This window comes from Pseudomonas delhiensis, from assembly GCF_900187975.1.
Taxonomy (GTDB): domain Bacteria; phylum Pseudomonadota; class Gammaproteobacteria; order Pseudomonadales; family Pseudomonadaceae; genus Pseudomonas; species Pseudomonas delhiensis.
The window spans coordinates 109,837-161,555 of record NZ_FZPC01000019.1; the positions used below are offsets into that span (position 1 = coordinate 109,837).

At 66.2% G+C, this 51,719-nt stretch carries 45 protein-coding genes (1 of these 45 running past the window's edge); 21 read left to right on the forward strand and 24 right to left on the reverse strand.

Going from position 1 to position 51,719, the window contains the following annotated elements; genetic code table 11:
- The 3 genes from CHC02_RS18055 to CHC02_RS18065 all read right to left on the reverse strand — a co-directional run.
- Nucleotides 1-566: the 5' end (the start) of an acyltransferase family protein gene (locus CHC02_RS18055; RefSeq protein ID WP_089392827.1), read on the reverse strand. It extends 628 nt beyond the left edge of the window; the window shows 566 of its 1,194 coding nt (coding positions 1-566); it begins with the start codon at nucleotides 564-566; the stop codon falls past the left edge of the window.
- Between the two features lie 70 nt (nucleotides 567-636).
- The gene (locus CHC02_RS18060; protein ID WP_089392828.1) at nucleotides 637-1,944 is read right to left on the reverse strand and encodes a glycosyltransferase family protein; all 1,308 of its coding nucleotides are present in this window, start codon (nucleotides 1,942-1,944) and stop codon (nucleotides 637-639) included.
- A complete protein-coding gene (locus CHC02_RS18065; protein WP_089392829.1) occupies nucleotides 1,938-3,491 on the reverse strand; it encodes a glycosyltransferase in 1,554 nt (517 codons plus the stop codon). Before CHC02_RS18065 ends, CHC02_RS18060 begins: the two co-directional genes overlap by 7 nt.
- 394 nt (nucleotides 3,492-3,885) lie before the next feature.
- Between CHC02_RS18065 and CHC02_RS18070 the strand changes: the two genes are divergently transcribed.
- The 8 genes from CHC02_RS18070 to CHC02_RS18105 are packed head-to-tail and all read left to right on the forward strand — an operon-like array spanning nucleotide 3,886 to nucleotide 12,923.
- Nucleotides 3,886-4,791, forward strand: coding sequence for a GDP-mannose 4,6-dehydratase (locus CHC02_RS18070; protein WP_089392830.1), 906 nt, complete (start codon nucleotides 3,886-3,888; stop codon nucleotides 4,789-4,791).
- 5 nt (nucleotides 4,792-4,796) lie between these two features.
- Complete coding sequence (gene gmd / locus CHC02_RS18075) at nucleotides 4,797-5,768, forward strand: GDP-mannose 4,6-dehydratase (RefSeq protein ID WP_089392831.1); 972 nt, start codon at nucleotides 4,797-4,799, stop codon at nucleotides 5,766-5,768.
- Between the two features lie 4 nt (nucleotides 5,769-5,772).
- Nucleotides 5,773-7,209 carry a mannose-1-phosphate guanylyltransferase/mannose-6-phosphate isomerase gene (locus tag CHC02_RS18080; RefSeq protein WP_089392832.1) on the forward strand — a complete coding sequence of 479 codons (1,437 nt, stop codon included), beginning with the start codon at nucleotides 5,773-5,775 and terminating at the stop codon, nucleotides 7,207-7,209.
- Nucleotides 7,210-8,007, forward strand: coding sequence for an ABC transporter permease (locus CHC02_RS18085; RefSeq protein WP_089392833.1), 798 nt, complete (start codon nucleotides 7,210-7,212; stop codon nucleotides 8,005-8,007). It begins immediately after the preceding gene.
- A complete protein-coding gene (locus CHC02_RS18090) occupies nucleotides 8,007-9,269 on the forward strand; it encodes an ABC transporter ATP-binding protein (protein WP_089392834.1) in 1,263 nt (420 codons plus the stop codon). Before CHC02_RS18085 ends, CHC02_RS18090 begins: the two co-directional genes overlap by 1 nt.
- Nucleotides 9,266-10,654, forward strand: coding sequence for a glycosyltransferase family 4 protein (locus CHC02_RS18095; RefSeq protein WP_089392835.1), 1,389 nt, complete (start codon nucleotides 9,266-9,268; stop codon nucleotides 10,652-10,654). Before CHC02_RS18090 ends, CHC02_RS18095 begins: the two co-directional genes overlap by 4 nt.
- Nucleotides 10,638-11,771, forward strand: coding sequence for a glycosyltransferase family 4 protein (locus CHC02_RS18100; protein ID WP_089392836.1), 1,134 nt, complete (start codon nucleotides 10,638-10,640; stop codon nucleotides 11,769-11,771). The genes CHC02_RS18095 and CHC02_RS18100 overlap by 17 nt, the downstream gene beginning before the upstream one ends.
- Nucleotides 11,772-12,923, forward strand: coding sequence for a glycosyltransferase family 4 protein (locus tag CHC02_RS18105; RefSeq protein ID WP_089392837.1), 1,152 nt, complete (start codon nucleotides 11,772-11,774; stop codon nucleotides 12,921-12,923). It abuts the gene before it with no gap.
- Nucleotides 12,924-12,985: 62 nt separating this feature from the next.
- On the opposite strand, the gene CHC02_RS18110 is transcribed toward CHC02_RS18105, so the two are convergent.
- The 10 genes from CHC02_RS18110 to CHC02_RS18155 all read right to left on the reverse strand — a co-directional run bounded on the left by CHC02_RS18110 (nucleotide 12,986) and on the right by CHC02_RS18155 (nucleotide 23,009).
- A complete protein-coding gene (locus CHC02_RS18110) occupies nucleotides 12,986-13,192 on the reverse strand; it encodes a DUF1127 domain-containing protein (protein WP_089392838.1) in 207 nt (68 codons plus the stop codon).
- A gap of 357 nt (nucleotides 13,193-13,549) precedes the next feature.
- On the reverse strand, nucleotides 13,550-15,046 hold the full coding sequence (locus CHC02_RS18115; protein WP_089392839.1) for a succinyl-CoA:acetate CoA-transferase ScpC: 1,497 nt from the start codon (nucleotides 15,044-15,046) through the stop codon (nucleotides 13,550-13,552).
- 190 nt (nucleotides 15,047-15,236) lie between these two features.
- Nucleotides 15,237-16,688 (reverse strand): NAD(P)(+) transhydrogenase (Re/Si-specific) subunit beta, encoded by a 1,452-nt coding sequence (locus CHC02_RS18120; protein ID WP_089392840.1) that lies wholly within the window; start codon nucleotides 16,686-16,688, stop codon nucleotides 15,237-15,239.
- A 2-nt stretch (nucleotides 16,689-16,690) separates the two neighbouring features.
- Nucleotides 16,691-17,011, reverse strand: a complete 321-nt coding sequence (locus CHC02_RS18125; RefSeq protein ID WP_009614711.1) for an NAD(P) transhydrogenase subunit alpha part 2 — start codon at nucleotides 17,009-17,011, stop codon at nucleotides 16,691-16,693.
- A gap of 62 nt (nucleotides 17,012-17,073) precedes the next feature.
- Nucleotides 17,074-18,192 carry a Re/Si-specific NAD(P)(+) transhydrogenase subunit alpha gene (locus CHC02_RS18130; RefSeq protein WP_089392841.1) on the reverse strand — a complete coding sequence of 373 codons (1,119 nt, stop codon included), beginning with the start codon at nucleotides 18,190-18,192 and terminating at the stop codon, nucleotides 17,074-17,076.
- A gap of 637 nt (nucleotides 18,193-18,829) precedes the next feature.
- Nucleotides 18,830-19,465: an SCO family protein gene (locus CHC02_RS18135; protein ID WP_089392842.1), complete on the reverse strand. Its 636-nt coding sequence runs from the start codon at nucleotides 19,463-19,465 to the stop codon at nucleotides 18,830-18,832.
- Nucleotides 19,466-19,643: 178 nt separating this feature from the next.
- Nucleotides 19,644-20,549, reverse strand: a complete 906-nt coding sequence (cyoE, locus tag CHC02_RS18140; RefSeq protein ID WP_089392843.1) for a heme o synthase — start codon at nucleotides 20,547-20,549, stop codon at nucleotides 19,644-19,646.
- Nucleotides 20,550-20,577: 28 nt separating this feature from the next.
- Nucleotides 20,578-21,651, reverse strand: coding sequence for a COX15/CtaA family protein (locus tag CHC02_RS18145; RefSeq protein ID WP_089392844.1), 1,074 nt, complete (start codon nucleotides 21,649-21,651; stop codon nucleotides 20,578-20,580).
- A 37-nt stretch (nucleotides 21,652-21,688) separates the two neighbouring features.
- Nucleotides 21,689-22,255 carry a hypothetical protein gene (locus CHC02_RS18150; RefSeq protein ID WP_089392845.1) on the reverse strand — a complete coding sequence of 189 codons (567 nt, stop codon included), beginning with the start codon at nucleotides 22,253-22,255 and terminating at the stop codon, nucleotides 21,689-21,691.
- Nucleotides 22,233-23,009, reverse strand: a complete 777-nt coding sequence (locus tag CHC02_RS18155; protein WP_089392846.1) for an SURF1 family protein — start codon at nucleotides 23,007-23,009, stop codon at nucleotides 22,233-22,235. The genes CHC02_RS18150 and CHC02_RS18155 overlap by 23 nt, the downstream gene beginning before the upstream one ends.
- A gap of 29 nt (nucleotides 23,010-23,038) precedes the next feature.
- Between CHC02_RS18155 and CHC02_RS18160 the strand changes: the two genes are divergently transcribed.
- Nucleotides 23,039-23,242, forward strand: coding sequence for a twin transmembrane helix small protein (locus tag CHC02_RS18160; protein WP_009614697.1), 204 nt, complete (start codon nucleotides 23,039-23,041; stop codon nucleotides 23,240-23,242).
- Nucleotides 23,243-23,329: 87 nt separating this feature from the next.
- Here CHC02_RS18160 and CHC02_RS18165 read toward each other — a convergent pair whose 3' ends face one another.
- From CHC02_RS18165 to coxB, 4 genes are all read right to left on the reverse strand, one after another.
- Complete coding sequence (locus CHC02_RS18165) at nucleotides 23,330-24,217, reverse strand: cytochrome c oxidase subunit 3 (RefSeq protein WP_089392847.1); 888 nt, start codon at nucleotides 24,215-24,217, stop codon at nucleotides 23,330-23,332.
- 19 nt (nucleotides 24,218-24,236) lie between these two features.
- Nucleotides 24,237-24,794 carry a cytochrome c oxidase assembly protein gene (locus CHC02_RS18170; protein ID WP_089392848.1) on the reverse strand — a complete coding sequence of 186 codons (558 nt, stop codon included), beginning with the start codon at nucleotides 24,792-24,794 and terminating at the stop codon, nucleotides 24,237-24,239.
- Nucleotides 24,795-24,897: 103 nt separating this feature from the next.
- Nucleotides 24,898-26,493, reverse strand: coding sequence for a cytochrome c oxidase subunit I (gene ctaD, locus CHC02_RS18175; RefSeq protein WP_009614691.1), 1,596 nt, complete (start codon nucleotides 26,491-26,493; stop codon nucleotides 24,898-24,900).
- A 13-nt stretch (nucleotides 26,494-26,506) separates the two neighbouring features.
- The gene (coxB, locus tag CHC02_RS18180) at nucleotides 26,507-27,631 is read right to left on the reverse strand and encodes a cytochrome c oxidase subunit II (RefSeq protein ID WP_089392849.1); all 1,125 of its coding nucleotides are present in this window, start codon (nucleotides 27,629-27,631) and stop codon (nucleotides 26,507-26,509) included.
- 372 nt (nucleotides 27,632-28,003) lie between these two features.
- Between coxB and CHC02_RS18190 the strand changes: the two genes are divergently transcribed.
- Nucleotides 28,004-28,642, forward strand: a complete 639-nt coding sequence (locus CHC02_RS18190; RefSeq protein ID WP_089392850.1) for a hypothetical protein — start codon at nucleotides 28,004-28,006, stop codon at nucleotides 28,640-28,642.
- Between the two features lie 245 nt (nucleotides 28,643-28,887).
- On the opposite strand, the gene CHC02_RS18195 is transcribed toward CHC02_RS18190, so the two are convergent.
- The 3 genes from CHC02_RS18195 to CHC02_RS18205 all read right to left on the reverse strand — a co-directional run bounded on the left by CHC02_RS18195 (nucleotide 28,888) and on the right by CHC02_RS18205 (nucleotide 32,921).
- The gene (locus CHC02_RS18195; protein ID WP_089392851.1) at nucleotides 28,888-29,601 is read right to left on the reverse strand and encodes a carbonic anhydrase; all 714 of its coding nucleotides are present in this window, start codon (nucleotides 29,599-29,601) and stop codon (nucleotides 28,888-28,890) included.
- A 242-nt stretch (nucleotides 29,602-29,843) separates the two neighbouring features.
- Nucleotides 29,844-30,905 (reverse strand): PA0069 family radical SAM protein, encoded by a 1,062-nt coding sequence (locus CHC02_RS18200; RefSeq protein WP_089392852.1) that lies wholly within the window; start codon nucleotides 30,903-30,905, stop codon nucleotides 29,844-29,846.
- 444 nt (nucleotides 30,906-31,349) lie between these two features.
- Complete coding sequence (locus CHC02_RS18205) at nucleotides 31,350-32,921, reverse strand: inorganic phosphate transporter (protein WP_425262408.1); 1,572 nt, start codon at nucleotides 32,919-32,921, stop codon at nucleotides 31,350-31,352.
- A 331-nt stretch (nucleotides 32,922-33,252) separates the two neighbouring features.
- Between CHC02_RS18205 and CHC02_RS18210 the strand changes: the two genes are divergently transcribed.
- The gene (locus CHC02_RS18210; RefSeq protein ID WP_089392854.1) at nucleotides 33,253-35,763 is read left to right on the forward strand and encodes an EAL domain-containing protein; all 2,511 of its coding nucleotides are present in this window, start codon (nucleotides 33,253-33,255) and stop codon (nucleotides 35,761-35,763) included.
- 285 nt (nucleotides 35,764-36,048) lie between these two features.
- Here the strand turns inward: CHC02_RS18210 and CHC02_RS18215 are convergent, their stop codons facing one another.
- Both CHC02_RS18215 and prlC read right to left on the reverse strand, forming a co-directional pair.
- Nucleotides 36,049-36,315 carry a YheV family putative zinc ribbon protein gene (locus CHC02_RS18215; protein WP_089392855.1) on the reverse strand — a complete coding sequence of 89 codons (267 nt, stop codon included), beginning with the start codon at nucleotides 36,313-36,315 and terminating at the stop codon, nucleotides 36,049-36,051.
- Entirely contained in the window at nucleotides 36,315-38,360 is a 2,046-nt protein-coding gene (prlC, locus tag CHC02_RS18220; protein ID WP_089392856.1) for an oligopeptidase A, read from the reverse strand. Before prlC ends, CHC02_RS18215 begins: the two co-directional genes overlap by 1 nt.
- Nucleotides 38,361-38,438: 78 nt before the next feature.
- On the opposite strand from prlC, the gene CHC02_RS18225 reads away from it, so the two are divergent.
- From CHC02_RS18225 to siaD, 6 genes are all read left to right on the forward strand, one after another.
- Nucleotides 38,439-38,981: a gamma carbonic anhydrase family protein gene (locus CHC02_RS18225; protein WP_089392857.1), complete on the forward strand. Its 543-nt coding sequence runs from the start codon at nucleotides 38,439-38,441 to the stop codon at nucleotides 38,979-38,981.
- A 437-nt stretch (nucleotides 38,982-39,418) separates the two neighbouring features.
- The gene (locus CHC02_RS18230; protein ID WP_089392858.1) at nucleotides 39,419-40,069 is read left to right on the forward strand and encodes an HAD family hydrolase; all 651 of its coding nucleotides are present in this window, start codon (nucleotides 39,419-39,421) and stop codon (nucleotides 40,067-40,069) included.
- 186 nt (nucleotides 40,070-40,255) lie between these two features.
- On the forward strand, nucleotides 40,256-42,250 hold the full coding sequence (siaA, locus tag CHC02_RS18235; RefSeq protein ID WP_089392859.1) for a biofilm regulation protein phosphatase SiaA: 1,995 nt from the start codon (nucleotides 40,256-40,258) through the stop codon (nucleotides 42,248-42,250).
- A gap of 9 nt (nucleotides 42,251-42,259) precedes the next feature.
- Complete coding sequence (gene siaB / locus CHC02_RS18240; RefSeq protein WP_089392860.1) at nucleotides 42,260-42,802, forward strand: biofilm regulation protein kinase SiaB; 543 nt, start codon at nucleotides 42,260-42,262, stop codon at nucleotides 42,800-42,802.
- Between the two features lie 25 nt (nucleotides 42,803-42,827).
- On the forward strand, nucleotides 42,828-43,208 hold the full coding sequence (siaC, locus tag CHC02_RS18245; protein WP_089392861.1) for a biofilm regulation phosphoprotein SiaC: 381 nt from the start codon (nucleotides 42,828-42,830) through the stop codon (nucleotides 43,206-43,208).
- 4 nt (nucleotides 43,209-43,212) lie between these two features.
- Nucleotides 43,213-44,010: a biofilm regulation diguanylate cyclase SiaD gene (gene siaD, locus CHC02_RS18250; RefSeq protein ID WP_208604352.1), complete on the forward strand. Its 798-nt coding sequence runs from the start codon at nucleotides 43,213-43,215 to the stop codon at nucleotides 44,008-44,010.
- 194 nt (nucleotides 44,011-44,204) lie between these two features.
- On the opposite strand, the gene gbdR is transcribed toward siaD, so the two are convergent.
- Together gbdR and CHC02_RS18260 are read right to left on the reverse strand one after the other, a co-directional pair.
- Nucleotides 44,205-45,308 carry a choline metabolism transcriptional regulator GbdR gene (gbdR, locus tag CHC02_RS18255; protein ID WP_089392862.1) on the reverse strand — a complete coding sequence of 368 codons (1,104 nt, stop codon included), beginning with the start codon at nucleotides 45,306-45,308 and terminating at the stop codon, nucleotides 44,205-44,207.
- A 365-nt stretch (nucleotides 45,309-45,673) separates the two neighbouring features.
- Nucleotides 45,674-47,050, reverse strand: a complete 1,377-nt coding sequence (locus CHC02_RS18260) for an L-serine ammonia-lyase (RefSeq protein WP_089392863.1) — start codon at nucleotides 47,048-47,050, stop codon at nucleotides 45,674-45,676.
- 381 nt (nucleotides 47,051-47,431) lie between these two features.
- On the opposite strand from CHC02_RS18260, the gene CHC02_RS18265 reads away from it, so the two are divergent.
- The 4 genes from CHC02_RS18265 (at nucleotide 47,432) to choV (ending at nucleotide 51,532) form a co-directional block, all read left to right on the forward strand.
- Nucleotides 47,432-48,307, forward strand: a complete 876-nt coding sequence (locus tag CHC02_RS18265; protein ID WP_425262407.1) for a choline ABC transporter substrate-binding protein — start codon at nucleotides 47,432-47,434, stop codon at nucleotides 48,305-48,307.
- A 220-nt stretch (nucleotides 48,308-48,527) separates the two neighbouring features.
- Nucleotides 48,528-49,466 (forward strand): choline ABC transporter substrate-binding protein, encoded by a 939-nt coding sequence (locus CHC02_RS18270; protein WP_089392865.1) that lies wholly within the window; start codon nucleotides 48,528-48,530, stop codon nucleotides 49,464-49,466.
- Between the two features lie 41 nt (nucleotides 49,467-49,507).
- Nucleotides 49,508-50,347, forward strand: coding sequence for a choline ABC transporter permease subunit (choW, locus tag CHC02_RS18275; RefSeq protein WP_089392866.1), 840 nt, complete (start codon nucleotides 49,508-49,510; stop codon nucleotides 50,345-50,347).
- 6 nt (nucleotides 50,348-50,353) lie between these two features.
- On the forward strand, nucleotides 50,354-51,532 hold the full coding sequence (gene choV / locus CHC02_RS18280) for a choline ABC transporter ATP-binding protein (protein ID WP_089392867.1): 1,179 nt from the start codon (nucleotides 50,354-50,356) through the stop codon (nucleotides 51,530-51,532).
- Nucleotides 51,533-51,719 lie beyond the last annotated feature (187 nt).

Here is a 51,719-nt window from a genome sequence, read left to right on the forward strand (position 1 = left end):
AAGCGGCGCGAGACGAATATCAGCAGCGGCAGCAGGAGGTAGAACTGCTCCTCCAGCGACAGGCTCCAGTAGACGAAGCTGACGCCGTACTCGTAGCGGAAGAAGCTGTCGGCGAAGCGGAAGTTCGCGTATTGCAGTATCCCCGCGAGTGTTGCGGCGAGGTTGGCGGACAAGGTGCCGAAGGCGCCCGATTCGTTCAGGAAGCGGCAGGCCAGCAGCATCAGCAGCAGCCAGAGCCAGGCCGAGGGGAGCAGGCGGAAGGCGCGCCTGACCCAGAACTGCACGCTGTTGCGCCAGAACTCGGCGATACCGTTGCAGCCCAGCAGTCGGGGAATCAGGTCCCGGGCGATGACGAAGCCGGAAATGGCGAAGAACAGATCGACGCCCCACCACAGCTCGAAGCGCCGGAAGAAGGCATCGAACAGCGGCGTGGGCCAGTGGAACAGATTGCCATGGGCATGGTGCACGACCACGCTGACCACGGCGAGCGCCCGCAGCAACTCGATGTCCTGGATACGCCGGCCGGGTGTGTGGCCCTGGCGGTCTGTCATCGGTAACCGATGCATGACGCCCCCTCCTCCGCTGCCGGTTGGCCATGTCCGGGGCAAGCCGATGATCGGCATGGAAATGCAATGGTCACAGACTTGCGCATGGCTCATCGCCCGTTACCGCCCTGCGGGCCCGCAGGGCGGCAAGGAAGGCCGACAGCCGGGCCTGTGCCTGTTCCATGCTGCAGAACGCCTGCAGGGCGTTCACTGCGGCCTCGCTCATGTGCGCATAGCGCTGGGGATCTTCCTTCGCCACCCGGTAGCTTTCCTGGTAGGCCGCAAGCAGCGAGTCCCAGTTAGTGATGTAGCGCAGGGTCCGGTAGGCCGCCCGCGGGTCATGGGGCCAGGCAGTGAGTTCCTCGGTGCAATCCACCACGAAGGCATTGTCGGCGTCGATGTAATCGAGCATCGCCGTATTGCGCGGGGCTATGGCCGGCTTGCCGCAGGACATGAACTCCATCAGCGGCAGGCACTGCCCCTCGCCGTAGGAGGTATTGACCACGTAGCCGGTGGCCTCCACCAGGCGTTCGTAGTCGGCGTCCTCGAGGTAGCCGTGGATCAGCACGAAGCGGCAACGGTAGGGCCTGAGCTTGTAGAGGTGGTGGAGCATGTCCGCCAGCGCATCGTCGATGCAGTGGTGGGTGAGCTTGAGCACCAGGGTGGCGTCTTCGCAATCGCGGAAGGCCCAGCAGAAGGCGCCGAGCATGTCGATCCAGTTCTTGCGGCCGTCGTAGGGGTTGAACACCGAGGTATAGATCACCCCGTCCAGGCGCAGTTTCTGCCTTCCGCGCGAGGCCTCGAAGTCAATGCGTGGCGCATCGCGATGGGGTTCGGGGGCATAGCCGCCCACGTCGTCCACGCGGCTGTCGATCACCAGGCCGTCGACCTGCAATTCCAGTTGCTCGGCCACCAGCCTGCGTTGCAGACGGGCCGCCAGGGCGGCGAAGCGGTTCCAGACCGGGGCTGGGATGCTCACCACAGGGAAGTCCGGGCCCATGGACTGGCGTACCGAGTCGACGGTGAAGCTGGAATGGGTGATGGCCGCGCCCAGCCGGTCGAACACCAGGCGCCAGTCGTGGCGCGGTTCGCCGTACCAGCTTTCGTAAGGGATGACGCTGAACTCCCAGGCGAACACCGGGATGGTCGGGCAACGGTAATGAATGGGCGTGCGATGCGGTGGCGAGAAGGACAGGAAGATGCACTCCTCGCCGCGGCGCAGGCAGTCGGCGTAGATCCGATCGACGAGGTCGTCCGGATCGCTGATTTCCATCACCTGGCCCAGGCGTTCGAGTAGCGGGCGGAACTCCTTCAGCACGAAGTAATAGCTGTATTCGGGCTTGCCGAGGTTCTCGCGGACGTTGTTGCGGTTGGTTTCCGAATGGATGAGGATCAGCATGCCGCGTCCCCTGCGACGGCTTTGTCGGGCCTGCCGGTGCCCAGGAAGGTGCCGAGGAACTCACCCAGCTCGTTCGCGAAACGCTCCTCGCCGGCGAATTCGCGCATCCGCTGGCGTGCGGCCATGGACATCGCCTGATAGCGCTCCGGGGCCTGCCGGGCAATCTCGTGGCTGTCCAGGTATGCCTGCTTCAGTGCGCCCCAGTCCGGACGGTAGCGTACGGTCCGGTAGCTCAGGCGAGTGTCCTGGGGCCATACGGCATGTTCGCGGCAAGCGGGGATGACGAAGGCCAGGTCGCCGTCGACGTAGTCCTCCATCGCGGTGTGCGCCGGGGCTATGGCCGGCTTGCCGCAGGCCAGGAACTCCATCAGCGGAAGGCACAGGCCTTCGCAGCGCGAGGCATTGACGTAGTAGCTGGTGGCCTCGCGCAGGCGCTGGAATTGTTCGTCGTCGAGGAAGCCGTGCATGACTACGACACGGCAAGCGAAGGGGGCCAACTGCGACAACAGGGTCAGCATGTGAACGTAGTAGCTGGCCAGGTCCTTCTGGGTGATCTTGAGCACCAGGGTCGCGTCGGCAGTGTCGCGGAACGCCCAGCAGAAGGCCGTGACCAGGTTCTCCCAGTTCTTGCGCCCATCCGCAGGGTTGAATACCGAGACGTAGACCACGCCCTCTACCTGGACCTCGACCAGTTGCGAGGTATCCGGCAACTGCGCCTGGGGATGCTCCTCGATCACGGTTGCCGAGGATGCCGCGGGCGGCTCGGCCGGCGCTAGCGGGCTGGGGCGCCGCAGCAGTCGGCTCAGGCCCCGGCGCAGCGCGGCGGGCACGAGGTCGCGCACGGCCTCGCGATACCACATCAGGAGGTAATGCCGGGTGATCAGCGCGCGCCGTCGCCAGGTGAGTGCCGGCACGGCTTCGATAATGGGCTCGATGGGCTCGATGGGCTCGTCGGCGACGGCGGGAATGTCATGTATCGGTGCGATGAGTCCGTCGGCCGACAGGCCCAGCAGCCGGGTATCGAGGATGCAGCCACGAATCTGCAGTTTCGTCGGCTCGATGATGGCGTTGGCTGGCGATTGTCCGCCGAGGCTGGCATAGGTTTCCCAGAGCGGTGTCGGCAGGGGAATCACCGGGAAGCCCTCCCCCATCGAGGCACGGATCGCCCGGGCAGTGTGCGACGACAGGCTGATCGCCCCGCCATGCCGGCTGAGCACGTAGCGCCAGTCCGAGCATGGATCATCGTTCCAGGTTTCGTTGGGGATGCTGTCGTATTCCCAGGCGATGACGCAGAGGATGGGACAGGCGAGGGAAAGCGGAGCCTTGTGCGGTGGGCCGAAGAATAGTGTCAGGCAATCACGCCCGGCCGCGCGCAGCCGGCGGGCGGTGGCTTCCAGCTCCTGCAGGCTCTGCGGGCGATGTACTTCGCCAAGCGCCTGCAGAACCGGCAGATAGGCCTTGAGAACGAAGAAATAGCTGTACTCGGGAGTGCCGAGACTGCTGTCGATGGTGCTCTCGCCAATATCCGAAAACAGGATGAAGTCCATACGGTCCTACAACACTGCGCAGGCTCTGCCGGCAGCGCCTTACAGGCCGTGCCTGTGTATTGTTCTTGTTACCACCCTGGCGGCCGGGGTGGGGCTTTTGTCCAGTCGACGACCGGGTTGTCGGACTGGACAGGTTGCAAGCGCTGGCGGCCGCATTCTAAACACAGCGCAGCCGGCTTCGAAAAGTGCTTAAGTACCATGTATGAAAAATTGAAGCAGAACCGACCGGTCACTCAGCTTTAGGTTGAATTTGTCATTCATTTACTACAGGTTAACGAGATAAGTACAACAGCAGAAGAATCCTAATCGCATCATTTTCGCGACTTCTGCAGGCACCTTTCCAGCTCGTAGCACCTGCCGGATGTTCCCTGGGTGCTCATGACAAGGGGTTCTCTTGAGAAAGCGCCTATTGGTCACCGGCCTCACGGGATTCGTCGGACACCATATCCGAACCTGGCTTGATCAGCACGAGAGCGTGTGGGAGCTGCTAGAGGTGCCCGAGCGCCCCGACCTCACCGATCCGAAAGCGGTGCGTGCCGGTTACAGTCAGCGCCCGGATGCCGTCATCCATCTCGCCGGGCAGACCTTCGTCCCGGAAGCGTTTCGCGATCCCGCGGGTACGCTGCAGGTCAATCTCCTGGGTACCCTCAACCTGCTGCAGGCGCTCAAGGCCCTCGATTTCTCCGGGGACTTCCTCTACGTCAGTTCCGGGGACATCTATGGCCAGGTGGACGAAGCACGTCTTCCCATCCGCGAAGACCTTCTGCCTGCGCCTCGCAACCCCTATGCCGTCAGCAAGCTGGCGGCCGAACACCTCTGCCTGCAGTGGGGCATGACCGAAAGCTGGCGAGTGATGGTCGCGCGGCCCTTCAACCACGTGGGCGCCGGGCAGAAGGAGAACTTTGTCATCGCCAGTGCTGCACGACAGATCGCTCTGATCCGCGCAGGCCTGCAGGAGCCTCGGCTGCTGGTTGGCGACATCGACGTCAGCCGCGACTTCCTGGATGTCCGCGATGTGGTCTCGGCCTACTTCGCCTTGCTTGAACGCGGCCGCCCCGGACAGGTCTACAACGTCTGCTCCGGTGAAGAACGGCGGATTCGCGACCTGATCCAGCAACTGGCCGATCTCGCCCAGGTGGAGATCGAACTGGTGCAAGACCCCGCACGCATGCGCCGTGCGGAACAACGCCGAGTATGCGGCAGTCATTCCAAGCTGCACGAGGCGACCGGCTGGAAGCCGGACATAACGATAAATCAGACCCTGACGGCGATCCTGTCGGACTGGGCATCACGGGTGTAGCGACAATGACAAGAAACGCACTCATCACGGGAGTGACGGGCCAGGACGGTGCCTACCTGGCAAAACTGCTGCTCGAAAAGGGATACCGCGTGCACGGCCTGGTGGCCCGGCGCAGCTCCGATACTCGCTGGCGTTTGCGCGAGCTGGGCATCGAATCGGAGCTGGTCTATCTGGATGGCGATATGGCCGATGCCTCGTCCATCCAGCGCGCGGTCATCAAGGCCAAGCCGGATGAAATCTACAACCTGGCGGCGCAAAGCTTCGTCGGCAGTTCATGGGACCAGCCGATCACCACCGCCGTGGTCGACGGCCTGGGGGTTACCCACCTGCTCGAGGCGATCCGCCAGTTCAGCCCGCAGACGCGATTCTACCAGGCCTCCACCAGCGAGATGTTCGGCCTGATCCAGGCCGAGCGGCAGGACGAGAACACCCCCTTCTACCCGCGCAGCCCCTATGGCGTAGCCAAGCTATACGGCCACTGGATCACGGTGAATTACCGCGAGAGCTTCGGCCTGTACACCTCCAGCGGCATCCTCTTCAACCACGAATCGCCGCTGCGCGGCATCGAGTTCGTGACCCGCAAGGTCACCGACGCCGTGGCGCGGATCAAGCTCGGCAAACAGAAGGAGTTGCGCCTGGGCAACATCGACGCCAAGCGCGACTGGGGTTTCGCTGGCGACTACGTCGAGGCCATGTGGCTGATGCTGCAGCAGGAAAAGCCCGATGACTACGTGGTGGCGACGGGCGTGACCACCACGGTGCGGGAAATGTGCCGCATCGCCTTCGACTACGTCGGCCTGAAGTACCAGGACCACGTGGTAGTCGACCAGGCCTTCATCCGCCCCGCGGAGGTCGACGTGCTCCTGGGCAACCCGGCCAAGGCCGAACGGGTGCTGGGCTGGAGTCCAAGGACCAGCCTCGAGAATCTGATTCACATGATGGTGGATGCCGACCTGCGGCGAGTCGACAAGGAGTAGCGCCATGCTGGTTCCTGTGATTCTTTCCGGTGGGGCCGGGACGCGTCTGTGGCCGGTTTCCCGCGAGGGGCAGCCCAAACCCTTCATGGCGCTGCCCGATGGCCAGACCCTTCTGCACAAGACCTACTGCCGGGCAGCCGGCCTTCTGCCCAGCGATGGCGAGATAGTTACGGTGACCAACCGCGACTACTACTTCCAGAGCAAGGATCACTTCCTTGCCGCCAAGCTGCGACAGCGCGGACATTTCGTCCTGGAGCCGGTGGGGCGCAATACGGCGCCTGCGGTCGCCATGGCGGCGTTGGCAGTACGCGCCAGGCACGGCGACCAGGCATTGCTGGTGGTGATGCCGGCGGACCACCTGATCCGCGACCTCGAGGCCTTTGGCCGGGCGGTCGAGCGCGCGGCCGCCCTGGCCGAGACCGGTCACCTGGTCACCTTCGGCGTGGTGCCCACGGCGCCGGAGACCGGTTTCGGCTACATAGAGATGGGCGAGCAACTGGACGAGGGCCGCGGTGCCAGGGTTCGGCGTTTCGTGGAGAAGCCCGACCTGGAGACTGCCCGGCAATTCCTCGACAGCGGTGATTTCCTCTGGAACTCGGGCATGTTCTGCTTCAGCGTCGCCACGCTGCTTGGCGAGCTGGAACGCCACGCTCCGGAAATCCTCGTCAGCGCCATCGCCTGCCACGAGGCCAGCAGCGGCGACGAACTGGGCCAGGTGGTGCAGCAGGAACTGAGCGGCGAGCATTTCGCCGCCTTCCCCGACATTTCCATTGACTACGCACTGATGGAGCGCTCAGAGCGCGTCGCGGTGGTTCCGGCGGCCTTCGACTGGAGCGACATCGGCTCCTGGGGGGCGCTGAGCGCGCTGGTCGAGCCCGATGCGCAGAACAACCGCGCAGCCGCCGACGCGGTGTTCGTCGATACCTGCAACACCTACGTGCAGAGCGACGACCGCCTGGTGGCCACCGTGGGAGTGTCCGACCTGATCGTCATCGATACCGCAGACGCCATCCTGGTCGCCCACGCCGAGCGCGCCCAGGACGTGCGCAAGGTGGTCAAGCAGCTCAAGGACAGCGAGCACGAGGCTTATCGCCTGCACCGCACCGTGAGCCGTCCGTGGGGAACCTACACGGTGCTGGAGGAAGGGCCGCGCTTCAAGATCAAGCGCATCGTGGTCAAGCCGGGGGCCTCACTGTCGTTGCAAATGCACCATCACCGCAGCGAACACTGGATAGTGGTGCGTGGCATGGCCAAGGTCACCAATGGCGAGGGCGTGCGCCTGGTGAACAGCAACGAGTCCACCTACATCCCTGCGGGGCACAAGCATCGCCTGGAGAACCCCGGCGTCATCGACCTGGTGATGATCGAGGTGCAGAGCGGCGAATACCTGGGGGAGGACGACATCGTCCGCTTCGAGGATCAGTACGGCAGGGCCTGCTAGATGTTGGCGAGGATGTTCCAGGGAATCTGGCAATACCGCGGCTTCGTCGCCGGCAGCGTGCGCCGCGAGTTCGAGTCGCGCTACCGCGGCTCGATGCTGGGCGCGGCCTGGACGGTGCTCAACCCGCTGGCGATGATCCTGGTGTACACGGTGATCTTCTCCGAGGTGATGCGGGCGCGGTTGCCGGGCGTCGATGACCGCATGGCATTCGGCGTGTTCATCTGTTCCGGGCTGCTCACCTGGGGCCTGTTCTCCGAGGTGGTCGGGCGCAGCCTGACGATGTTCCTGGACAACGCGAACCTGCTGAAGAAGCTCAACTTCCCGCGCATCTGCCTGCCGGTGGTGAGCGTGCTCAACGCACTGGTGAACTTCGCCATCATCTTCGCGCTGTTCTGCGGCTTCCTGGCCATCACTGGCCGGCTGCCCGGCATCGCCCTGCTGGCCTTCCCCGTCCTGCTCCTGCTGCAACTGTTGTTCGCCTGCGGGCTGGGCATGCTGCTGGGCGTGCTCAACGTGTTCTTCCGCGACGTTGGGCAACTGTTCGGCATTCTCCTGCAGTTCTGGTTCTGGTTCACGCCCATCGTCTACCCGACCAGCATCCTGCCGGAAAGCATCCGCAGGCTGATCCAGCTCAATCCGATGACGCCGCTGATCCAGTCCTACCAGAACCTCTTCCTATATGGCCACTGGCCCGTATGGACTGACCTGCTGCCGCTGCTGCTCTCGGCCCTGGTGCTGTGCATCCTGGCGCTGGCGCTGTTCCGTAGCCGTTCCGGCGAGATGGTGGACGAACTCTGATGGGCCACATACGTATCCAGCAACTCGGCAAGGCCTACCGCCAATACCCCTCGCGCTGGGCCCGGCTGCTCGAATGGCTGTCTCCCTGTGCCCGACCACGCCACCAGCAGAAATGGGTGCTGCAGGATATCGACCTGGACATCGCGCCCGGCGAAGCGGTAGGGCTGGTTGGCTCCAATGGCGCCGGCAAGAGTACGCTGCTCAAGATCATCACCGGCACCACCCTGCCCACCCGCGGCAGTTGCAGCGTCGGCGGGCGGGTCTCGGCGCTGCTGGAGCTGGGCATGGGCTTCCACCCGGAATTCACCGGCCGCCAGAACGTATTCATGGCCGCGCAGCTGCAGGGCCTGCAGCGCGAGGAAATCGAGGAACTGATGCCGGCCATCGAGGCCTTCGCCGAGATCGGTGACGCCATCGACCAGCCGGTGCGCACCTACTCCAGCGGCATGCAGATGCGCCTGGCGTTCAGCGTGGCCACCGCCAGGCGCCCTGACGTGCTGATCGTCGACGAGGCGCTGTCGGTGGGCGATGCCTATTTCCAGCACAAGAGCTTCGAGCGCATCCGTAGCTTCCGCCGCGACGGCACCACGCTGCTAATCGTGTCCCATGACCGCTTCGCCATCCAGTCCATCTGCGATCGCGCTGTGCTGCTGGAGTTCGGCAGGGTCGTGCAGCAGGGCGAGCCGGAGATGGTCATGGACTACTACCATGCGCGCATGACGGCCGGCCTCAACCATCGGGTACGCCAGGAGATGCTGGCCAACGGCAAGACGCGGACCATTTCCGGTACCGGGGAGGTCGAGGTCGAGTCGGTGCGCTTGCTGGAGCAGGATACCTCGGTGGAAATCATCGAAGTGGGCAGCGAAGTGACGCTGGAAGTGGTGGTCCGCGCGACCCAGGACATCAGCCAACTGGTGCTGGGGTTCATGCTCAAGGACCGCCTGGGCCAGGCCATGTACGGCATCAACTCCTACCGCCTGAAGCAGACGCTGGAGAATATCCGGGCAGGTGAGCGCATCCTGTATCGATACAGCTTCCCGATGCGCCTGGGACCAGGCAACTACTCGGTTTCCTTGAGCCTTTCCAGGCGTGACTCGCACCTGGACGGCAGCTACGAATGGCGCGACTGCGCCATGCTGTTCCAGGTGGCCAACGCCAGCCACGAGAACTTCGTCGGCTATTCCTGGCTGGGGGCGGAGCTTGCGGTCGAGCGCCTGGGCGCTGCAGCGGAAGTGCTCGAACTGAGGCGCAGCCTGCCATGACCCGCATACTCATCGAATGCACATACGTCTTCGAACACCCCGAAGTGAACTCGGGCATCCAGCGCGTCGTGCGCAATGTCATCCGTAATCTCGATGCGGTCCAGGCCGAAGTCGAGTGCATACCCGTGGTCTTCCTGCGCGGGCGTATGTTCCGGGTACTGGCGCTGGCGCCCCTGTCCGGTCGCGACCTGCCCTGGCACAGCCGCATGCGCGTGGCCCTGGAGCAACTGCGTAACGACTACTGGATGTGGCACGCGCGCCTGGAGCGGCGCTGGCCGATGAACCGTTGGCACAATGCGCGGCGGGCTCTCTACATGCTCTGCAAGCTGGCCAGCCTGAGCTTCACCCTGCCGCTGCGATTCGCCACCTATGCCTCGCGCAACCATGTGGTACCTGAGCGCGTGCAAGCCATGGAGGTGCAGCCGGGCGACCAGTTGCTGCTGCTCGACTCGTCCTGGCATGCCGATTTCTTCCCCGTCGCCGAGCGTCTCAAGGCACAGGGCGTGGGCGTCGTCTCGGTGATCTACGATCTCATCCCCTCTACGCATCCGCAGTTTTGCGATGCCGGCCTGGTCCGTGTCTTCGACCGCTGGTTCGACTGGATCGCCGAAATGGCCGATGGCTTCATGTGCATCTCCACCACCATCCGCGACCAACTGCGTGCCGAGATCGTCCGCCGTCGAGGCGAGGCGGTGGCCGGACAGATCTGGTTCGACCACTTCTACCTGGGCTCGGAACTGGACCTGGCCGACCGTCCCGGCCGTATCGATCCGCGCCTGCTGCGGCTGTTCGAGGCGGGTGCGCCGGTGTACCTGATGGTCAGCACCATAGAACCGCGAAAGAACCACGCCTATCTGCTGGACGCCTTCGAGCGTCTCTGGGCGCGTGGCTCCCCGGTTCACCTGTGCATCATCGGGCGCGTCGGTTGGAAGTGCGAGGACCTGATCGCCCGCATCCGCCGGCATCCGGAATTGAACAAGCGCCTGCATGTTTTCCACAAGCTCAACGATCGAGGCCTGGAGCACGCCTATGCGAACGCCAAGGCACTGGTGTTCCCGTCTTTCGTCGAAGGCTTCGGCCTGCCACTGGTAGAGGCCATGCAGCGCCAGTTACCGGCCATGGCCAGCGATATCCCGGTATTCCGTGAGATCGGCGGCGACTTCATGGCCTATTTCGATCTGGACCAGCCGGACTCCCTCGCGGCGCTCGTGGAGCGCTTCGAAGAGTCGGGCCAGTTCCCGGCGCTACGGCAGGTTTCCGAGTGGCGCTGGATCGGATGGCGTGAGGCCAGCCAGCAACTCATCGCGCGTGTAGTGCAGGCGCAGTGGCAACAGCCTTTGGGAGGGGCGCCGGAAAAGGACGAACAGCATGAAGGTTGCGCTTAACACCCGCATCCTCCAGGCCCCGCGTACCGGCATCGGCCAGTACGTGGCGGCGCTGGCGCAGGCCCTGGGCGAGCAGCCCGGCGTGCGCCTCGACTATTTCCAGGGTTGGGGCTGGTCGAGGGCGCTGCCGCGGGCGGCGTTGCCGGGCTATTCGCGCTGGAGCTCCGCGGTCAGGCGGGTGCCGGGCGCCTACCGGATCCGCCGCTGGCTGGAGCAGCAGCGTTTCGACCGCGGCCTGCGCGAGCGGGATGTGCAGCTGTACCACGAGCCGAGCCTGTGGCCGCTGGAGTTCGACGGCCCCATGGTCATGACGGTACATGACCTGACCCATGTGCGTTATCCCCAGACCCAGCCGCGTAACCGCCTGGCTGAGATCGAGCGGCGTGTCGGCGAAGGCGTGGCCCGGGCCGGGCGCATCCTGGTGGATTCGCACTTCGTCGGTGCGGAGTTGCAGGAGTATTTCGGCCTGCCGGCGGAGCGGGTGATGGTCGCGCCCCTGGGCTGCGCAGCGCGTTTCCGGCCGCGCACGGCTGAACAGTTGCGAACTGTACTGGCGCCACTGGCCCTGGAGGCCGGGGGCTACCTGATCTGCGTGGGCACGTTGGAGCCGCGCAAGAACCTGCAGCAGGCCTTGCGTGCCCATGCCTTGCTGCCGCCCGCCATGCGCGAGCGCTACCCGTTGCTGATCGCCGGCATGGCCGGCTGGCGCCAGGAGCAGTTGAGCGCGGAGCTGGCCGCGGCGTTGGCTGGCGGCCAGGTGCGCCTGCTCGGCTACCTGGACGACGACACCCTGGCGGGTGTGCTCGCCGGGGCGCGCCTGCTGCTGTTCCCGTCGCTCTACGAGGGTTTCGGGCTGCCGGTGCTGGAGGCCATGGCCAGTGGCGTGCCGACGGTGCTGGCGCGCACCTCGTCGCTGCCGGAAGTGGCCGGAGAGGCCGGCTGCTTCGTCGAACCGCAGGATGCCCAGGGCATGGCCGATGCCATCCGGCGGCTGCTGGAGGACGAGAACGAATGGGCACGCCTGCGGGGCCTGGGGCTGGACCGTGCCGTGGCTTTCAGTTGGCAGGCGTGCGCCCGCATCACCGTCGAGGCCTACAGACAGGCCATGGAGGGTTGAATGCGCGTTCTGCATTTCTTCAAGACCTACCTGCCCGATTCCGTGGGCGGGATCGAACAGGTGATCAACCAGCTCTGCCGCAGCGGCAAGGCCCATGGCATCGAGAACGAGGTGCTCACCCTCAGCGCCAACCCCGAGCCGGCCCTGCTGGAGGTCGACGGGCACCGGGTGCACCGTGCGCGCCTGGACCTGCAGTTGGCCTCGACGGGGTTCTCCTACAGCGTGTTGCCGCGCTTCCGCGCCCTGGCCGCCGAGGCTGACATCATCAACTTCCACTTCCCCTGGCCGTTCATGGACCTGGTGCATTTCCTCTCGGGGGTGCGCAAGCCGATGGTGGTGACCTACCACTCGGACATCGTTCGCCAGCGCCACCTGCTCAGGCTGTACCAGCCGCTGATGAACAGCTTCCTCGGCTGCGCCGACCGCATAGTGGCGGCCTCGCCCAACTACCTGGCCACCAGCGAGGTGTTGCGTCGTTTCCCGGGCAAGACCGAGGTGATTCCCTACGGGCTGGACAAGACGGGTTATCCACAGCCCGACGCGAATTGCCTGGACGGCTGGCGCCAGCGGGTGGGGGAAGGCTTCTTCCTGTTCGTCGGGGTGATGCGCTACTACAAGGGCCTGCACATCCTGCTGGAGGCGGTGCAGGGGACCGGCTATCCGCTGGTGGTGGTCGGTGCCGGGCCGCTGGAAGCCGAGCTGAAGGCGCAGGCCGCCGCCCTCGGAGTGGAGGGCCACGTACGCTTCCTGGGGCGGGTCAGCGAAGTGGACAAGGTGGCGCTGCTGCAGCTGAGCCGCGCCATCGTGTTTCCGTCGCACCTGCGTTCGGAGGCCTTCGGCATCTCCCTGCTGGAGGGCGCGATGTACGGCAAGCCGATGATCTCCAGCGAGATAGGTACCGGCACCAGCTACATCAATGTGCACGGCCTGACCGGTCTGGTGGTGCCGCCCAGCGAGCCCAAGGCGTTCCGCGAGGCGATGCGCTGGATATGGGAGCACCCGCAAGGCGCCGCCGAGATGGGCAGGAAGGCCGAGGCGCGCTACGAAGAACTGTTCACCGCCGACGCCATGGGGCGGCGCTGGGCCGGGTTGTACCGGGAGCTGCTGTTTGCCGATGCGGGCCTGGAAAAGCAGAAAGGCCGCTCAATCTAGCGGCCTTTCACCAGTACAGTTTCGAACTGTCTATCTACTGCCTGACAGTTCAGCGCTTCCGCTTACTTCCAGAACGGCTTGTTCAGCTCGGCGTAGCGCTGGGCTTCGCTGATGCCGGCGTCGGCCAGCAGGCGCGAGTCGAGGCGGGCCAGCTGGCGGCGGCTCTCGATGCGGCGCTGCCACAGGCGGACGGTGCCGACCAGGCTGCGGTGGGCGGTGGAGGAAGAACGGATGCTGCTGACGTTGGCGGAACCGAGGGTACGTTCCATGATTTTCGTCCTTCCCGCTTTTGGCGGGTAGTGGGGTTGCGGAAGTTGTTGAGGCGTATCTTCTGACTTTTTAGTCAGCCGCGATAGGTACAGTTGCCTTGAATTAAATAGCGTCAGCGAATTGTTTCAGCGAACTGTAATGGCGTTTTTGGTGCGAACTGTACCGCTGTGCTCCGTTTTGGTGCGCAGATGGCGGGGAATGCGGGGTTTTCAGAGGGGCTGCCGGGGTTGGCAGTAGGAGAAGTGGAACAGTCGCTGTGGGATAAAAAACTGTTCGAGAGTGTTTTTACGTGGTTTTTTTCCGACTGTCCAGCCTGGCGGGCCATTCTTTGTGGAATGGCCCGCCGGCGTGCCGGATCAGCTGGCGGCGAGCATGTGGCCGCGTTCTTCCAGGTTGATGTGCCAGTTCATGGCTTCGCGCAGGATGTGCGGGGTGTGCCCGCCGCGCTGGCAGGCGGCCTCGAAGTAGGCGGCCAGGGCGTCGCGGTAGGAGGGGTGCACGCAGTTCTCGATGACCACCCGGGCGCGTTCGCGCGGCGCCAGGCCGCGCAGGTCGGCCAGGCCCTGCTCGGTGACCAGGATGTCGACGTCGTGCTCGGTATGGTCGACGTGGCTGACCATGGGCACCACGCTGGAGATGCTGCCGCCCTTGGCGATGGACTTGGTGACGAAGATCGCCAGGTGGGCGTTGCGGGCGAAGTCGCCCGAGCCGCCGATGCCGTTCATCATCCTGGTGCCGCCGACGTGGGTGGAGTTGACGTTGCCGTAGATGTCGAACTCCAGCGCGGTGTTGATGCCGATGATCCCCAGGCGACGCACCACCTCGGGGTGGTTGGAGATTTCCTGCGGGCGCAGCACCAGCTTGTCCTTGTAGCGCTCCAGGTTGCCGAAGACGTCGGCGTTGCGGCGGCTCGACAGGGTGATGGAACTGCCCGAGGCGAAGCGCAGCTTGCCCGAGTCCATCAGGTCGAAGGTGGAGTCCTGCAGCACTTCGGAGTACATGGTCAGGTCTTCGAAGGGCGATTCCATCAGGCCGCACATCACCGCGTTGGCGATGCTGCCGATGCCCGCCTGCAGCGGCGCGAGGTTCTTCGCCAGGCGGCCGGCGTCCACTTCGCGCTTGAAGAAGTCGATCAGGTGGTTGGCGATGGCCTGGGTCTCGCTGTCCGGCGGCAGCACGGTGGAGGGCGAGTCCGGCTGGTTGTTGATGACGATGGCGACGATCTTTTCCGGCGGGATCGGGATGGCGGTGCTGCCGATGCGATCGTCGACGCGGGTCAGCGGGATCGGCGTGCGGGTCGGCCGGTAGGTCGGGATGTAGATGTCGTGCAGGCCTTCCAGGTTGGTGTTGTGCGCCAGGTTGATCTCGACTATCACCTGCTTGGCGAAGATCGCGAAGCTGGCCGAGTTGCCCACGGAAGTGGTCGGTACGATGTGGCCTTGCTCGGTGATGGCCACGGCTTCGATGACCGCGATGTCCGGCAGCTTGAGCTGGTGGTTGCGCAGTTGTTCGACGGTTTCCGACAGGTGCTGGTCGATGAACATCACCGAGCCGTCGTTGATCGCCTTGCGCAGGGTGCTGTCGACCTGGAAGGGCATGCGCCGGGCCAGCACGCCGGCCTCGGTCAGGTGCTTGTCGAGGTCGTTGCCCAGGCTCGCGCCGGTCATCAGGCTGATCTTCAGCGGCTGCTGCTTGGCGCGCTGCGCCAGGGCTTCCGGCACGGCCTTGGCTTCGCCGGCGCGGGTGAAGCCGCTCATGCCGACGGTCATGCCGTCCTGGATCAGGGCTGCGGCCTGGTCAGCAGTCATCACCTTCTCGAGCAGGGAAGGCAGGCGCACGCGATCACGGTACATGGAAAAACCTCAGGCTTTATGGGGAGTGCAAGGGGGCCAGTCTAGGGATTCGGCGATTTTTCGCCCTTATACCAAGGTCGAAAAATCGCCCCGCCACTGCTTTCCTTACTACCAAAGTCCAGAGGGTTTTCCTTTGCGGCAAAGCAAGACACCGGCGCGCGGCCGGTGTCTCGTGGATCGACAGCTGTCGTTATTCGACGGCCTTGACCATGTCCTCGATGACCTTCTTGGCGTCGCCGAAGACCATCATGGTCTTGTCCAGGTAGAACAGTTCGTTGTCCAGGCCGGCGTAGCCGCTGGCCATCGAGCGCTTGTTGACGATCACGGTCTTGGCCTTGTAGGCCTCGAGGATCGGCATGCCGGCGATCGGCGACTTCGGATCGTTCTTCGCCGCCGGGTTGACCACGTCGTTGGCGCCCAGCACCAGCACCACGTCGGTCTGGCCGAACTCGGAGTTGATGTCCTCCATCTCGAACACCTGCTCGTAGGGCACTTCGGCCTCGGCCAGCAGCACGTTCATGTGGCCCGGCATACGGCCGGCGACCGGGTGGATGGCGAACTTCACGGTGACGCCGCGGTGGGTCAGCTTCTCCGCCAGCTCCATCAGCGCGTGCTGGGCGCGGGCCACCGCCAGGCCGTAGCCGGGAACGATGATCACGCTGTCGGCGTTGGTCAGCAGGAAGGAGGCGTCGTCGGCCGAGCCGGATTTCACCGGGCGGGCTTCCTTCGCACCGGCGGGGCCGGCGTCGTCGGTGCTGGCGCCGAAGCCGCCGAGGATGACGTTGAAGAACGAGCGGTTCATCGCCTTGCACATGATGTACGAGAGGATCGCGCCCGAGGAGCCCACCAGGGAGCCGGCGATGATCAGCATCGAGTTGTTCAGCGAGAAGCCGATGCCCGCCGCGGCCCAGCCGGAGTAGGAGTTGAGCATCGACACCACCACCGGCATGTCGGCGCCGCCGATGGGGATGATGATCAGCACGCCGAGGATGAAGGCCAGGGCCAGCATCAGGGCGAAGGCGGCGAGGTTGCCGGTGAACATGAACACCAGGCCCAGGCCGAGGGTGGCCAGGCCCAGCACCAGGTTCAGCAGGTGCTGGCCGGCGAACTGTACCGGTGCGCCCTGGAACAGGCGGAACTTGTACTTGCCGGACAGCTTGCCGAAGGCGATCACCGAACCGGAGAAGGTGATGGCGCCGATGGCCGCGCCGAGGAACAGCTCCAGGCGGTTGCCGGTGGGGATGGTGTCGCCCAGGTGCTGGACGATGCCCAGCGACTGCGGCTCGACCACGGCGGCGATGGCGATGAACACCGCGGCCAGGCCGATCATGCTGTGCATGAAGGCGACCAGTTCGGGCATCTTGGTCATCTCGACGCGCTTGGCCATGATCGAACCGGCGCTGCCGCCGATCAGCAGGCCGACCAGGATGTAGCCGATGCCGGCGGCGGCGTTGTCGCCCTCGGCCAGTTGCGCGCCGAGCTTGAACACCAGGCCCACGGTGGTGAGCACGGCGATGGCCATGCCGATCATGCCGAACAGGTTGCCGCGCCGCGAGCTGGTCGGGTGCGACAGGCCCTTCAGGGCCTGGATGAAGCAGACCGAGGCGATCAGGTACAGCAGGGTGACGAGGTTCATGCTCATGGTCAGTGCTTCTCCGCCGGCGCTTTCGGCGCTTTCTTCTTGAACATTTCCAGCATGCGGCGGGTGACCAGGAAGCCACCGAACACGTTGACCGCGGCCAGGGCCACGGCCAGGGTGCCCATGATCTTGCCCAGCGGGGTGACGGTCAGGGCGGCGGCCAGCATGGCGCCGACGATGACGATCGCCGAGATGGCGTTGGTCACCGCCATCAGCGGGGTGTGCAGGGCAGGGGTGACGTTCCATACCACGTGGTAGCCGACGTACACGGCCAGCACGAAGATGATCAGGTTGTAGATCCCGTGGGAGATCAGCATTTCTTCCATCGTCTTTCACCGGTCTCTAGGCCGGGCAGAAGCCCGGCGGGTTCTTCTTTATTAAGGAGGGCTCAGCCGTTCTTGCGCACGGCCTGGCCGTCGCGGCACATCAGGCAGGCGGCGACGATGTCGTCTTCCAGGTTGACCTTGAAGCCTTCGGCGGAGAGGGTCAGCTTGAGGAAGTCGAGCAGGTTGCGCGCGTACAGGGCCGAGGCGTCCGCCGGGACCATGGCGGCCAGGTTGGTGTGGCCGACCAGGGTCACGCCGTGCTTGACCACCACCTGCCCGGCCTCGGTCAGCGGGCAGTTGCCGCCCTGGGCCGCGGCCAGGTCGATGACCACCGAGCCGGGCTTCATTTCCTGCACCGTGGCTTCGTGCAGCAGGGTCGGCGCCTTGCGGCCGGGGATCAGCGCGGTGGTGATGACGATGTCGGCCTGCTTGGCGCGCTCGTGCACCGCCTTGGCCTGGCGCTCCATCCACGAGGCCGGCATGGGGCGGGCGTAGCCGCCGACGCCTTCGGCGCACTCGCGCTCCTCGTCGGTCTCGTAGGGCACGTCGACGAACTTGGCGCCGAGCGACTCGATCTGCTCCTTCACCGCCGGGCGTACGTCCGAGGCCTCGATCACCGCGCCCAGGCGCTTGGCCGTGGCGATGGCCTGCAGGCCGGCGACGCCGGCGCCGAGGATCAGCACGCGGGCGGCCTTCACGGTGCCGGCGGCGGTCATCAGCATGGGCATGAAGCGCGGGTAGTGGTTGGCCGCGAGCATCACCGCCTTGTAGCCGGCGATGTTGGCCTGCGACGACAGCACGTCCAGGCTCTGCGCGCGCGAGGTGCGCGGCGCCGCTTCCAGGGCGAAGGCGGTGATACCGCGTTCGGCCATGCGCGCGATGTTGTCGTTGTCGAAGGGGTTGAGCATGCCGATCAGCACGGCGCCCGGCTTCATCTGCGCCAGTTCCTCGGCGCTGGGGGCGACCACCTTGAGCACCAGCTCGGCGCCCAGGGCTTCAGCGGCGGAGCCGATCTTCGCCCCGGCGGCCTCGTAGGCGCTGTCCGGCTGGCTGGCGTTGACGCCGGCGCCACTCTGAACGATCACCTGGTGGCCTTGGCCAACCAGTTTCTTGACGGTTTCAGCGGTGGCGGCGACCCGTGTTTCACCGGCATGGGTCTCGAGAGGGACACCGATCTGCACTCACAAATCTCCTGCGTGATCCTTGAGTAGTCCGGCGCCGGAAGGCGGCCGGGTTGTCGAACTGGCAACGCATGCCGCGATAAGGGCGGGTCCAGAACCCGCTGGGCGGCGGCATTGTGCAATCGAGCCACTGGGTCGGCAAGAAGTTCTGAAGTAGTACTAAAAAAGAACTACAAGTCACGTTCGGACTCGCAGTTCCCCCGTTCCGGCAAGGGGCGCTGCCGCCCTGGCTTTTAGCCTAATTGCCTATTGTGACCGGGGGAGAATGCTATCCCTGGCGTGAATGTCCGCTCGTCAGAACCCCCGGCAACCCGGTGAGAGGCCCGTCAATCCTGCCTCAGGCGCATCTATAGGTGTTAATTAATGTTTTTAATCTGAAATATGAGTGATCCCTGATGCCTGGAATTCCGTAGCAGATTTTTTACATTGACTACAGAGTCAGGAAATCCTCAGCAAGCGCCTCACGGCGCATGTTTCCTGGCTTTCGGGCTGGCGACGGGGCAGGCCTGGAAAAACGGCCTGGTCCAAGGCTGTGCAGGCGGGTGATGAAAAAAAAGAACGGCCACCCAAGGGTGGCCGTTGCCTGGCTGCGACAAAGCAGCGCGGTGAATGGGCCGGCTGCGTGCCGGCGAATGGCTCAGCCCTGGTCGGCGAGCACCTTGGGCAGCTGTTCGGCGAGCTTGGCGTTGTTCAGCGGGGCGCGGATGAAGCCGTGCTGGGTGCCGTCCGGGCCGATGACCACCAGGTTGCCGCTGTGGTCGACGGTGTAGTTGGGCTTGCTGGTGTCGGCCGGGATGTAGGGGATGCTCATGGCGTTGGCCAGCTTCTGGATGGCCTCGTCGCTGCCCACCAGGCCCTGGAAGCCGGCGTTGAAGAAGCCCAGGTATTCCTTCAGGCGCGCCGGGGTGTCGCGGTGCGGGTCGACGCTGACGAACACCACCTGCAGCTTCTCGCGCGCCTCGGGGGCCAGCTTGCCCTGCAGCTCGCGCAGTTGCGCCAGGGTGGTGGGGCAGACGTCCGGGCAGAAGGTGTAGCCGAAGAACAGCAGGCTCCAGCGGCCCTTGAGGCTGGCGGTGTCGAACGGCTTGCCGTCCTGGTCCTGGAAGGTCAGGGCCGGCACCTCGCGGCTCTGCGGCAGCAGCACGATGCCGGCGTCGAGCAGGGCGGCGGGGTCGAGGCGGTGTTTCTCGGTGAGCACCTTCTGCACGGTGAGGCCGAGGATGACGGCGACTATGGCTACCAGGATGAGGACGGTCTTGTTGACTCGGGACATGGGGTTCTCGTGGTCGGGAGCGGTCGAGGGGCGTTCATGGACGTAGGGCGTATAACCGTTCGCGGTCATACGCCGCTACACCCAAGCCTGCAGCCAACTCCCAGGTCAACCTCGGAGCCGTCTGGGGCCAAGGCCAAACGGCGGATAACGCGGAGCGTTATTCGCCCTACGACTCCTGTTACAGCGCGATGTGGATGGGCAGGTAATGGTCCACCAGCAGGGCGATGAACAGCAGGAACAGGTAGGCGATAGAGTACTTGAAGGTGCCGATGGCCGCATGGGGCCTGCTGTCGCTGTACAGCGCCCAGGCCCAGTCGAGGAAGCGCGCGCCCAGGGCCAGCGCGGCCAGCAGGTAGACCAGCCCGCTCATGTGGATGGCGAAGGGCATCAGGCTGACGGCGAACAGCACCAGGCTGTAGAGCAGGATGTGCAGCTTGGTGTAGCGCTCGCCGTGGGTCACCGGCAGCATGGGGATCTCGGCCTTGGCGTACTCGTCCTTGCGGTGCAGGCACAGGGCCCAGAAGTGCGGCGGCGTCCAGGCGAAGATGATCAGCACCAGCAGCAGCGGCTCGGCCGACAGGTGCCCGGTCACCGCCACCCAGCCGAGCATCGGCGGGGCGGCGCCGGCCAGGCCGCCGATCACGATGTTCTGCGGCGTGGCGCGCTTGAGGAAGCCGGTGTACAGCGCCGCGTAGCCCAGCAGCGAGGCGAGGGTCAGCCAGGCGGTGAGGGCGTTGGTGAAGGTCAGCAGCAGGCTCATCCCGGCCAGCGCCAGGAGCAGGGCGAAGCCCAGGGCCACGCTGGGCGAGAGGCGTCCCTCCACCAGCGGGCGGCGATGGGTGCGGGCCATGATCGAGTCGATGCGCCGGTCCACCACGTGGTTCACCGCCGCCGCCGCTCCGGCGCACAGGCCGATGCCCAGGTTGCCGAACAGCAGCACCGTCCAGGGCACGCCGCTGCGGGTGGCGAGCAGCATGCCGATCAGCGAGGTGATCAGCATCAGCAGGACCACCTTGGGTTTGGTCAGCTCCAGGTAATCGCGCCAGCCGGGTTGGCTGCGGGTGCCGCTCAGTACGCTGGCCATGTTCGACTCTCCGTTCGTTGAGTAGGGTTCAGCCTTGCGAGGGATAGGCCACCGGCCGTTCCAGCGCCGGCAGGGCGCGGGCCCGGCCGGCCCTGGCGATGCTGGCGGCGGTGACCGGCGAGCGCAGCCGGTAGTTGACCAGCACCAGGCTCAGCAGCAGGCAGGCGCCGCCGCCGTTGTGCGCCACCGCCACCGGCAGCGGCAGGTGCAGCAGCACGTTGCTGATGCCCAGGCCGACCTGCAGCGACAGCGCCAGCAGCATCAGCGCGGTGGGGTAGATCAGGCCTACGCGCTGCATGCGCCAGGCCAGCACCAGCAGCACCGCCACCACGCAGAAGGCGCCTATGCGGTGGGTCATGTGGATGGCCGTGCGGGCGTCGCTGTCGAGCTGCCCGCCGAGGTAGTTGGGGCCGATGTGCTGGGTCAGGTGGAAGCCGTTGGCGAAGTCCATCTGCGGCCACCACTGGCCGTGGCACATGGGCAGGTCGATGCAGGCCACCGCCGCGTAGTTGCTGCTCACCCAGCCGCCCAGGGCGATCTGCAGCGCCACCAGGGCCAGGGCGAAGGCCGCCAGGCGGCGTGGCGCGCCGGCGCGCTGCAGCGGTTGCACGGCGCCGGATAGGCGCAGGGCGAGGAGGAACAGCAGCGACAGGGTGGTGAAGCCGCCGAGCAGGTGCGCGGTGACCACCTGCGGCCACAGCTTGAGGGTCACCGTCCACATGCCGAAGGCGGCCTGGGCGATCACCACGCCCAGCAGCAGCAACGGCAGGCGCAGCGGCTGGCCGTCGCGGCCGCGGCGCAGCAGGGCGTGCACCGCCAGGCCGGCGATGAGCAGGCCGAGGGTGCCGGCGAAGTAGCGGTGGATCATCTCGTTCCAGCCCTTCTGCGCCTCCACCGGGGCCTCGGGGAAGTGCTGCTCGGCGTGGGCCAGCTGCGCCTCGCTGCTGGGCACGTGGATGAAGCCGTAGCAGCCGGGCCAGTCCGGGCAGCCCAGGCCGGCGTGGGTGAGCCGGGTGTAGGCGCCGAGCAGCACCACCACCAGCGCCAGGGCGGTGGCGAAGGCGGCGACGTGGAAGCCGGGTTTACGCGGTGTGTTCGTCATGCACAGCCCCCGTTCTTGTCGTTGTCGTGGCCTGCGCTCAGCCGATGTGGGAGAGCTTGAGCAGCAGCTGCAGGTCGCCGAGGATCTGCTTGCCGTTGGCGCCGGCGGCGTAGCGCAGCACCAGGTTGCCGTGGGGGTCGACTATCCACAGCTGCGGCGCCTGCTCGCCGGCGGCCGGTTGCAGGGCGTAGCGCTTCAGGCGCGGGTAGTCCTTGCCCAGCTGCGCCTGGAACTCCGCCGGCAGCGCCTGGGCGGCGGCCAGGGCGTGTTCGGCGCGGTTGGCGTCGCGGTTCAGGCCGATGTTGATCTGCCGCGCCAGGTATACCAGCTGCTGGCAGTCGGCGGCGCAGGCGGCGGGGGCGGTGACCAGCAGCTGCCAGCGGTCGCTGGCGGCGTCGGCCTGCACGCCCAGGTCGGCGGGCGTGCTGCCGTTGGCGATCAGCTCGCCGTGGTAGCTGCGGCTTTCCGGCACCCAGAAGCGGAACTTGTACATGCCGGTGGCCAGCAGCATCGGGCCGAATACCACGGCGAGGATCAGCAGCAGCTGCAGGCGCCCGCGGTTGCGGCGGCGCAGCTGGGTTTCATCGAGGGTCAGGCTGGTCATGGGCGGGCTTCTCCCGTGCGCGGCGGATGCCGAGGTAGAGGTAGAGGGCGAACAGGGCGGTGGCCATGGCGAACCACTGCACGGCGTAGCCGGTGTGGCGTTCGGGGGCCATGGCGACCACCGGCCAGTTGGTCTCGAAGGCGGCGTCGCCCGGTTCCAGGCGCAGCTCCAGGGCTAGGCCGTTGCGGTCCAGGGCCTGCCAGGTGGCGTCCGGGTCGACGCGGGTGACCAGCTGCGGCCAGGCCTGCTGCCGGGCATCGGCCAGCTGCAGGCCGCCGGGTGGCGGGACGTAGGCCCAGGCATCGAGCAGCAACTCGCCGCCGGGCGTATCGACGGCCGGCGCCACGCGGCGGTTGGGCCAGGGCAGCCAGCCGCGGTTGACCAGCACCCACAGGCCGCTGGCCTTGTCGTGGAAGGGCTGCAGCACCTCGACGCCGGCGGCGCCGTCGCGGGTGCGGTTGTCCAGCAGCAGGGTGTGCTCGGCGTCCAGGCGGCCTTGCAGGCGCACCCGCACGTAGGCCGGCTCGGCCAGGGCCTCGAGCTGCGTGACGGGAATCGGCGCGGCCTCGCGGCGCGCTTCGGCGGCGGCCAGCAGCACGCGCTTCTCGGCGGCGCGGGAAAGCTGCCAGCAGCCCAGGGCCACCAGCAGCGGGAGCAGCGCCAGGACCACCAGGGTCGGCGCCAGGCCCGGCCGGAAGACCGCCGCCACGCCGTGGCGCGGGCGGGAGTCGATGGCGTGCTGGCTATACTGCAAGTTACCCCCTCAGCAATCGGAGCCACGTCATGCTCAAGGCCGCGATCGTCGTTCTGCTGCTGGCCACCGTGGCCAGCCTGTTCAGCGGACTGTTCTTCCTGGTCAAGGACGAGGGCCACGGTTCCCGCGTGGTCAACGCCCTCACCGTGCGCGTCATCCTCGCCGCGCTCACCCTGGCCCTGGTCGCCTGGGGCTTCTACTCCGGACAGCTGGTCACTTCCGCTACCTTCTGAGCTTTTCGTAGGAGCGAGCTTGCTCGCGAACGACTCCGCAGCGGGGCTGGTTCGCGAGCAAGCTCGCTCCTACAAAGGTGTGCTTCCTCAAAGCACGTACACGAAGATGAACAGCCCGATCCAGACCACATCGACGAAGTGCCAGTACCAGCTGGCCGCCTCGAAGCCGAAGTGGTGCTCGGCGTCGAAGTGCCCGCGCAGGATGCGGATCAGCATGATGCTCAGCATCAGCGCGCCTATGGTCACGTGGGCGCCGTGGAAGCCGGTGAGCATGAAGAAGGTGGTGCCGTAGATGCCCGAGCCGAGGGTCAGGCCCAGTTCGCTGTAGGCCTCGTGGTATTCGTGGGCCTGCAGGAACAGGAAGGCCACGCCCAGCGCCACGGTGATCGCCAGCCACAGCTTCAGCGGGCCGCGGTGGTTCTTCTTCAGTGCGTGGTGGGCGAAGGTCACGGTGAAGCTGGAGGTGACCAGCAGGATGGTGTTGATCAGCGGCAGCTTCCACGGCTCGATGACTTCCTTGGGCGGCGGGAACAGCTTGTTGTCCGGGTTGCTCAGCAGCGGCCAGGTGTACTGGAACTCCGGCCAGAGCATGTGGGCGATGCCCTTGTGGCCCTCGCCGCCGAGCCAGGGCCCGGCGAAGTGGCGGATGTAGAAGAGCGCGCCGAAGAAGGCGGCGAAGAACATCACCTCGGAGAAGATGAACCAGCTCATGCCCCAGCGGAACGAGCGGTCCATCTGCGGGCTGTAGAGCCCGGAGCGGCTCTCCTTGATCACGTTGCCGAACCAGCCGAACAGCATGTAGGCGACGATCAGCCCGCCGGCGAAGAGGATCCAGGGCCCATGGGAGGCCTCCTTGCCGGCGCTGTAGTCGTTCATCCAGGTGCCGATGCCGAACAGCGTGGTGAGCAGGCCGATGGTGGCGATGATCGGCCATTTGCTCTGCGCGGGGACATAGTAGGGATCGTGGGTTGCCATTCTTGTTCTCCTGGGCCGGTCAGCGGTCGTTGCTGGCCACCGGTGGCTTGCGTGCGGTGATGTCGAACAGCGTGTAGGCGAGGGTGATGCGGTGGACGTCCGCCGGCAGGTCGCGGTCGACGATGAAGCGCACCGGCATCTCGATGCGCTCGCCCGGCTGCAGGACCTGCTGGGTGAAGCAGAAGCACTCGGTCTTGTGGAAATAGCGCGCGGCCGTGGAGGGCGCGATGCTGGGGATGGCCTGGGCGGTCATCGGCTTGTCGGTGGGGTTCTGCGCGACGAACAGCATCTGGTTCACCGCCCCGGGGTGCACCACGATCATTTCGCTCTCGGGGCGGAATTCCCAGACCATGTCGATGTTGTTGTTGGCCACGAAGTCGACCTTCACCTGGCGCGCCACGTCCACCTGCTGGAGGCCGCCCTGGTAGGCGCTTCCGGAAGTCTTGCCGTTGATGCCCAGGGCCTTGCACATGACGTTGTAGATCGGCACCAGGGCGAAGCCGAAGGCGAACATGGCCACCACCACCAGCAGCAGGCGGGTGACCAGCTTGCGCGTCTCGATATTGCCGTCGCTCATGTCGGGTCTCCTGTAGGAGCGAGGGGGGCGCCTAGCCCTTGCTCGCGAACAGCTCCGCAGCGGGGCCGGGTTCGCGAGCGAGCTCGCTCCTACGAAGGGCGGTTCATTTCACTTCCGGCGGGGTGCTGAAGGTGTGGTAGGGCGCCGGCGAGGGCACCGTCCACTCCAGGCCTTCGGCGCCGTCCCAGGGCTTGGCCGGGGCCGGCTTGCCGCCGCGGATGGTCTTGATGACGATGAACAGGAACAGCAGCTGGGTAGTGCCGAACAGGAAGGCGCCGATGGACGAGACCATGTTGAAATTGGCGAACTGCAGGTTGTAGTCCGGAATCCGCCGCGGCATGCCGGCCAGCCCCAGGAAGTGCATGGGGAAGAAGGCCATGTTCATGCCGATGAAGGAGAGCCAGAAGTGCAGCTTGGCCAGGGTCTCGTCGTACATGTGCCCGGTCCACTTGGGTATCCAGTAGTACACCGAGGCGAAGATGCCGAAGATCGCCCCGGGCACCAGCACGTAGTGGAAGTGCGCCACCACGAAGTAGGTGTCCTGGTACTGGAAGTCCGCCGGGGCGATAGCCAGCATCAGCCCGGAGAAGCCGCCGATGGTGAAGAGGATGACGAAGGCCACGGCGAACAGCATGGGCGCCTCGAAGGTCAGCGAGCCCTGCCACATGGTCGAGGCCCAGTTGAACACCTTCACCCCGGTGGGCACGGCGATCAGCATGGTGGCGTACATGAAGAACAGCTCGCCCACCAGCGGGATGCCGACCACGAACATGTGGTGCGCCCAGACGATGAACGACAGGAAGGCGATCGAGGCGGTGGCGTAGACCATCGAGGTGTAGCCGAACAGCGGCTTGCGGCTGAACGCCGGGATGATCGCGCTGACCGCGCCGAAGGCCGGCAGGATCATGATGTACACCTCGGGGTGGCCGAAGAACCAGAACACGTGCTGGAACAGCACCGGGTCGCCGCCGCCGGCCGCGCTGAAGAAGCTGGTGCCGAAGTGGATGTCCATCAGCATCATGGTCACGCAGCCGGCCAGCACCGGCATCACCGCGATCAGCAGGAAGGCGGTGATCAGCCAGGTCCAGACGAACAGCGGCATCTTCATCAGCGTCATGCCCGGGGCGCGCAGGTTGAGGATGGTGGCGATCACGTTGATCGCGCCCATGATCGAGCTCATCCCCATCATGTGCAGGGCGAAGATGAAGAAGGTCACGCTGTGCGGGGCGAAGGTGGTGGACAGCGGGGCGTAGAAGGTCCAGCCGAAGTTGGGGCCGCCGCCGGGCATGAACAGGGTGCTCACCAGCAGGCCGAAGGCCGCCGGCAGCAGCCAGAAGCTGAAGTTGTTCATGCGCGGCAGGGCCATGTCCGGCGCGCCTATCATCAGCGGCACCATCCAGTTGGCCAGGCCGACGAAGGCCGGCATCACCGCGCCGAACACCATCACCAGGCCGTGCATGGTGGTCATCTGGTTGAAGAAGGCCGGCTCGACGATCTGCAGCCCCGGCTGGAACAGCTCGGCGCGGATCACCATGGCGAAGGAGCCGCCGAGGAGGAAGGCGCAGAAGCTGAACCACAGGTACAGGGTGCCGATGTCCTTGTGGTTGGTGGTCAGGACCCAGCGCATCAGGCCCTTGGCCGGGCCGTGGTGGTGCTCGCCGGCGTGCGAATGCTCGGGATGGTCGATCACAGCGCTCATCGCAGGCTCCTCGTTATTTTTGCTTCTGCTTGTAGGCCACTACGTCTTGCGGTGTGACCATGTCGCCGTCGTTGTTGCCCCAGGCGTTGCGCTCGAAGGTGATCACCGCGGCGATGTCCACTTCCGAGAGCTGCTTGCCGAAGGCCGCCATGGCCGTGCCCGGGACGCCGTTGAACACGGTCTCCAGGTGGTGTTCCTTGGGCCCGGTGACGATCTTCGAGCCCTTGAGCGCCGGGAACATCGGCGGCATGCCCTGGCCCTCGGGCTGGTGACAGGCGGCGCAGATGGTGTGGTAGACCTTGTCGCCGCGGGCGACGAGTTCTTCCTTGGTCCACTCCTTGCTGGTCAGCTCCTTGAGCTTGGCGGCCTCTTCCTTGCGTTCGGCCAGCCACTTGTCGAACTCCGGCTTGGCCTTCACGTCGACCACGATGGGCATGAAGCCGTGGTCCTTGCCGCACAGCTCGGCGCACTGGCCGCGGTAGATGCCGGGCTCGTCGACCTTGGTCCAGGCCTCGTTGACGAAGCCGGGGATGGCGTCGCGCTTGACCGCGAAGGCCGGCACCCACCAGGAGTGGATGACGTCGCTGGAGGTCACCAGGAAGCGCACCTTGACCCCGGCCGGCAGCACCAGCGGGTTGTCCACTTCCAGCAGGTAGTGGTCGTCCTTGGGGTCCCTGTTGTGGATCTGCTCCTGGCTGGTGGCCAGGTTGCTGAAGAACTCCACGTCCTGGCCCAGGTACTTGTACTGCCACTTCCACTGGTAGCCGGTGATCTGCACGTCCAGCTCCGGCTCGGTGGTGTCGTACATGTGGATCAGGGTGCGGGTGGCGGGGATGGCCATCACCACCAGAATCAGGAACGGCACCACGGTCCAGAGGATCTCCACTGCGGTACTCTCGTGGAAATGCGCCGGCTGCTGGCCGGTGGAACGGCGGTGGACGATCATCGACCAGAACATGGCGCCGAAGACGATGATGCCGATGACCACACAGATCCAGAAAATGGTCATGTGCAGGTCGAACACGTTACGACTGACCTCGGTCGCCCCCGGGGTCATGTTCACCGTCCAGGCGGCGTGCGCCGGAGCGAACACGAGGAGCGACAGCAAGCCCATCCAGGTACGCGGATGTCGCAGCATTCGGGTTCCCCTTATCGTTGTTCTTATCCCGCCGGCAAATGCCAGCGGCCAAGGGAGCGACCGCCAAGACAGCAAACTTTGACCGCCGAGCCTCGGCACGTGCAAGGCAGGCCGGGTTCATCAGGTTCAGGTGTGTCGAGTCGGAGTATAGACAGGGTGCGCGACATAACAACGCAGCGTAAAAAAGTCGCCGTCAATTGCGAAAGATGCTCTCAAACCCACGCCAATCGTGGCTTTGCGTTACCATGGTGGCGGCTTGATATGCCCGAACCGCATAAAGGTTGCGCGATTATGACGATCGCGTCTTAGCTGGCGGACCCACCCGGCTAAGGTCTTTCTTCACCTTCCAAATCGAGTTGTCTTGGAGTTGTCATGAATATCGCAGCACTGCGCGAACTGATTCAGCAGGCCCACCAGCTCGAGACGCGCAACGGGCACCTGGCGCGGCTCATCCACAGCCAGATGGCAAGCCTGCACCCGAGCATCAACCTCAGCGGCGACGACGCCACCCAGGTGCTCACCCGCTTCGTCCATGCCTATATCGAGCAGGTCCCCGAGTTCCTCGAAGCCGCCACCAGCGTGGCGCGCAATGCCGGCATCGAGGCGCGCATCAAGCCGGTGCTGAAGGTCGCCGAGCACTTCTTCCTGACCCCGCCTGACCTGCTGGCCGGCCACGACGGCCTGGACGCGCTGCTCGACGAGGCCTACCTGGCGCACCGCCTGGTGGAGGAAGTGAACGACCGCTACATCGCCCACTTCGGCCAGCCGCTGATCCCGCTGGACACCACCGTGGCCAACCTGGTGGCGCACCAGCTGATCGGCGAGCCCTTCGCCAACCGCCTGGACGAGGCCGTGCACCATGCGGTGGAATCCATGCTCGACGACAGCGTCTTCTCCAGCCCCGCGGCACAGGCCTACCGCGCCCGCCTGAGCGACCCGCAGACGGTCACCGCCTGGAAGCAGTGGCCGTGCCTGTCGCGGCGTTTCGGCGTCGAATTGCATTTGAATTGATCAGGAGCGGCTGCAGGCTGCAGGCAAGAGCGAAGAGCCTGGTAGGAGCAACTGTCTTGCAGGCCGTGCCGGGATGCTCTTCGTAGGAGCGAGCTTGCTCGCGAACACACTCCGCAGCGGGGCCCATTCGCGAGCAAGCTCGCTCCTACGAAACGCATAGGCCCAGGGAGCAGGGGGACTACGCTCCTAGCTTGCAGCTTGCAGCTTGCAGCTTGCAGCTTGCAGCTTGCAGCTTGCAGCCGCCCTTATTGCCTATAACGCGGGCGCGGCGTCGCCATGGGGATCGGGCCTTCGCCGTCCAGCGGGCGGAAGCGGCCGGCCTCGGCGTCGTAGGCCTTGATCTGGCTGGTCTCGATGTCATAGACCCAGCCGTGGATGAACAGCTGGCCGCTGGCCAGGCGCGCGGCCACCGAGGGGTGGGTCTTCAGGTGGTCGAGCTGGGCCACCACGTTTTCCTCGGTGAGGATGCCCAGGGTCTCGTGGCTGGCGCAGCCGCAGTTCTGCTCGACCACCGTCTTGGCCACCTCGGCGTGGCGCAGCCAGGCCTTGACCGTGGGCATGCGCTCCAGCGTCTGCGGGTCGAGCACGGCCTTCATGGCGCCGCAGTCGGAGTGGCCGCAGACGATGATGTGGTGCACGCCCAGGGCCATCACGGCGAACTCGATGGCGGTGGACACGCCGCCGTTCATCTGCCCGTAGGGCGGTACCACGTTGCCGACGTTGCGGGTGACGAAGAGGTCGCCCGGCGAGCTCTGGGTGATCAGCTCGGGGACGATGCGCGAGTCCGCGCAGGTGATGAACATGGCGCGCGGGTTCTGCGCATGGGCGAGCTTCTTGAACAGCGCTTCCTGCTGCGGGAAGACTTCCTCGCGGAACTGGCGGAAACCTTCGACGATGTGCCGCAGGGCCTCGTCGGCGTTCTCCGTGATGTGCTCCTCACCGTGCGTTTTGTCGTTCATGTATGAGCCTCGAAGAGTGACGATGAATTTTCCCATGCTTGCCGACGTTCCGCCCTGGGGGAAAAGACACAAGCTGTCGGAAAAGTCTTTCGTGACCATTCGGTCACCGGTTGTAGGAACCTAGCCCAGCCAGCTTAATCGAAAATTAAACAAACGCTCTATCTCGGCTATTAGCAAGATTTTAACGGCATGATCGCGGGCGATATCGACAGGCTATCATGGCCGGACGATGTCACGGTTCCTCAGAACAGGCTCATCTGCGCCCGCGGCACCTGGAACAGCGAGCAGTCCAGCCCGGCATAGTCGCGGCGGTCCAGCCCCAGGCGCCGCGCGGCCACCTGGAAGCGCCTGGCCAGCAGGTCGGCGAACGCGCCCTCGCCGTGCATGCGCGTGCCGAAGCGGCTGTCGTAGTCCTTGCCGCCGCGGCTCTGGCGGATCAGGCTCATCACGTGCTCGGCGCGGTCGGGGAAGTGCGCCTGCAGCCATTGCTGGAACAGCTCGGCAATCTCCAGCGGCAGGCGCAGCAGGATGTAGCCGGCCGAGCGCGCACCGTTGTCGCGGGCGGCCTCCAGCAGGCGCTCCAGCTCCATGTCGTTGACCATCGGGATCATCGGCGCCAGCACCGCGCTGACCGGCACGCCGTGCTCGTGCAGGGTGCGCATGGCGCGCAGGCGCGCGCCGGGGCTGGCGGTGCGCGGCTCCATGATGCGCTTGAGCTCGTTGTCCAGGGTGGTGAGGCTGAAGGCCACGCTGACCAGGTTGAGGCTGGCCAGCTCGCCCAGCAGGTCGAGGTCGCGCAGGATCAGCGAGCCCTTGGTGATGATGTGCAGCGGGTGGCGGAAACGCAGCAGGATCTCCAGCGCCTGGCGCGTCAGGCGCTGATCGCGCTCCAGCGGCTGGTAGGCGTCGGTGTTGATGCCCAGGGCGATGGGCCGCGGCACGTAGCCGGGCTTGCTCAGCTCGGCCTCCAGGCGCTCGGCGAGGTTGGTCTTGGCGATCAGCCGCGTCTCGAAGTCGATGCCCGGCGACAGGTCCCAGTAAGCATGGCTGGGCCGCGCGAAGCAGTAGATACAGCCATGCTCGCAACCGCGGTAGGGGTTGACCGAGCGGTCGAAGCCGACGTCCGGCGACTGGTTGCGGCTGATCACCGTCTTCGCCTGTTCGCTGCGCACCTCGGTGGCGCGGCAGGGCGGCGCCTCGTCCTGGTACCAGCCATCGTCCTCGACCTCGCTGCGGGTCGGGGCGAAGCGGTTGTGCGGATTGCTGGCGGTGCCGCGGCCACGCGGAGGGAGGATGCTGGACATGAGCTGGCTCCGAAAAATACTGTATATAAATACAGTATCATTTTCCGAATGACAGCCCCCCACCGATGGATGGCGGGCTGGGCGTAGGGCGAATAACCGTTCGCGGTTATCCGCCGCTACACCGACCTCATGTCCGGCGTCTCGGCCGAGCCCGAAGCGCCCGGAAGCAGGTGCTCCGAGGCCAAGCCCGAAGCGTGCCTGGCGCCAAGGTCAAGCGGCGGATAACGCCGTAGGCGTTATGCGCCCTACGTTCAGCCCTCCCTCGACGTAGGGCGAATAACCGTTCGCGGTTATCCGCCGCTGCACCGGCCTCATGTCCGGCGTCTTGGCCGAGCCCGAAGCGCGCATGGCGCCAAGGTCAAGCGGCGGATAACGCCGTAGGCGTTATGCGCCCTACGTTGGGGCGAATGGCCATTCGTAGCCGAAGGCTCCGGCCGCGCCCGTTCAGATCAGCACCCGCAACGACCAGTACAGCAACGCCGCCAGGCAGATCGCCGCCGGCAGCGTCAGTACCCAGGCCAGCAGCATGTTGCGGAGGGTCTGCCATTGCAGGCCGCTGCCGTTGGCGGCCATGGTCCCGGCGACGCCGGAGGAGAGCACCTGGGTGGTGGAGACCGGCAGGCCGTAGATATCCGCCGCGCCGATGGTGAGCATCGCGGTGAGTTGCGCGCTGGCGCCCTGGGCGTAGGTCAGCGGCTGCTTGCCGATGCCCTCGCCGACGGTGGTGACGATGCGCCGCCAGCCCACCAGGGTGCCCAGGCCGAGGGCCAGGGCCACCGCCACCTTGACCCACGGCGGGATGAACTGGACGGTGTCCAGGCTGCGGTCGCGCAGGGCCTGCAGGGTGCTCCAGGTGTCCACGTCGAAGAGCTGCTCGGTGCGGTCGAGCTGGCGGATGCTCTCCACGCTCAGGTACAGCTCGTTGTGCAGCGCCAGCACCTCGTCGTCGGGCAACCCGGTCAGGTCGTCGTGGCCGCGCAGGCGGGCGCCTATGTTGTGCAGCTGCGCGGCCAGCGCCGGCAGCACCTCGGGGGTCAGGCGCTGCTCGTTCTGGTAGTCCAGCAGCACCTGGCGCGGCGCCATGGGGATGTCCTGCGGGGCCAGCCGGCGCAACTGCAGCTCGGCCCGGTGCGCCAGCTCGCGCAGCTGCTGCACCTGGGCCGGCGCCTGGCTGCGGTCGACGGCGAAACTCAGCGGCATCAGCGCGGCCAGGATCAGCATGATCAGGCCGATGCCCTTCTGCCCGTCGTTGGAGCCATGGGCGAAGGACACCCCGGTGCAGGTCAGCACCAGCAGCGCGCGGATACCCAGCGGCGGCGGCCGGCGCCCCTGCGGGGCGCTGAACAGCATCTTGCGCCGTACTACCGCGCGCATGCCCAGGAGCAGCAGGCCGGCGCCGATAAAGCCCAGCAGCGGCGACAGCAGCAGGGCGTAGCCGACCTTCTGCAACTGCTCCCAGGCGCTGCCGTCGATGCCCAGCTCGCCGCTCAGCACGCCGTGGGCCAGGCTCACGCCGACGATGGAGCCGATCAGGGTGTGCGACGACGACACCGGCAGGCCCAGCCACCAGGTGCCGAGGTTCCACAGGATGGAGGCGCCGAGCAGGGCGAAGATCATCGCCAGGCCGGCGTCGCTGTCCACCCGCAACAGCAGGTCCAGCGGCAGCAGGGTGACGATGCCGAAGGCCACCGCGCCGCTGGAGAAGAGTACGCCGAGCAGGTTCCACAGCCCCGACCAGCCCACGGCCACCTGCGGCGGCAGGGCGTTGGTGTAGATCACCGTGGCCACCGCGTTGGCAGTGTCGTGGAAGCCGTTGATGAACTCGAAGCCCAGGGCGATCAGCAGCGCCAGGGCCAGCACCAGCAGGGTGCCGTTCGGGCGCAGCTGGCCACCCTGGGCGAGGATGTCCAGGGCCAGGTTGCCGAAGGTGTAGACCAGGCCGCCGCCGAGCAGCAGGAAGAACAGCAATTGCCCGGTGGGTGAGGCCACTTCCTGCAGCACCGGGTTCACCGGCATGCGCGAGATGCGCGTGGCGCGCAGGGACTGGAGCAACTGGTAGCGGTCAAGCACGTCCGCTGCGCTCCCTGTCGGCGGTGGAGCCCGGGGGATTTCTGTCGAAGAGGGGTCGAGGGGGCACTGCGGGCTCCTTCCGGGAAATGCCTAATAGCCTAGTCCGCCGGGCGGCGCTGTGGCCCTCCAATGTTTCCGAGATAGGCGACCCAGGCGATATGTCAAATGGCTATTAGTCGTGCCAGTATTTCAGCCACTACGCTTTCCTGGTGGGCCACCCGAGGGCACTGTCATGCAGGAAGAGAGCCCAAGTGCGTTTCCGAGATGGATGCCAGCAATGCCCTACGACCAGCTCCCGGACGTCTTCGCGCAGATTCTCGAACAGGCCATCGACGGTGTGGTGGTGCTCGACGAGAACAACCGCGTGCTGCTGTTCAACGCCGCCGCCGAGCGCCTCTGGGGCTATTCCCGCGAGGCGGTGCTGGGACAGGACGTCGGCCTGCTGCTGCCCGACGAGGTGCGCCCGCGCCTGGACGCCAGCCTGGACACCGAGGGCATAGCCGGCAGCCGCAGCGAGGTGCCGATGCGCTGCCGCGACGGCAGCCGGTTGTGGGGCTCTATGTCGATCTCGCACATCGAATTCGACGGCAAGCGCCTGCTCACAGCATTCGTCAAGGACTGTACCCTGCAGCGCCGCCAGCGCGAGCAGATGGACGTGCTCTCGCTGGCCGCCAACGAGACCGACAATGCGGTCATCGTCACCGGCCGCGAGGGGCGCATCCTCTATGTCAACGCCGGCTTCAGCCGCATGTTCGGCTGGAACGCCGAGCAGGCCCTGGGGCGCTACCCCTCCGAGCTGCTGCAGGTGCCCCAGGCCAGCGTGCGGCGCTGGCGCCAGGCCGGCGCCGGGCTGTTCCGCAGCGAGGAGCTGGTGCGTGACCTGATCGGCCGGCCGTTGTGGTGCTCGGTGGTGGCCAACCCTATCCTGGATACCCGCGGCCAGCCGGTGAACTCGGTGATGCTGCTCACCGACATCACCCACACCAAGCTGCACGAGGTGCTGCAGAACAAGGTGCTCGACGCCCTGGTGCGCGAGCGCCCGCTGGTGGACGTGATGGACCTGGTGTGCCGCGAGGTGGAACGCATCGCCCCGGAGGTCAAGGCCTCGATCCTGCGCGTGGATGCCCAGGGGCGCATGCACCCGCTGGCCGCGCCGAGCCTGCCGGAGGACTTCTCGCAGTCCATCGAGGGCGCCCGCATGGGCCCCCGCGCCGGCAGCTGCGGCACCGCGGCCTACCGTGGCAAGGCGGTGATGGTCAGCGACATCGCCAGCGACCCGCTGTGGGACGACTACCGCCACCTGGTGCCCCCGGGGCTGAAGGCCTGCTGGTCGAGCCCGATCAAGAACAGCGAGGGCCGGGTCATCGGCACCTTCGCCTTCTACTACGAGCAGTGCCGCGGCCCGGACGAGCTGCACCTGCGCCTGGTGGACGTCAGCCTGCCCCTCGTCGCCCTGGCCCTGGAGCGTGAGGAGGCCCGCGCGCACATCCGCCAACTGGCCTTCTACGACACCCTCACCGGCCTGCCCAACCGCAGCCTGCTGCTGGCCGAGGCCGAGCAGGCGATGACGCGCATCGAGGACGACGAGGCGGAAATGGCGGTGCTGTTCATCGACCTGGACCGTTTCAAGCAGATCAACGACTCCCTCGGCCACCCGGTCGGCGACGAGCTGTTGCGCCTGGTGGCGGCGCGCCTGCAGGAGGTGGTGCGCGAGCAGGGCCTGGTGGGGCGCCTGTCGGGCGACGAGTTCGTGGTGGTGCTGCCGTACTGCGGCGCCCTGCTCGCCTCGCAGGTCGCCGAACGCATCCTCGCCCGCCTGGCCCTGGCGCACCGGGTGGGCGGCGTCAGCCTGATCACCCTGGCGAGCATCGGCATCAGCCTGTTCCCCAGCAACGGCCGGGACATGGAGACGCTGCTGCACCGCGCCGACATCGCCATGTACCAGGCGAAGAACGGCGGCCGTGGCAGCTACCGCTTCTTCAGCGACGAAATGAACCAGCGCGCCCAGGAGCGCCTGGCCCTGGAAAGCGCGCTGCGCGAGGCCGTGCAGCGCCAGACGCTGAGCCTGCACTACCAGCCCCAGGTGCGCCTGGGCGACGGCGGCGTGCACGCCGTGGAGGCCCTGGCCCGCTGGCGCCACCCGCAACTCGGCGCGGTGGCGCCGAACCGCTTCATCGCCCTGGCCGAGGAGTGCGGCATCATCGGCGAGCTCAGCCAGTGGGTGCTGCGCGAGGCCTGCCGGCAACTGGCCGACTGGCGCCGGCGCGGCATCCACATCCCGGCGGTGGCGGTCAACCTGTCCCCCGCCGACTTCCGCGACCCCGACCTGCCGGCCCGCCTGCAGGACCTGCTGCGCCGCAACGGCCTGGCCGGCAGCGACCTGGTGGTGGAAATCACCGAAGGCATGCTGCTGGACAACCACCCGGCGACCCTCGACATCCTCCGCGCGGTGCACGGCCTGGGCGTGCGCCTGTCGATGGACGACTTCGGCACCGGCTACTCCAGCCTCGGCTACCTGCACCGCCTGCCGATCCGCGAGCTGAAGCTCGACCGCAGCTTCGTCGCCGACCTGCGCGAAGGCACGGCGGCCCAGGCGCTGACCGACGCGGTGATGAACATCGGCCGCAGCCTGGAGCTGATGGTGATCGCCGAAGGGGTGGAGGACGAGGCGCAACTGGAACTGCTGCGCCAGCAGGGCTACCCGGTGGCCCAGGGCTACCTGTTCTCGCGGCCGCTGCCGGCGGCGGCGCTGGAGGAGTGGTTGGTGAGGAGGGGGAAGGGGTTGTAGGAGCGAGCTTGCTCGCGAACGGTGCTTCCCGGTGGCATGGGTGTTTCAGGTCACCTCCGTACCCTCTCCCCAGCCCTCTCCCTGAAGGGAGAGGGGGCTAGTCCGTGCCGAGAAGGGACTCGGTGTTAGCCGGAGGCTCGGTACAAGCCGGCTAACGCCGAACCCCCCGAACACGCCGAACGGTCCCCTCTCCCTTCAGGGAGAGGGTTAGGGAGAGGGAGCGGGGCCGGCCCAACACACCGAAACCACAGGTGAGCCCCCTTCGCAAGCAAGCCCGCCCCTACCTCAATCCTTCTTCTTCAACTTCGGATTGGGAAAGAACTGCACCCCTTGCACCTTCGGATCGGCCGGCTTCTTCAGGCCGGTGACGTTGACCCGCGTGGCCAGCTCCTTCGGCACCGACTGGCCCTGGGCATTCAGCGTGTCGGCGTAGCCACAAGCCACGCATTCGCGGTGCGGCACGCCGTCCTCGTCCCACATCACTATCTTGTCCTGCTCGCTGCAGGCCGGGCATACGGCGCCGGCGATGAAGCGCTTCTTCACCTCGGCCATCACGCGGCCTCCCCGGTCAGGCCGGAGTGGCGCAGCAGCGCGTCGATCGACGGCTCGCGGCCGCGGAAGGCGACGAACAGCGCCATCGGCTCCTGGGAGCCACCCTTGGCCAGGATGGCCTCGCGGAAGGCTGCGCCGGTCTGCGGGTTGAACACGCCTTCCTCCTCGAAGCGCGAGAAGGCATCCGCCGACAGCACCTCGGCCCACTTGTAGCTGTAGTAACCGGCCGCGTAGCCGCCGGCGAAGATGTGCGCGAAGCTGTTGGCGAAGCGGTTGTACGCCGGCGGGCGCATCACCGCCACTTCGTCGCGCACCGCCTCCAGCACGTCGAGCACGTTGCGGCCGTCGCCGTGGCTGGTGTGCAGTTCGAAGTCGAACAGCGAGAACTCCAGCTGGCGCACCATCATCAGGCCGGACTGGAAGTTCTTCGCCGCCAGCATCTTCTCCAGGATGTCCTGGGGCAGCGGGGCGCCGGTCTCGTAGTGGCCGGAGATCAGCGCCAGGCCCTCGGGTTCCCAGCACCAGTTCTCCATGAACTGGCTGGGCAGCTCCACCGCGTCCCAGGCCACGCCGTTGATGCCCGAGGCGCCGGCGTGCTCGACGCGGGTCAGCAGGTGGTGCAGGCCGTGGCCGAACTCGTGGAACAGGGTGGTGACTTCGTCGTGGGTCAGCAGCGCCGGCTTGCCGTTCACCGCCGGGGTGAAGTTGCACACCAGGTACGCCACCGGGGCGATCAGCTGGCCGGCGGCGTCGCGGCGGCGGTCGCGGGCGCCGTCCATCCAGGCGCCGCCGCGCTTGTTGGCGCGGGCGTAGAGGTCGAAGTAGAAGCGCCCGACGTGCTGGCCGTGCTCCTCGATCTCGAACAGGCGCACGTCCGGGTGCCAGCGCTCGAAGTCGTGCAGCTCGCGGATCTGGATGCCGTACAGCTTCTGCACGATGGCGAACAGGCCGGACAGCACCTTGTCCACCGGGAAGTAGGCGCGCAGCGCTTCCTGGGACACGCTGTAGCGCGCCTCGCGCAGCTTCTCGCCGTAGTAGCCGGAGTCCCAGCTCTGCAGCTGCGCGCAGCCCTGTTCGGCGGCGTAGGCCTTGAGCTGGTCGAGGTCCTGCTGGGCGTAGGGCTTGCTGCGCACCGCCAGGTCGCGCAGGAAGTGCAGCACCTGCTCGGGCGACTCGGCCATCTTGGTCGCCAGCGACAGCGCCGAGAAGTTGGCATAGCCCAGCAGGCGCGCCAGCTCCTGGCGCAGGTCGAGGATTTCCTGCATCACCGGGCCGTTGTCGTTCTGCCCGGCGTTGGGGCCCTGGTCGGAGGCGCGGGTGCAGTAGGCGGCGTAGACCTCTTCGCGCAGGGCGCGGTCCTGGGCGTAGGTCATCACCGCGAAGTAGCTGGGGAATTCCAGGCTGATCAGCCAGCCGTCCAGGCCCTTGGCCTGGGCGGCCTGTTGCATCTGCGCCTTGGCCGAGTCGGTCAGCCCGGCCAGGGCCGCCTCGTCGGTGACGTGCTTGGTCCAGGCCTGGGTGGCGTCCAGCAACTGGTTGGAGAAGCGGCTGCCCAGCTCGGACAGGCGCGCCTGGATCTCGGCGTAGCGCTGCTGCTGTTCGGCCGGCAGGTCGATGCCCGACAGGCGGAAGTCGCGCAGGGCGTGTTCGAGGATGGTCTTCTGCGCCAGATCGAAGCTCGCCGCGGCGGGGCTGCCGGCCAGGGCCTCGTAGGCCTTGAACAGCTCGCGGTTCTGGCCCAGCTCGGTCCAGTAGGCCGAGAGCATCGGCAGGCAGCCTTCGTAGGCCTCGCGCAGCTCGGCGCTGTTGCAGACGGCGTTGAGGTGGCTGACCGGGCTCCAGGCGGCGCCCAGGCGCGCGTGCAGCTCGTCCATGGCCAGGACCAGGCCGTCCCAGCTCGGGGTCGCGCCCTGTTCGGCGAGGATGCGCGCGATGGCCGCGCGGTTGTCGGCGAGGATCTGCTCGATGGCCGGCTTCACGTGCTCGGGGCGGATGGCGGAGAAGGGCGGCAGGTCGTAGTTCTGCAGAAGGGGGTTCGCGCTCACGGTGGCAACCTTGGCTGAGGAAACACCCGGCCATCTTAAATACAATCGGCGTCATCCGCAGCCTGAAGGAAAGCTATCGTGGCCATACGTTCGTATCAGGGTAAAACGCCGCAACTCGGCGAGCGCGTCTTCGTCGACCCCAGCGCCGTGCTCATCGGCGACATCGAAATAGGCGCCGACAGCTCGGTGTGGCCGCTGGTCACCGTGCGCGGCGACATGCACCGCATCCGCATCGGCAGCCGTACCAGCATCCAGGACGGCAGCGTGCTGCACATCACCCACGCCGGCCCCTACAACCCCGACGGCTTCCCGCTGACCATCGGCGACGAAGTCACCGTCGGCCACAAGGTGCTGCTGCACGGCTGCACGGTGGGCAACCGCGTGCTGGTGGGCATGGGCTGCATCGTCATGGACGGCGCGGTGATCGAGGACGAAGTGATCCTCGGCGCCGGCAGCCTGGTCCCGCCGGGCAAGGTCCTGGAAAGCGGCTTCCTCTACGTCGGCAGCCCGGCTAAGAAGGCCCGCCCGCTGACCGACAAGGAGCGGGCATTCTTCGCCTATACCGCGGGCAACTATGTGAAGCTGAAGGACCGGCATATTGCCGAGGGGTATGCCGGATAGGCGTGGGGTTGACTGAGCACTGTCTGCCTGTATGGCAGTGAAGCTTGCGACGATGAACACACGGCGGCGTCGTTGTTTCTCAGCTGCCTACACGGCAGTGAAGAATTACAAGCTTCCCGGAGGCGCTTACCTCCATTTCTTAGCTGCCTACACGGCAGTGAAGTTTGTTCAAGCGCGCCGCATAGCGCTCCATCTTTTCTTAGCTGCCTACACGGCAGTGAAGTAGGGATATTACTCCGCAACTCCCTGACTTCCCACGGGAAAGTACCATTTACACACGCATAACCCTTTTTTCAGGGCTCTCTCCAACCCATTGATTTTCATGGGACCTGAAAGGTACTTCAGAAAAAGGGTAGGAACTCATGGCATCCGCGTTTGGTCGGTACGCAGGCCGGCGGTATGCTTTCTGTTCGATTCTTCCTGCCCCAGCCTCGCCCATGCACTACCAGAACATCCTCTTCGATCTCGACGGCACCCTCACCGACCCGCGCGAGGGCATCACCCGTTCGATCCAGTACGCCCTGGCCCAGCTCGGCATCGACGAGCCGGACCTGCGCCGGCTGGAGCATTTCATCGGGCCGCCGCTGCTGCAGTGCTTCATGAGCACCTATGGCTTCGACGAGGCCCGTGCCTGGGAGGCGGTGAACCATTACCGGGTACGCTTCAAGGACACCGGGCTGTACGAGAACCGGGTGTTCGAGGGCGTCGGTGAGTTGCTCGAACTGCTGGGTGGCCAGGGGCGCACTCTTTATATCGCCACCAGCAAGCCGACGGTGTTCGCCGCCGAGATCGCCCGGCATTTCGATTTCGCCCGGCACTTCAGGGTGATCTACGGCAGCGAGCTGGACGGCACCCGCACCAACAAGGTCGAGCTGATCGAGCACCTGCTGCGCCTCGAAGGCCTGGACCCGGCGCAGACGCTGATGATCGGCGACCGCAAGCACGACCTGGTCGGCGCGCACCGCAACGGCCTGAGCGCCGCCGGCGTCGGCTATGGCTTCGGCAGCCGCGAGGAGCTGCTGGCCGAGGGCCCGGCGCACTATTTCGCCAGCCTGGACGAGCTGCGCGCGGCCTTCGCCGCCAGCTGAGGCCCCGGCCGCCGGTGGCGCCGTGGCGGCGGGGGAAATCGCGTCTAGAATGAGTCAACCGGGTGACGTCAAAAATATGGCAATTAGCCATTAATTTGCATTGCCTGGGGCAAGGCTCGCCTGCACAATTGCGCTTTCGCCAAAAGAACGACACTGACTCGGCGAACAGGATTTCTGGGGACGGCCATGGCGGCACGATGGGGATTGCGCGGCAAATCGGTGGTAGCGCTGTTACTGGCCTGCGTTCTGGCGTTGGTCCCCGCAGTGCTGCTCGGCTGGAAGGCGATGGAGGACATCCGTACGCACTTCGGCCTGGCTTATGCGAAGAACTTCACCCTGCTCAACCAGCAGAAGATCCTCGCCCCGGTGATCCGCGAGCTGTCGCTGTCGCGGCGCTTGGCCGAGTCGGTGGTGACCCAGGACTGGCTGCTGGAAGAGGGCAACTCCGAACGGCGCACGCGCTTCTTCCGTGAGGCCGACGGCTACCGCGGCGACCAGGGCGAATACTCCTACTTCGTCATCGTCGACTCCTCGCTGCACTACTACTTCAACGATTCCACCTCGCCGCTGTCCAACGCCCCGCGCTACACCCTGAGCCGCGACGACCCGCAGGACGCCTGGTACTTCGCGACCATGGCCAGCGACAGCCCCTACAACATCAACGTCAACTACGACGCCAAGCTGCGCGCCACCAAGGTCTGGTTCAACGTCCAGGTCATCGCCGGCAACCACAAGGTCGGCCTGGCCGGCGGCGGGCTGGACCTGACCGCCTTCCTCGACCAGTTCATCTCGCGCCGCGAGGCCGGGGTGACGCCGATGATCGTCGACGCCGACGGCGCCATCCAGGCGCACCCGGACCGCAAGCTGATCGCCCTGAGCTCCGGCGCCGGCACCGCCGAAAGCGGCGGCCACCGGGTCTTCGACCTGCTGGCCAGCGACGAGGAGCGCAAGGGCCTGCGCCAGGTGCTGGACGACGCCCAGGCGCACCCGGGCGAGGTGCGCACCTTCTGGGCCACCCTCGACGGCAAGCAGCAGCTGCTGGCCACCGCGTACATTCCCGAGCTGCGCTGGCACGTGCTCAGCGCCGTCGACCTGCATGCCGCGCAGGTGCTCGACAGCCGCTGGATCTGGCCGCTGGCGGGCACCCTGGCGGGGCTGCTGGCGCTGCTCCTGCTGGGCTTCGCCTATACCGTCGAGCTGCTGCTGCTCAAGCCGCTGCGCGGCCTGCGCCAGTCGGCCAAGGCGATCGCCGCCGGGCAGTACGACAACCCGCTGCCCAAATCCCGCGGCGACGAGATCGGCGAGCTGTCCGAGGCCTTCGCCAGCATGGCCGAGCAGGTCCGCCGGCACACCGAGGACCTGGAGGACAAGGTGCGCCAGCGCACCCAGGCCCTGGAACAGGCCAACCGCGAGATGGCCGCGGCGCAGAAGAAGATCGGCGACTCCATCGACTACGCCAGCCTGCTGCAGCGCGCCATCCTGCCCGACCGCCAGCTGCAGGCGTCCCTGGGCCAGCACCATTTCGTGCTGTGGAAACCGCGCGACGTGGTCGGCGGCGACTTCTACATCTACCGCGAGGGCAGCGAGGACAGCCTGATCGGCGTGGTCGACTGCGCCGGCCACGGCGTGCCCGGCGCGCTCATGACCATGCTGGCGCTGGCCGCCATCGACCATGCCATCGACAGCGTGCAGAGCCACGACCCCGCGGCCATCCTGCGCGAGACCGACCAGGTGATGCGCGGCATGATCAGCCAGGAGCGGGTGACCCAGGCCCTGGCCACCAACATGGACGCCGGCTTCGTGCGCGTCGACCATGGCCGCCGGCTGCTGCATTTCTCCGGGGCGAAGATCTCGCTGTTCGCCAGCAATGGTGACGAGGTTCGCGAATACAAGGGCGGCCGCCGCGCCATCGGCGACAAGCGCCAGGGAGAGTACGAGAATATCCAGCTGCCGCTGGAGCCGGGCTGGACCTTCTACCTGTGCACCGACGGCTTCCTCGACCAGGCCGGCGGCGAGCACGGCTTCGGTTTCGGCAACAGCCGCTTCGCCGAACTGTTGCGCCGTCATTCACGCCTGCCATTGGCCGAGCAGGCGCGGGTTTTTGCCGCTACCCTGGCGGACTATCAGGGGGAGCGGCCGCAACGCGACGACATCACCATCCTGTCCTTCCGATTCGAGTAGGAGTACGCCATGGAGACACTTGACCTGTTGGCCATGCGTGAAAGCTACACCCGACAACGCATCCTGCTGTGCTTCAACGGCCCGATCTCGCGCAGCCTGATCGAGGAGATCGGCCACGCCCTGCGCAACTACATGCAGGCCGAGCAGGCACACCCGAGTGAAGCCATGGACGTCTTCGCGGTCTACATCGAGATGACCCAGAACATCCGCCACTACGCCACCCAGCGCGGCTATGGCGACCTGGACGCCTCGGCCACGGTGGCCATCGCCCGCAACGAGGACGGCCACTACGTGGTTTCCGCCGGCAACCTGGTGGAGCTGGCGGACGGCCGCGAGCTGGTGCGCAGCATCGAGGACATCGCCGGCCTCGACAAGGCCCAGCTCAAGGCGGCCTACAAGGAGCAGCTGCGCCGCCCGCGCGAGGCCGGGGCCAGCAGCGGCGCGGGCCTGGGCCTGCTGGACATCGCCCGCAAGTCCAGCGCGCCCCTGCAGACCTCCCTTACCGAACAACCCGACGGGCGCGCCTTCTTCAGTCTGCGCGCCGTGATCTGACCACGCGTTTCAGGAATACAAAGGTATGAGTGACCTTCACATCAGTGGCACCCAGTCCACCCCGTCGATCCACGGTGACTGGGACGCCGGCGTCCTGGCCATGCAGGGCGACTCCTATCCCGAGAACTCCTACGAACTCTTCGGCCAGGTGATCGAGTGGGTGCAACGCTTCCTCGCCGAAGCGCAGCGCCCGTTGTCCCTGGACCTGCGTCTGCTATACCTCAATACCAGCTCGATCAAGGCGATGATGGATATCTTCGACCTGCTCGAGGAGGCCCATGCCGGCGGCCGCCAGACCCAGGTGAGCTGGCACTACGACCGCCGCAACGAGCGTGTCGCCGAGCTGGCCGAGGAGTTCCGCGAAGACTGTAGCTTCCCGTTCGTCATACAGCCCTACGACGAGTGATGCCATGAACAGCGAACGCGAGCTGGACCTGTTGATCGAAGAGCTGCTGGCCGACCCGCAGTACCTCGACCATCCGCTGCGCGAGGCGCTGTTCCTCAAGCACCAGCAGTCCCTCGACCAGCTCGCGCGCCTGGAGCGCATCGCGCGGATTTCCGACGGCTTCCAGTCGATGGCGCGGGCGCAGAACTCGACGCTGTCGGAGCGCTACCACAAGCAGTTGCGCCAGCTGGAGAAGGTGGCGCGGATCTCCGACCGCTACCAGAACATGATGCGCGACCTCAACGTGGCGCTGCGCGAGGCCTCCACCCACGATCCGCTGACCGGCATCGGCAACCGCCGCCTGCTGATGGAGCGCCTGCGCGAGGAAAGCGAGCGCGCCCAGCGCCACGGCAAGCCCTACGTGCTGGTGATCCTCGACATCGACCACTTCAAGCAGGTCAACGACACCTGGGGCCACGAGGTGGGCGACCGCGTGCTGGTGGAGATCGGCTGCACCATGCAGGCTGCGCTGCGCCAGTACGACCTGTGCGGGCGCTGGGGCGGCGAGGAATTCCTCCTGCTGCTGCCGGAAACCGCCCTGGCCGACGCCGGCCAGGTGATCGACCGGGTGCGCCAGGACATCCGCTCGCTGGCCGTGCGCGTGGGCACCGAGGCGCTGTCGGTGACGGCCAGCTTCGGCGTGGCCGAATACCGCCTGGGCGAGAGCTACTCGCAAACCCTCAGCCGCGCCGATGCAGCGCTGCTGGAGGCGAAGCGCAGCGGGCGGGACAAGTGCGTGGCGAGTGCTGTGGCGAGCGGGTGAGCTTTCGATCCGCTGTGCGGTAACGGTGTTCTGCCGGCTAGGTTTGGTGCGCATTCTGAAGAGCACCCTCTCCCTAACCCTCTCCCGCAAGCGGGAGAGGGTTAGGGAGAGGGTGCGGAGGTGGCCTGAAACACCCATGCCACCGGCCGGCACCGTTCGCGAGCAAGCTCGCTCCTACAAGGTGAGAATCCCGCTCAGACCCGCACGCTGGCGAAGGTCGATTCCCCCTGCGCCTGGCTCAGCGCCGAGATCGCCGAGGAGTGCGGCATCAGCGCCAGGTCCTGGGGGATCGGCATGACCATCACCGGCTGGCCGATCGGCTGGCCCTGGCGTTCGTCGCGCGGCGGGATGCCGAAGTATTCGCGGTAGCACTTGGAGAAGTGCGGGGTGGAGACGAAGCCGCACACCGAGGCCACCTCGATGATCGACATGGAGGTCTGCTTGAGCAGCTGGCGCGCGCGGATCAGGCGCAGCTTCAGGTAGTAGCGCGACGGCGAGCAGTGCAGGTACTTCTGGAACAGCCGCTCCAGCTGGCGCCGCGAGACGTTGACGTAGACCGCCAGCTCGTCGAGGTCGATGGGCTCTTCCAAGTTGGCTTCCATCAGCGCGACTATTTCCTGCAGCTTCGGCTGGTTGGTGCCGAGCATATGCTTGAGCGGCACGCGCTGGTGGTCCTGCTCGTTGCGGATGCGCTCGTAGATGAACATCTCCGAGATCGCCGCCGACAGCTCGCGGCCGTGCTCGCGGCCGATCAGGTGCAGCATCATGTCCATCGGCGCGGTGCCGCCGGAGGAGGTGTAGCGGTTGCGGTCGATGGAGAACAGGCGGGTGCTCATGGCCACCCGCGGGAAGGCCTCCTGCATCGCCGCCAGGCATTCCCAGTGCACGCTGCAGTCGTAGCCGTCGAGCAGGCCGGCGCGGGCCAGGGCCCAGCTGCCGGTGCACACCGCGCCGAGGCGGCGGCCCAGGCGCGCCTGGGTCTGCAGGAAGACGACGTGGTCGCGGGTGACGCTGCGCTGGATGCCCACGCCGCCGACCACGATCAGGCTGTCCATCGGCGGGGCGGCGTCGGTGCTGGCGTCGGGGGTGATCTGCAGGCCGTCGCTGGCCCATACCTGGCGGCCGTCGAGGGTGAGGGTGTGCCAGCGGTACAGCTCCCTGCCGGAAAGCTGGTTGGCCATGCGCAGCGGTTCCACCGCGGAGGCCAGGGAGATCAGGGTGAAGTTGTCCAGCAGCAGGAAGCCGATGGACTGAGGAGCTCGGTTTTGCGGGGGAACTCCGGTATTGAAAGCACTCATGATGCTCGATCTCCTCACGCTAGTCACGGTCGCCCCTGAGGGGCTTTCTTATGCTTGTTTTCTGCCTGGGTGACCCGCAGGTCACCAACGCTTGCCAAGAGCAAGGCAAATGCCGTGCCTATGTTGATTGGGTGTTCAATAAAAAAAGAAAAGCGCCTGGGAACGGCGCTTTTGGGAGCCCGGATGCGACCTCCGGCATGTCGCAAATGCCTATGGGGCGCGGGGCCTGGGGACTTTGGTAGCACTGCGGCGGTCGCCGCTGGGTGCCATCATTTTCCGAAAGTAACGCTCACCTGTCGTGCTCCCGGATGGGCCGCGGTGCGCCAAAAGGTGGCGTCGCCGCTCCCCGGATGGGCGAGCCGGGGTCAGCACTCGATGATGCTGACGGCCAGGCCGCCGCGGGAGGTTTCCTTGTACTTGTCGTGCATGTCGGCGCCGGTGTCGCGCATGGTGCGGATGGCCTGGTCGAGGCTGATGAAATGCTGGCCGTCGCCGCGCAGGGCCATCTGGGCGGCGTTGATGGCCTTGACCGCGGCGATGGCGTTGCGCTCGATGCAGGGCACCTGGACGAGGCCGCCGACGGGGTCGCAGGTGAGGCCGAGGTTGTGCTCCAGGCCGATCTCGGCGGCGTTCTCGACCTGCTCGGGGCTGGCGCCGAGGACCTCGGCCAGGCCGGCGGCGGCCATGGCGCAGGCGGAGCCGACCTCGCCCTGGCAGCCGACCTCGGCGCCGGAGATGGAGGCGTTCTTCTTGCACAGGATGCCCACGGCGGCGGCGGCGAGGAAGAAATCGACCACGTCCTGCTCGCTGGCATCGGGGTTGAAGCGCATGTAGTAGTGCAGCACCGCCGGAACGATGCCGGCGGCGCCATTGGTGGGCGCGGTGACCATGCGCCCGCCGGCGGCATTCTCCTCGTTGACCGCCAGGGCGTAGAGGTTGACCCACTCCATGGCGCTGAGGGTGGAGCCGATGACGTTGGGCTTGCCGATCTCCAGCAGGTTGCGGTGCAGGCGGGCGGCGCGGCGCTGCACGTTGAGGCCGCCGGGGAGGATGCCCTCGGCCTTGAGGCCGTTGTTGACGCAGTCCTGCATGGCGCGCCAGATGCGCATGAGGCCGTCGCGGGTGTCGGTGTCGCTGCGCCACATGCGCTCGTTGGCGAGCATCAGCTCGGAGACGCGCAGGTTGTGGCGGCGGCACAGCTGGAGGAGTTCGGCGGCGCTGTCGAAGTCGTAGGGCAGGCGGGTGCTGTCCTGGTCGAGGGAGCCGGCGGCGGCCTGCTCGGCGTCGACGACGAAGCCGCCGCCGATGGAGTAGTAGGTGTCGGCATGGAGTTCCTGGCCGTTTTCGTAGGCGGCCAGGCTCATGGCGTTGGGGTGGTAGGGCAGGTTCTCCTCCAGCAGGCGCATGTCGCGGACCCAGTCGAAGGGGATGCGCCGCTCGCCGGCCAGGATCAGCTCGCCGCTACCGAGCAGCTCGGCCATGCGCGGGGCGATCTGGCCGGGGTCGATGCGGTCGGGCCATTCGCCCATCAGGCCCATGATGACGGCGCGGTCGGTGCCGTGGCCGACGCCGGTGGCGGAAAGGGAGCCGTAGAGCTTCACTTCGATGCGCTCGACGCGCTCGAGCAACTGGCGTTCGCGCAGGGCGCCGACGAACAGGGCGGCGGCGCGCATGGGGCCGACGGTATGCGAGCTGGAGGGGCCGATACCGATCTTGAACAGGTCGAACACACTGATAGCCATGCCGGCCTCCGCAGGAACTGGGCTGATGCGGAGCGCCCGCGGGCGCTCCCGATGCGGGGCATCATCGGCCCTCGGCCGGTGGAGCCGGCGTCCGGCACCGACTTGGCCTTATCCAAAAGCGCCGCGGCGTGCGACATGGGAAGAATCGTGCCAGCCGGTGTCGCTCATGCGACAAATAATTACGAATTTGAGACGCAGTCGATAGACAGCATCAATCAGTCGACAGCCCCATATTTCGGGGTGTTTCATGATGAACGGTCGACGAACGGCTAGGGTTTCGCCTTCGGACCTGTGCTTGACCCCTCCCCGTAATTGCTAGAGGCTGACCTCATGAAGTGTCTTCTGTTGTCGCTGTTGGCGTTACCCGTTCTTTGCTCAGGCCTGGCCCAGGCCGCCGAACCACAGTCCTGCTTGCTGGTCCGTTTCGCCGATGTCGGCTGGACCGACATCACCGTCACCACCGCCGTCACCCGCCTGGTGCTCAGCGAACAGGGCTACCGCACCAAGGTCGAGCGTCTCTCCGTTCCCGATACCTACAAGGCCATGGCCGAGAAGCGCATCGACGTCTTCCTCGGCAACTGGATGCCGAGCATGGCCGCGGACATCAAGCCCTACGCCGACAATGGCTCGGTGCAGACCGTGCGGGCCAACCTGGAGGGCGCCAAGTACACCCTCGCCGTTCCCCGGTACGCCTACGACGCCGGCCTGAAGAGCTTCGCCGACATCGCGAAGTTCAAGGAGCAGCTGGGCGGCCGGATCTACGGCATCGAGCCGGGCAACGACGGCAACCAGCTGATCCGCAAGATGATCGCCGACAAGGCCTTCGGCCTGGGCGACTTCAAGCTGGTGGAGTCCAGCGAGGCCGACATGCTCGCCTCGGTGCGCCGCGCCGGCGCCCTCAAGCAGCCGATCGTCTTCCTCGGCTGGGAACCGCACCCGATGAACACCCGCCTGCAGATGCGCTACCTGGAAGGCGGCGATGCCTATTTCGGCCCGAACTACGGCGGTGCCACCGTCTACACCAACGTCAGGGCCGGCTATCTTGATGAATGCCCGAACGTCGCGCAGCTGCTGCGCAACCTGAAATTCGACCTGGCCATGGAGAACCGCCTGATGGACGCGGTGCTCAATGAACGGAGCAATCCGCGCCAGGCCGCCAAGGACTGGTTGCAGGCCAACCCGCAGGTGCGCGACGCCTGGCTCAAGGGCGTGCAGCCGCGCGCCCAGGCCCCGTCCAAGGCCGTCGTCCAGCAGTGAAGGCGACGTCCCCGGGCCGCCGGAACAGGGCCGTGGAACTGGATGCGACACCCCTGGTGCTGATTGCGACTTCGCCTGCACTGGTTGCGACGCACCCGGTATGCGGCGGATTTTTCCTGTTCCATGATCGTTTCCGAATCGACGAAGAAAGGGCCCGCGTCCCGGCGCGGCCCACCTAGAAACCCACGCAGATCGCCCTACCCCGCAGAGGAGTACGCTCATGAAAGGTTGCAAGTCTTTGCTGCTGGCAGTGTCCCTGAGTGCGCCGCTGGTGGTTCAGGCCGCTGAACCTGAGTCGTGCGGCACGGTTCGCTTCTCCGACGTCGGCTGGACCGACATCACCGTCACCACCGCGACCACTCGCCAGGTGCTGGAATCGCTCGGCTACACCACCAAGGTAAACATGCTTTCCGTGCCGGTGACCTACCGCTCGCTGGCGAACAAGGACCTCGACGTCTTCCTCGGCAACTGGATGCCGAGCATGGCCAACGACATCAAGCCCTACGCCGACAACGGCTCGGTGGAAACCGTGCGGGCCAACCTGGAGGGCGCCAAGTACACCCTGGCGGTCACCCAGGCCGCCTACGACGGCGGGCTGAAGAACTTCGCCGACATCGCCAGGTTCTCCGACAAGCTCGGCGGCAAGATCTACGGCATCGAGCCGGGCAACGACGGCAACCGCCTGGTCCAGGGCATGATCGACAAGAACCGGTTCGACCTCGGCAAGTTCAAGCTGGTGGAGTCCAGCGAGGCCGGGATGCTCTCGCAGGTGGGCCGTGCCGACCGGCGCAACCAGTGGATCGTGTTCCTGGGCTGGGAACCGCACCCGATGAACACCCGCTTCAAGATGCAGTACCTGCAGGGTGGCGATGACGTGTTCGGCCCCAACTACGGCGGCGCGACCATCTACACCAACGTGCGCAAGGGCTACGTCCAGGAATGCCCGAACGTCGGCAAGCTGCTGACCAACCTCACCTTCACCCTGGACATGGAAAACAAACTGATGGACGCCGTGCTCAACGGGGGCAAGAAGCCCGAGGACGCGGCCAAGGCCTGGTTGAAGGATCACCCGGAACTGCTCGATGCCTGGCTGGCTGGCGTCACCACGCGTGACGGCAAGCCGGCGCTCGCCGCGGCCAAGGTCGCTTTCGCCAAGTGACCCTGGCCGGTCGCTTCCACCTTGCTTGATGGGCCCGCACTATGTTTCTGACTGAACACAAGATCCCCCTCGGTGAGCACATCGCCGCCTTCGTCGACTGGCTCACCCGCCATGGTTCGGCGGTCTTCGACAAGATCTCGGACGTCCTCGAGTTCCTCATCCACGGTGTCACCGGCGGCCTGCTGTGGTTCCACCCGCTGCTGCTCACCGCCATCATGGTGGGCCTGGTGCACTTCATCCAGCGCAGCGTCGGCCTGACGCTGTTTGCCCTGGCCTCGCTGCTGCTGATCCTCAACCTGGGCTACTGGCAGGAGACCATGGAGACCCTCGCCCAGGTCATCTTCGCCACCCTGGTGTGCGTCGCCATCGGCGTGCCCCTGGGCATACTCGCGGCGCACAAGCCCTGGTTCTACACCGCGCTGCGGCCGCTGCTGGACCTGATGCAGACGGTGCCCACCTTCGTCTACCTGATCCCCACCCTGACGCTGTTCGGCCTGGGTGTGGTGCCGGGCCTGATTTCCACCGTGATCTTCGCCATCGCCGCGCCCATCCGCCTGACCTGCCTGGGCATCCAGGACGTGCCGGCGGAGCTGATGGACGCCGGCAAGGCCTTCGGCTGCTCGCGCTGGCAGCTGCTGACCCGAATCGAACTGCCGCACGCCATGCCCAGCATCGGCGCCGGCATCACCCAGTGCATCATGCTGTCGCTGTCGATGGTGGTGATTTCCGCGCTGGTAGGCGCCGACGGCCTCGGCAAGCCGGTGGTGAACGCGCTGAACACCGCGGACATCTCCCTGGGCTTCGAGGCCGGCCTGGCCATCGTCCTGCTCGCCATCCTGCTCGACCGGGTGTGCAAGCAACGCTCGCTGCGGGGGAGGTAAGCAACCATGGCTGCGATTGAATTCAAGAACGTCGATGTGATCTTCGGCAAGAACACCAAGGAAGCCCTGCGCCTGCTCGACGAAGGCCTGGGCCGCCAGGAAATCCTCAAGCGCACCGGCCAGGTGCTGGGCGTGGAGGACGCCAACCTGGACGTCGAGCGCGGCGAGATCTGCGTGATGATGGGCCTGTCCGGCTCGGGCAAGTCGAGCCTGCTGCGCTGCATCAACGGCCTCAACACGGTCAGCCGCGGCAAGCTGCTGATCGAGCACGAAGGCCAGCAGGTGGACGTCGCCAACTGCTCGCCGGCGACCCTCAAGACCATGCGCACCAAGCGCATCGCCATGGTGTTCCAGAAGTTCGCCCTGATGCCCTGGCTGACCGTGGCCGAGAACATCGGCTTCGGCCTGGAGATGCAGGGCCGCCCGGCCGCCGAGCGGAAGAAGGTGATCGACGAGAAGCTCGAACTGGTGGGCCTGTCGCAGTGGCGCGACAAGCGCCCGGACGAACTCTCCGGCGGCATGCAGCAGCGCGTCGGCCTGGCCCGCGCGCTGGCCATGGACGGCGACATCCTGCTGATGGACGAACCCTTCTCGGCGCTGGACCCGCTGATCCGCCAGCAGCTGCAGGACGAACTGCTGGTGCTGCAACGGCAGCTGCACAAGACCATCGTCTTCGTCAGCCACGACCTCGACGAGGCGCTGAAGATCGGCACCCGCATCGCCATCATGAAGGACGGCCGCATCATCCAGCACAGCAAGCCCGAGGAAATCGTGCTGAACCCGGCGGACGACTATGTGCGCACCTTCGTCGCCCACACCAACCCGCTCAACGTGCTGTGCGGCTCCAGCCTGATGCGCGGCCTGGACCAGTGCCGCCGGCAGGACGGCGAGGTGTGCTTCGACCAGGGCCGCGACTGCTGGATCGGCCTCACCGAGACCAACCAGATCAAGACCGCGCGCCAGGGCAGCAACATCATCGACCTGCAGCAATGGCGCCCGGGCGACCCGGTGGAAAAGCTCAAGCACGAGCCGACCCTGGTGGACGTCAGCATCCGCATGCGCGACGCCCTGCAGATCCGCTACCAGACCGGCCACAAGCTGGTCCTGCAGGAGCAGAGCCGCGTGGTCGGGGTGCTCGGCGACAGCGAGCTGTACCATGCGCTGCTGGGCAAGAACCTGGGCTGACGGGGCCGAGGCAACGAAGACGCCGGGCGGATGCCCGGCGTTTTCGTTTTGCGTAACCGTTCGCGGTACGGGCGCAGGCGGCACGGCTTCTCGTAATTGGATGGACTCACCCTCACCGAGGCGTCGAGGCGCCACGGTGGCATTCTAAGAGGCCAGCGACAGTGAGGGTGAGGCCATGAAAAAGCAT

Excerpts from the sequence above, each read along its gene's own strand:
- CHC02_RS18060 (WP_089392828.1), bottom strand. The coding sequence starts at position 1,944 with ATGCTGATCCTCATCCATTCGGAAACCAACCGCAACAACGTCCGCGAG.
- CHC02_RS18065 (WP_089392829.1), bottom strand. The coding sequence starts at position 3,491 with ATGGACTTCATCCTGTTTTCGGATATTGGCGAGAGCACCATCGACAGC.
- gmd (WP_089392831.1), top strand. The coding sequence starts at position 4,797 with ATGACAAGAAACGCACTCATCACGGGAGTGACGGGCCAGGACGGTGCC.
- CHC02_RS18080 (WP_089392832.1), top strand. The coding sequence starts at position 5,773 with ATGCTGGTTCCTGTGATTCTTTCCGGTGGGGCCGGGACGCGTCTGTGG.
- CHC02_RS18085 (WP_089392833.1), top strand. The coding sequence starts at position 7,210 with ATGTTGGCGAGGATGTTCCAGGGAATCTGGCAATACCGCGGCTTCGTC.
- CHC02_RS18090 (WP_089392834.1), top strand. The coding sequence starts at position 8,007 with ATGGGCCACATACGTATCCAGCAACTCGGCAAGGCCTACCGCCAATAC.
- CHC02_RS18095 (WP_089392835.1), top strand. The coding sequence starts at position 9,266 with ATGACCCGCATACTCATCGAATGCACATACGTCTTCGAACACCCCGAA.
- CHC02_RS18100 (WP_089392836.1), top strand. The coding sequence starts at position 10,638 with ATGAAGGTTGCGCTTAACACCCGCATCCTCCAGGCCCCGCGTACCGGC.
- CHC02_RS18105 (WP_089392837.1), top strand. The coding sequence starts at position 11,772 with ATGCGCGTTCTGCATTTCTTCAAGACCTACCTGCCCGATTCCGTGGGC.
- CHC02_RS18110 (WP_089392838.1), bottom strand. The coding sequence starts at position 13,192 with ATGGAACGTACCCTCGGTTCCGCCAACGTCAGCAGCATCCGTTCTTCC.
- CHC02_RS18115 (WP_089392839.1), bottom strand. The coding sequence starts at position 15,046 with ATGTACCGTGATCGCGTGCGCCTGCCTTCCCTGCTCGAGAAGGTGATG.
- CHC02_RS18120 (WP_089392840.1), bottom strand. The coding sequence starts at position 16,688 with ATGAGCATGAACCTCGTCACCCTGCTGTACCTGATCGCCTCGGTCTGC.
- CHC02_RS18125 (WP_009614711.1), bottom strand. The coding sequence starts at position 17,011 with ATGGAAGAAATGCTGATCTCCCACGGGATCTACAACCTGATCATCTTC.
- CHC02_RS18135 (WP_089392842.1), bottom strand. The coding sequence starts at position 19,465 with ATGTCCCGAGTCAACAAGACCGTCCTCATCCTGGTAGCCATAGTCGCC.
- cyoE (WP_089392843.1), bottom strand. The coding sequence starts at position 20,549 with ATGGCCAGCGTACTGAGCGGCACCCGCAGCCAACCCGGCTGGCGCGAT.
- CHC02_RS18145 (WP_089392844.1), bottom strand. The coding sequence starts at position 21,651 with ATGACGAACACACCGCGTAAACCCGGCTTCCACGTCGCCGCCTTCGCC.
- CHC02_RS18150 (WP_089392845.1), bottom strand. The coding sequence starts at position 22,255 with ATGACCAGCCTGACCCTCGATGAAACCCAGCTGCGCCGCCGCAACCGC.
- CHC02_RS18160 (WP_009614697.1), top strand. The coding sequence starts at position 23,039 with ATGCTCAAGGCCGCGATCGTCGTTCTGCTGCTGGCCACCGTGGCCAGC.
- CHC02_RS18165 (WP_089392847.1), bottom strand. The coding sequence starts at position 24,217 with ATGGCAACCCACGATCCCTACTATGTCCCCGCGCAGAGCAAATGGCCG.
- CHC02_RS18170 (WP_089392848.1), bottom strand. The coding sequence starts at position 24,794 with ATGAGCGACGGCAATATCGAGACGCGCAAGCTGGTCACCCGCCTGCTG.
- ctaD (WP_009614691.1), bottom strand. The coding sequence starts at position 26,493 with ATGAGCGCTGTGATCGACCATCCCGAGCATTCGCACGCCGGCGAGCAC.
- coxB (WP_089392849.1), bottom strand. The coding sequence starts at position 27,631 with ATGCTGCGACATCCGCGTACCTGGATGGGCTTGCTGTCGCTCCTCGTG.
- CHC02_RS18190 (WP_089392850.1), top strand. The coding sequence starts at position 28,004 with ATGAATATCGCAGCACTGCGCGAACTGATTCAGCAGGCCCACCAGCTC.
- CHC02_RS18195 (WP_089392851.1), bottom strand. The coding sequence starts at position 29,601 with ATGAACGACAAAACGCACGGTGAGGAGCACATCACGGAGAACGCCGAC.
- CHC02_RS18200 (WP_089392852.1), bottom strand. The coding sequence starts at position 30,905 with ATGTCCAGCATCCTCCCTCCGCGTGGCCGCGGCACCGCCAGCAATCCG.
- CHC02_RS18205 (WP_425262408.1), bottom strand. The coding sequence starts at position 32,921 with ATGCCGGTGAACCCGGTGCTGCAGGAAGTGGCCTCACCCACCGGGCAA.
- CHC02_RS18210 (WP_089392854.1), top strand. The coding sequence starts at position 33,253 with ATGCCCTACGACCAGCTCCCGGACGTCTTCGCGCAGATTCTCGAACAG.
- CHC02_RS18215 (WP_089392855.1), bottom strand. The coding sequence starts at position 36,315 with ATGGCCGAGGTGAAGAAGCGCTTCATCGCCGGCGCCGTATGCCCGGCC.
- CHC02_RS18230 (WP_089392858.1), top strand. The coding sequence starts at position 39,419 with ATGCACTACCAGAACATCCTCTTCGATCTCGACGGCACCCTCACCGAC.
- siaA (WP_089392859.1), top strand. The coding sequence starts at position 40,256 with ATGGCGGCACGATGGGGATTGCGCGGCAAATCGGTGGTAGCGCTGTTA.
- siaB (WP_089392860.1), top strand. The coding sequence starts at position 42,260 with ATGGAGACACTTGACCTGTTGGCCATGCGTGAAAGCTACACCCGACAA.
- siaC (WP_089392861.1), top strand. The coding sequence starts at position 42,828 with ATGAGTGACCTTCACATCAGTGGCACCCAGTCCACCCCGTCGATCCAC.
- siaD (WP_208604352.1), top strand. The coding sequence starts at position 43,213 with ATGAACAGCGAACGCGAGCTGGACCTGTTGATCGAAGAGCTGCTGGCC.
- gbdR (WP_089392862.1), bottom strand. The coding sequence starts at position 45,308 with ATGAGTGCTTTCAATACCGGAGTTCCCCCGCAAAACCGAGCTCCTCAG.
- CHC02_RS18260 (WP_089392863.1), bottom strand. The coding sequence starts at position 47,050 with ATGGCTATCAGTGTGTTCGACCTGTTCAAGATCGGTATCGGCCCCTCC.
- CHC02_RS18270 (WP_089392865.1), top strand. The coding sequence starts at position 48,528 with ATGAAAGGTTGCAAGTCTTTGCTGCTGGCAGTGTCCCTGAGTGCGCCG.
- choW (WP_089392866.1), top strand. The coding sequence starts at position 49,508 with ATGTTTCTGACTGAACACAAGATCCCCCTCGGTGAGCACATCGCCGCC.
- choV (WP_089392867.1), top strand. The coding sequence starts at position 50,354 with ATGGCTGCGATTGAATTCAAGAACGTCGATGTGATCTTCGGCAAGAAC.